We start from the raw sequence: 54,944 nt of genomic DNA on the forward strand, positions 1-54,944 counted from the left end.
TACTTTCTGTTACCGCTCGACTTGCATGTGTTAGGCCTGCCGCCAGCGTTCAATCTGAGCCATGATCAAACTCTTCAATTAAAAAGTTTTATGTCTTTCGACAGCTCAATGAATTCTGAATTTTTTAATATCTTTCGATATTGAATTGACTGTGCCGAATAATTACCGAAATAACTATTCTGTTGGTCACTCAGTTTTCAATTGAGACTCTAATTTGTTTGCCTCGCTACCTAAGTAGCTTGGCTGTTAGAACTCAATCTGTACGAGTGCCCACACAGATGATTGCTTTATATTGTTAAAGAACGTTTTGAGTCGCTTTAGCGCCTCAAGGGATGCGAATAATACACCCTTTATTTTTCGAGTCAACACTTTGTTTTAAACTTTCTTTTTAGAAGATTTAAAACCGAAGTTTTATTTAACTCTCTGAGCAGTTCGTGCCTCGCTATGCGTTGTCCGCTGCGCGTCGCCATATCCCGTCTCAGTGGGGTCGCATTATAGGGAGTGGCGGATTTTACGCAAGCGTTATTTGCATAAAATAGTAATTAAAATTAAGCCCCAAGCAAGCGCACACGATAAACACAAGTTACCCACAAAACCCTGTTGATAACTCTGTTTTTGAACTTTAAAACTAAACACTTTTATCCTGATGTGATAAGTTGCGGTCACTTTTTTTAACTCATGTATTTAGGCAGTATCCATGACAGACATAATAAATAGTATAAGTGCCCTTCTATGGGGGCAAGTTCTCGTCTACTTATTAATAGCAGCGGGCCTCTTCTTTACTTTTCGACTAGGCTTTATTCAATTTGTGCAATTCCCACATATGTTCAAAGTTATGTTTGGTTCTCGTAAATGTGCCGATAACGAAATTTCATCCTTTCAGGCTTTTTGTACTTCATTAGCAGCTCGTGTCGGTACTGGTAATATGGCAGGTGTTGCTGTTGCCTTATATCTAGGTGGCCCAGGTGCTATTTTCTGGATGTGGCTTATTGCATTAATAGGTATGGCTACAAGTTTTGCCGAGAGTACTTTAGCTCAGGCTTATAAAACAAAAGATGCAGATGGTAATTTTAGAGGTGGCCCTGCTTATTATATGCAAAACGGTTTAGGCAAACGTTGGATGGGAACTTTATTCTCGTTATGTTTAATTTTAGCCTTTGGTTTAGTATTTAACGCAGTACAGTCAAACTCTATTGCTGCAGCATTTGAAGTAGCGTTTGATGTACCTAAGTATATAGTAGGCATTTGCTTGGTTATTGGCTCTGGCATTATTATTTTTGGTGGCCTAAAAACAATTTCTCGCTTTGCTGAAATGGTTGTTCCATTTATGGCATTAGCTTACCTGCTGGTTGCACTTTATGTATGCGCCATTAACTTTACTGCACTACCAGATGTGCTAGTGCTTATTATAAAAAGTGCTTTTGGTATTGAACAAGCTGGTGCTGGTGCTATTGGTTATGGTGTTACACAAGCGATGATCCAAGGTATAAAGCGTGGTTTATTCTCAAACGAAGCTGGTATGGGTAGTGCAGCTAATGCCGCGGCTACTGCGACACCTTACCCTCCTCACCCAGCATCACAAGGTTATGTGCAAATGTTAGGCGTATTTATTGATACTATTGTTATTTGTACAGCGACTGCTTCTCTTATTTTACTATCGCAGCAATTAGTACCTGAATCTGGTGTTATGGGGATTGAACTTACACAAGCAGCATTACAAGAACATGTCGGCAACTGGGGTACTTACTTTATTGCTATTGCTATATTGTTTTTTGCTTTTACTTCTATTGTGGCTAATTACTCTTACGCTGAAACAAATTTAATGTTTTTAGAGCACAACTCTAATAAAGGTATGTTTATCTTTAGACTTGTTGTTTTAGGTATGGTGATGTTTGGTGCTGTTGGTGAGCTTGGTTTAATTTGGACGCTGGCAGATATATCAATGGGTTTAATGGCCATTGTAAACGTTATAGCGCTATTTATGCTTTCAGGTGTTGTTGTATGGCTTTCAAAAGACTATAACGAACAACGCAAAAAGGGCTTAATACCCACCTTTGACAAAAGTAAGCATCCTAAACTTGCTAAAGAGGTTGACCCAGCGGCCTGGGAATAGAAAATAATCAGCGAGCTACGGCTCGCTTTTTTAGTTCTAAAATAACAAATACTACGCTTAATCATCTCATTGCTTATAAATAAAAGTTATATTAATTTTAAAACTATTTTATATTTAATTATGTAGGATATATGAATTAAGTTATCTATAAAAAGGAGATCCGATGGATGACATGACAAAAAAATACAGTATAGACACTACTGATTACCAAGTTGGGCAAGATAATGTACAAAAGTGGGGATTTGATATCCATAACCCAGTATTTGGTATAAGCGCCTTCTTAGTTGTTTTATTTGTAATACTTACCCTAGTTTTTGACCCTACCGTTACCCGTGATGCACTAACCTCGACTAAAGACGCAATAATTAATCAATTTGATAGTTACTTTATGTTACTAGCCAATGCCTTTGTGATCTTTTGCGTTATTTTAGCATTTTCTCCTTTAGGTAAAATTCGGTTGGGTGGCGTAAAAGCTCGTCCAGAACATGGTTACATGTCATGGCTTTCAATGCTCTTTGCAGCAGGCATGGGGATTGGCTTACTGTTTTGGGGAGTTGCTGAGCCAACTGCATATTATACTGGTTGGTATCATATGCCTATGGGCGTTGAGCCAAATTCACCGCAAGCACACTCATTAGCTTTGGGTGCAACCATGTACCACTGGGGTTTACATGGATGGGCGATTTACGCAGTTGTTGGATTAAGCTTGGCTTTTTTTGCATTTAATAAAGGCCTTCCTTTATCTATACGTTCGGTTTTTTATCCATTATTTGGTGATCGCGCCTGGGGGTGGCTTGGTCATATCATAGATATACTCGCTGTACTGTCTACTTTATTTGGTTTAGCTACATCGCTAGGCCTTGGCGCTCAACAAGCTACCAGCGGGATAAATTACCTGCTAGGCACTGATTACGGGACCGCTTTTCAAATATCTGTTATTGGTTTAGTAACGTGCATTGCAATTTTCTCAGTTATTAGAGGTATTGAGGGGGGTGTTAAAGTACTGAGCAATGTTAATTTAATTTGTGCATTTATTTTATTATTAGCTGTTATTGCCCTTACTTTCTCTGATGCAATTACTGCTATTTGGTTTACCCTTGGGGCGTACGTAGAGCACTTTGTACCTTTGAGTAATCCATTCAATAGACCCGATGAAGATTGGATGCACTCTTGGACTGTGTTTTATTGGGCATGGTGGATATCATGGTCGCCGTTTGTTGGGATGTTTATTGCTCGAGTTTCAAAGGGACGCACTGTACGCGAGTTTTTACTCGTCGTCATTGGCCTACCAACGCTTCTTAGTTTGGTTTGGATGGGCGTGTTCGGAAATATGGCAATTACACAAGTTATAGATAAAGTTGGCCCACTTGGACAAAATGGTTTAACTGATATCTCAGTGACTTTATTTCAAGTATACGAGCAGTTACCTCTTTCTAGTTTTATTTCTATTATTTCTATAGCACTCGTTTTGGTGTTTTTTATAACGTCGTCTGATTCAGGATCGCTTGTAATAGATGGTATAACTGCGGGCGGTAAAATAGATGCACCAGTGCCACAACGTATATTTTGGGCTACAGTCGAAGGCGTGATTGCAGCAGTATTGCTCTGGGTTGGTGGCTCGCAAGCATTGCAAGCGCTTCAGTCGGGCGTAGTTACTACAGCTTTGCCGTTTTCAATAGTACTTATTTTAATGTGTGTTGCGCTTATTCAAGGCTTGTTGAGCGAGTATCCAATTTACAAAGCTCAGAGTAAACTGCAATAACAATTTATCCTTTATAAGCGATCCTCAAGGGTCGCTTATAAAATCTTCGCAATTGGTATAACTAAGTGCTTAACACATTCCTTATAATCCTACCTTAAATTTATTTTAGACACCGCACTTCTATTACATTCATTAATGCCACCCCTCGTTAAAACTTAGGTGCAGGAGTAATTGCCAAGAAAATTAAATAACCAGCGTTCTGATTTTTTGCTCTGTTATAAACAGGTGCTCTTATACCAATTCGCTTAATTAAGTGATCTATTTTGAGGATGGTGAAACTCTAAGATATTAAAAGGAAATAGATTTTAAAGGTAAGTAGGTATTAAAAATAAGATTAGAGAATTTAAGTAAGAATAATTTTTGAATTTTTTAAAATTAGAAGCAATTTAGAATTTAAGTGAATTTTATCTGAGGATTTTAGTAAAGATGGTGCCCGAGGCCGGACTTGAACCGGCACGACTTGTTAGTCGAGGGATTTTAAATCCCTTGTGTCTACCAATTCCACCACTCGGGCATCGAGTTTGCTAATTAAAGCGTGTGGAGTAAATTATATGGAGGCGGAACCCGGAGTCGAACCGGGGTAAACGGATTTGCAATCCGGTGCATGGCCACTCTGCCATTCCGCCTAAATGTTTCCAAATAATTTGGAGCGGTACACGAGGCTCGAACTCGTGACCTCGACCTTGGCAAGGTCGCGCTCTACCAACTGAGCTAGTACCGCAAAATACTATTTTATCAACTTCAAATTATCTTGGTTAAACAATTTAAAGTGGTGCCCGAGGCCGGACTTGAACCGGCACGACTTGTTAGTCGAGGGATTTTAAATCCCTTGTGTCTACCAATTCCACCACTCGGGCATCGAGTTTGCTATTTAAAGCAAGTGGATAAAACTAATATGGAGCGGTACACGAGGCTCGAACTCGTGACCTCGACCTTGGCAAGGTCGCGCTCTACCAACTGAGCTAGTACCGCATCATATTAATTCTAAATTAACCATTTTATAAATTACACTTGGTAATGCAATTAAACCACAAAGTGGTGCCCGAGGCCGGACTTGAACCGGCACGACTTGTTAGTCGAGGGATTTTAAATCCCTTGTGTCTACCAATTCCACCACTCGGGCATCGAGTTTGCTAATTAAAGCGTGTGGAGTGTTGAAATGGAGGCGGAACCCGGAGTCGAACCGAGGTAGACGGATTTGCAATCCGGTGCATGGCCACTCTGCCATTCCGCCCCAGTACGGGGTATTAACCTTAAGATAAACTTGGAGCGGTACACGAGGCTCGAACTCGTGACCTCGACCTTGGCAAGGTCGCGCTCTACCAACTGAGCTAGTACCGCATTTTATTTATCAGTTATTTGAATTAGCACATGATGATTTATGTGAACATTCAGGTAACTGATTAATTACCGTTTCGTTTATCTCGGGGGCTATGCCCTCTCAACACGGACGCATTCTACAGAGATTATTAAACGCGTCAATACAAAAAATGCTAGTTTTGAACTGTTTGCTTGTTTTTTATCTAAAACGGTGCGTTATTATACATTTAGAGTTAATTTTTAGTCAATTCACCCCATGCTGCACGTAAATATTGCATCATAGAACTCAAGGTTAAAAAGGTCGCAATGTACAGTAGTCCAAAACTTAAATAGTTCATCCATGTATCATATTGCCAAATCAAACCGATAATGGCTAACATTTGTGCAGCCGTCTTAATTTTACCCATGTTTGATACAGCGACATTACCACGCTTACCCTGCTCTGCCATCCATTCACGAAGTGCAGATATTATAATTTCACGGCTTATTATAATAAGAGCAGGTATAGTCATGTACATTGACTGATACTGATCAGATAACGCTACAAGTGCGGCACATACCATTACTTTATCAGCAACAGGATCTAAAAAAGCACCAAAAGGGGTTGATTGCTCAAGCTTTCTTGCTAAATAACCGTCTAGTATATCGGTGATTGATGCAAGCCAAAAAATAAAGGCGGCAGCAAAAAAAGCCCAGCTATAAGGCAAATAAAATATCACCAAAAAAACGGGGATAAGAAAAAGTCTAAATGTTGTGAGTGTGTTTGGAATATTCCACATAACTACTTGGATATGTCTTTTTTGCTATATTCGCATGTAGGGCTAGCCCTTGTCATGCAAATGGTTAAATATCTTCTCAGCCATGTCAGGGCTGATCCCAGGAACTTTCTTTAACTGTTCTATATTAGCAGCTTTTACTCCCTGCATGCCCCCTAAATATTTTAATAATGTTTGCCGACGCTTAGAGCCGACTCCATTTATTTCTTCTAGTAGTGATTGAGTACGTTGTTTTTGGCGTTTATTACGATGCCCTGCAATTGCAAAACGATGAGATTCATCACGTATATGCTGTATTAAATGTAGCGCAGGTGCATCTGAATCCATAGGAATGGTTTTTCGACCACCGTCAATCAATAGTGTTTCAAGGCCAGGCTTACGGCTAGTACCTTTAGCAACACCTACTAACAAAGGCATTTTTGTATGTGGCCAGTTAGAAAAGTACTGCTCCGCGCGCCCCAGTTGCCCCTTACCACCATCAATAAAGATAACGTCTGGAATTTTGTCTTCATCTACTAATTTGTTGTAACGCTTATTAAGTGCAAACTCCATTGCAGCATAATCATCACCACCGGTTATACCCGTTACATTATAGCGCCTATACTCTTTCGTATTTGGGCCTTGTGAGTCAAATACAACACAACTTGCAACAGTGTTCTCCCCCATGGTGTGGCTTATATCAAAACACTCCATTCGGGTAATATCATCAAGTCGCAATGTTGCTTTTAATTGTGCATAACGTTTATTAATAGAGTCTTGGGTACTTTGCTTAACTGCAATACTGTTTAATGCATTTTTATTAGCCAGTTGTAAGTATTGAGCACGCTCACCACGGGTAACTACTTTAAGTGTTACCTTGCGCTCACTTATTTGTGTGAGTGCTTCACCGAGTGCCCCGCTCTCTTCTATTTCAAACGGTAATATGATTTCTTTTGCAATACGCCCTGTTGCTCCTGGCGCTAAATAGTACTGTCCTAAAAATGAAGTTAATATTTCTTGTTCACTCGAATCTTTAGGTACTTTTGGAAAATACGTTTTACTACCCAATACTTTGTGATCGCGGATCATTAATAAATGAATACCATTTAAACCATTTAAATGAGCAAAACCAACTACGTCCATTTCAGCAAAATTACCTGATATAGACTGTTGCTCCTGCATTTTACGAAGTAGCATTATTTGGTCGCGAACTTTTGCCGCCAGTTCAAAATTTAATTGTAGGCTGGCTGCTTCCATTTTTTTTATTAAATCAGCAATAACTTCGTGAGATTTACCCGTTAAAAACTTACGGACATAGTCAACTTGCTCGCTGTAATCATCATCCGTAACTTTATTCACACACGGAGCTGAACAACGCTTAAGCTGATATTGCAGACACGGGCGACTTCTTGCGCGGTAATAAGCATCTTCACATTGACGAACAGGAAATATTTTTTGCATTAAGCGCAAGCTTTCAGATACCGCTCCCGCGCTCGGAAAAGGCCCAAAGTACTCACCTTTAATTTTACGACTGCCACGATGAAACGCTAAACGAGGGTGTTTATGGCTAGTTAATAAAATATAGGGATACGACTTATCGTCGCGTAATAATATGTTGTAGCGAGGCTGGTATTTTTTTATTAGGTTATTTTCAAGCAACAGCGCTTCTGTTTCAGTATTAGTGAGTGTGACTTCGATGTCACAAATATTACTCACTAAAACGCGTGTTTTGCTGTCGGTAATGTTACTTCTAAAGTAACTGCTCACACGCTTTTTTAAATGCTTAGCTTTACCAACATAAATAACTTGGTTGTCACTATCAAGCATGCGGTATACACCCGGCTCACTTGATAGCGTTTTGAGAAAATGTACGTGATCAAATTCAGACATAAATTATAGTTAGTACGAAACGTCTATATCAATCATTTTATGACGGATTGCTAAATGGGTAAGCTCAACATCACCACCTACATTTAGCTTTTCAAACATACGGTAGCGATAGCTATTTACTGTTTTTGAACTTAGGTTTAAACGCTCAGCTATATTTTGTGCTTTTTCACCTTTAGTGATCATAAGCATAATTTGCAGTTCGCGTTCAGATAAGCTCTGAAAAGGATTTTCGTCTGTGCGACCTGTCACTTGCGCAAGTGCTATTTGCTGTGCAATTTCAGGAGCAATATAACGCTGACCGGCATGAACACAACGAATGGCACGCACCATTTCGTCAGAGCCAGCACCTTTAGTTAAAAAGCCATGTGCACCAATTTGCATTACTTTACTCGGAAACGGGTCTTCACAGTTAACGGTAAGCACAATAATTTTTACATCAGGGCAGTAACGACAAATCTTTTTAGTCGCTTCTAATCCGCCCATGCCTGGCATATTCATATCCATTAATACTATGTTTGGCGCATGCTGACGACAAAACTGTACAGCCTCTTCGCCAGTTTTAGCTTCACCAATTACTTTAAACCCTCGTACATCATCAAGAATACGCTTTATTCCTGTTCGTACAAGTTCATGGTCATCAACTAAAAGTACATTAATCAATGGAACATCCTCACTTACCTAACAACATGCAATTTAATTAAATTAATTTGCCACAGTAACATACATAAAGCGAAACAATAACTAATATTATTGCCTCGCCCTAATAGTTTAAGATGACGATTTTTCGCTAAATCTGTCAACCCATAACGCAATGATACCATCACCCGTTACATTACACGCAGTACCAAAGCTATCTTGTGCCAAATAAAGTGCAATCATTAATGCAACCGCTCCTTCATTAAACCCAAGCATGCTTGTTAATAGACCAAGCGCCGACATAACTGCGCCACCTGGAGCACCTGGTGCTGCAATCATCACTACACCTAACATCATAATAAACGGTAGCATACCCATTAATGAAGGGACTTCCATGCTTGGCGATAAAAACATAACAGCCATTGCACAGGTTACTATAGTGATAGTTGAGCCAGATAAGTGAATAGTCGCGCAAAGTGGTACGGTAAAGTTAGCTACATCTTCTTTAACGTTATTTGCTTTACTTGATTGAAGCGATACTGGAATCGTTGCTGCACTTGACATAGTACCTAACGCTGTAAAGTAAGCTGGTAGCATATTTTTAACTAATTCGATTGGATTACGTTTTAATAGTACACCTGTCGCTATATATAAAACGCTTAACCATAACCAGTGCATAACAAGCGCTGCAATTAGTACTACGCCAAATGTTCGCAGTGTATCTACCACAGTACCCGCTACCGTCATTTCGGCAAATACACCTGCAATGTAAAATGGTAAAGCAGGGATAATTACTTTTGATAATAATCCGTCAATAACATCTCGGCCCTGATCAGACACCTTTTTAAGCGTATCAAGCTCTAATTGGCTCATGCCTATACCAAATACAAAAGCAGTTACTAATGCGGTCATTACCCCCATCAAAGGTGGAATTTCTAAATCAATAAAGCTGCCAATTTCTGTAGCAACTTCTGCCTCGAATGTAATACCACCGCTTAAAAAAGGGATAACAGCACTTACTAATAAAAATGCAAGCGTACCTGCAATAATTGTAGAGCTATAAGCAAACCCGACTGTTTTACCAAGTAAGTGACCAGACCCTTTTGGTAGGCCTGCAATACCTGATGCAATAAAAAATAATATAATAAGTGGAATGGTAAAGGAGATAATTTGACCAATCAGCTCTTTTACTGTGAATAAAAGTTCAACACCAGTTATAGGTACATATAGTCCAACTAGGATACCGGCCACAATACCGGCAATTAATTTTAAGATTAATTTCATTGTGATTGCTTAATTGAATTTAGATACGTGTTTTTATCATGTTTTAGACGCATTGTGTGATAAAACTATTCAAGTTACATTCATATGCACAAATATTAAACAAACACAGCTTAATTCAATACTCTTTTGAACATTTTTTGACTAAACGAAGTTTTACTCTTTAAATTTTAAATTAAGCCCGCACCTATAATAACTAAAGCACCGCTAATAATTGATTTTTATTTCGACTGGTTATAAGCCCAATAGATATATGTTATAGCCAAACTTTACTTTAGTTTTTTTAAACTCACAGTAAAGTGTGTTTATATAGTTAATAGCAAAGGCTATTAACACGTTGATCAGATTGCATCCAAAGGAACATTATGTCTACTATTTTTGAAGATAACTCACTAAGCATCGGTAATACACCGCTGGTAAAACTTAACCGTGTTACAGGTGGGAATGTATACGCTAAAGTTGAATCTCGTAATCCAAGCTTTAGTATCAAATGCCGCATTGGTGCATCGATGATTTGGGAAGCTGAAAAGTCAGGTCAGCTTGTTGAAGGTAAAGAACTTATTGAACCAACATCTGGGAACACCGGTATTGCACTTGCATTTGTTGCAGCAGCACGTGGTTACAAGTTAACGCTTACTATGCCAAACACCATGAGCCTAGAACGTCGCAAGCTATTAAAAGCATTAGGTGCAAATCTAGTACTTACCGACGGTGCAAAAGGTATGAATGGCGCAATTGAAAAAGCAAAAGAAATTCAAGCAACAGCACCTGATAAGTATATTTTATTACAACAATTCGAAAACCCTGCAAACCCAAAAATTCACTTTGAAACAACAGGCCCTGAAATTTATGATGCGCTTGATGGCAAAGTAGACTTTTTTGTAGCCGGTGTAGGTACTGGTGGTACTATTACAGGTGTTAGCCGTTACCTTAAAACAGAAAAAGGTCTAAACGTTAAGTCTATTGCTGTTGAGCCAACTAACTCTCCAGTTATTAGCCAAACGCTTGCCGGTGAAGAAATTAAACCAGGTCCTCATAAAATCCAAGGTATTGGTGCTGGCTTCATTCCTGGCAACTTAGATATGGACTTAATTGATGGCGCAGAGCTTGTATCTAACGAAGACGCAATTGCAATGGCGCATCAGTTAATGAAAAAAGAAGGTATTTTAGTAGGTATTTCGTCAGGTGCAGCGGTTGTTGCAGCTAAGCGAATTGCTGAAAAGCCTGAAAACGCAGATAAAAATATTGTTGTTATCCTACCTAGTGCAACTGAGCGCTACTTATCAAGCCCAATGTTTGATGAAGAGTTTAGTGAACAAGAACTAGTACAATAAGTAATTTTAAGATTTTTAGAAGGATGCTTTAGGCATCCTTTTTTATTATTTATTATCCAATTTTCTATTTATTGCCTGCCATACCTTTACATCTGCATAGATAAACCACACACTTTAAAAAAACTAATTAATAATAATTAATATGAAAAAAATCACGAGTTTATTAAGTTTGGTCATCTGTTTATTTTTATCAGCCTGTGGTGACGATACCAAAACACTTGGCGACACTCCTGGCGATACAGCAACCGCTTATTTTGATGCGCTTTATAACCAGCAAGACCTTCAAAAAGCCAGCACCATGGCAACCCCCAACCTTACACGTATAATGAAATCCTACGGCACCGCTAAACAGTTTTCTCGTAACTTAGTAAATATGCAATACGATGAAGTCACCATTGAAGTTGATATGACCAATATGAGCGTCCGTGAACAATACGGCGATAACGCTAAAATAAACCTTATTTTTACCGGCTATTTAAATGGTGATAAAATTGACGAAATGCGCAGTGTAAAAATGCTTCGTAAAAAGGGAAAATGGTACATAGATAAAATTGTTACCGACCCTTACGCTCGTTAAAAATAAATGAATTAAACATAAAAAAGGCCTTACATTCGTAAGGCCTTTTTCGCTTTAGCAGGGCGTGTTGATCTTTGTGGATTGAAATTTGTTCAATCTAGGGGCGATTTAATCGCGGCGCGAGGTTTGTAACCTAGTGGGCTAAGTAAAAACCGAGCAACAAAGAGTTAATCGTCCCTAGAAAGAACCCAAAGGGCAGCGCATGTTTGGCATTTATGCTGCGTTATCGCCTATTTATGGGGAATAACCACACTACATAGGCTCTGCCTTGCCTAAAAACCAAACAGTCTGCTGCAAATTCAACCACGAAAGGTCAACACGCCCTAGTATTTAAAGTAGTGCGCTACAGCTCACCAGGTTGAAAGTTATCAACTGCAATGGCTTTCTTACGTAGCTTATTAGCATGATGCATTGCATCAGCATCCGTTTGCTCTAACAACTTATTTTCAAGCGCATAATTTATAGCACCTTCAATATCAAGCGTTGCAGGCACACTGCCCTTACGCTGCCATTGTTTTAAGTCTTTAAACTGCGCTTGCATATCATGCATAGCTAAAAATGCGCTTTCCATGACCCCTGTACCTGCATTTTCATCTACATAACATAAATGCGTTAAGCGGTTTCTAAATACACCAGGTTGAGTCATACGCTCGCAAATACTTTGTGCTATTTCATCACTTGGTCTGTGGTAATGGTTTCCAAGTGGGAACACAATACGTTTAAGGATAAAATTAACAACCGGGTTTGAAAAGTTTTTAAAGAAGCCATTAAACGCTTGGCCAATTTCAAATAATGAGTTCTCAATTGCATATTTTACAAATGGTAAATCAGCTTGTTGGCGCCCTTCATCTTCATAACGTTTTAAAACAGTTGATGCTAAGTACAAATGACTTAATACATCACCCAAACGCGCTGATATCATTTCTTTACGTTTAAGCTCACCGCCAAGCATTAACATTGCAACGTCTGTACAAATAGCTAAGCCTCGGCTCATTCTACTCAGTTGTTTATAATAAATAGCCGTTTCACCACCTACAGGCGCTTTCGCAAAGTAGCTACGTGTTAAGCCATGCACAAATGCCATGCCTGTATTACTCGCTGCAAATAGTATATGGTTCATTAATAAACCATCAAATTTTTCAAGTGCTGCGTCGTCATCTTCCATTGCAGCGGCTTCCATTTCTTTTAAAACAAATGGGTGGCAGCGCGTTGCACCTTGACCAAATATCATTAAATTACGTGTTAAAATATTCGCGCCTTCTACTGTAATTGATACTGGAATCCCCATATAGCCATGCGCCAAATAGTTATTAGGCCCTACTTGAATTCCTTTACCTGAATGAATATCCATTGCATCATTCATTACCGTACGACCCATTTCAGTCATATGGTATTTAGCAATCGCTGTTACAACCGATGGGCTTAATTTTAAATCAATCGCACCTGCGGTCATTAATCTGCACGACTCAAGTGTGTAGGTTAAACCACCAATACGCGCAAGTGCCTCTTGCACGCCTTCAAATTGCCCTATAGATACACCAAACTGCTGGCGTACCATGGCATATGCCGATGTCATTTTTGAAGCTAAATGCCCAGTTGCTGCACTTAATGCTGGTAGTGATATTCCACGCCCTGCACTTAAACACTCAACAAGCATTCTCCAGCCACGCCCTGCACACTCTTGACCACCAATGATCCAGTCCAGTGGTATAAATACATCTTTACCGTAAGTGGTACCATTCATAAAGGCCATATTAAGGGGATAATGACGCTCACCCGTTTCAACACCCGGATGATCGGTTGGTATAAGCGCACACGTTATACCTAGCTCTTTTTTATCACCTAATAAAGCGTCTGGATCATACATTTTAAATGCTAAGCCGAGTACAGTAGCCACTGGTGCAAGCGTAATGTAACGTTTTGACCAATTTAAACGCAGGCCCATTACTTGCTCGCCATTGTGCTCACCCATACACACAACGCCTGAATCAGGAATGCTGCCAGCATCAGAGCCCGCCTCTGGCCCCGTTAATGCAAAACAAGGAACATCTGTACCATCAGCTAAACTTGGCAGCCAACGATCTTGCTGCTCTTTAGTGCCATAGTGAAGAAGTAACTCGCCCGGACCTAAGCTATTAGGCACCATAACAGTGACTGCGGCTGTTAAGCTTTTAGTCGAAATTTTTGACACTATCGTCGAATTAGCAATTGCTGAGAACTCACGACCGCCAAATTTTTCAGGAATGATCAGTGCAAAAAAACCTTCTGTTTTTAGGTAATCCCACACTTCTTTTGGTAAGTCTTTGTCTTTTTGTACAATTTGATAATCATCAAGCATCGCCAATAAGGTTTCTACTTGGTTAGCCATAAATGCGTTTTCTTTATCGCTAAGCTCTGGTTTTGGAAAGTGGTGCAGTTTTTGCCAGTCTGGGTTACCACTAAATAACTCACCATCCCACCAAACATCACCTGCTTCCATTGCCTCTCGCTCTGTTTGCGATAATGGCGGAAGCACCTTTTTGAACATTTTAAACGTAGGACGACTAATCAAGTTTAGGCGAATATCTTTAACCGCAAAAATAACCACCACCACGACCAGCAATATTATAAATATTAACATGCGCACATTCCTTACACATTGAATGAAAATAGTAACTTAATTATGACCCATCTTAATTTAAATACAATCATTGCACGACGAGTCGTGAGCCTTAACGCATTCATTTTATTGTTTTAAACATCACTGCTATTATCAACGTTTTAATAACAATAAATTAAAGGAATAGCATGACCCCTTTTAGATTTAAACTAAGTATGAGCGCCTTAATGGTAGCAAGTACTCTTGCTTTAACGGCCTGCGATGCGCAAGTATCTATCGACACTACCGATTCACCACACACTAAAAAAGCTGTAACAGCTAAAGATGCAAATACATTTATAACAAACACAGAAAAAGAACTGAGTGCACTTTATTTAGAATCGAGCCGTGCAGAGTGGATTTACGCAAACTTTATTACTCACGATACATCTGCTCTATCGGCTGAAGTTAACCGTAAAATGACCGAAACAGTCGTGCGTTTAGCAAATGAAGCTGCAAAATACGACGAACTAGAGCTTGATTACGATGCTCGCCGTAAGCTTGATAAACTAAAACTAGCACTTACACTTCCAGCCCCACAAGACGCTGATAAAACAGCGAAGCTTTCACAAATTGTTGCAGAGCTTGGCGGGCTATATGGTAAAGGTAAATACTGTAAAGAAGATGGCAGCTGTTTAAGCCTTGGCGACATGACTTCAAAAATGGCCACCAGCCGAGATTACAACGAACTACTTGATTTATGGCAAGGCTGGCGTGAAATATCAAAACCCATGCGCCCACTTTACGAGCAACAAGTGGCACTTACCAACGAAGGTGCAAAGGAGCTTGGTTATGCCGATACGGGCGCTATGTGGCGCAGTAAATACGATATGCCTGCTGATGACTTTACCACTGAGCTTGACCGTATTTGGGGCCAAGTTAAACCACTTTATAACTCGCTACATTGCCATGTTCGCGCAAAGTTAGGTGAAAAGTACGGCACCGACAAAGTACCTCAAGATCAGCCAATACCAGCGCACTTACTTGGTAATATGTGGGCGCAAGCATGGGGTAATATTTACGATGTAGTTGCACCAGAAAACGCTGATCCGGGTTACGACGTAACCGAGTTATTAGCTCAAAATAATTACGACGAACTTAAAATGGTCAAAGGGGCTGAAAACTTTTTTACCTCAATGGGTTTTGATGCACTACCAAAGACATTTTACGAGCGTTCACTGTTTGTAAAACCAAAAGACAGAGATGTGCAGTGTCATGCATCAGCATGGAATATCGATAGCAAAGACGATTTACGCATTAAAATGTGTATTCAGCGCACAGGCGAAGAGTTTTCAGTTATTCACCATGAATTAGGTCATAATTTTTATCAACGCGCTTATAATAAACAACCTTTATTTTATCAAGAAAGTGCAAACGATGGTTTTCATGAAGCCATTGGAGACACCATTGCTTTATCGGTTACACCGGGTTACTTAAAAGAAATCGGCTTACTTGAACAAGTACCTGACGAATCTAAAGATATTGGCCTATTAATGAAAATGGCGCTTGATAAAGTGGCTTTTGTGCCATTTAGCTTAATGGTTGATCAATGGCGTTGGCAGGTATTTTCAGGGCAAGTAAAGCCGCAAGATTACAATAAAGCATGGTGGGAACTACGTGAAAAATACCAAGGTGTGCAAGCGCCTATTGCTCGTAGCGAAGACGACTTTGACCCTGGTGCTAAGTACCACGTCCCGGGTAATACACCTTATACACGTTACTTTTTAGCGCATATTTTACAATTTGAGTTTCATCGCAGCTTATGTGAAATTGCCGGTAACGATAAAGCCATTCATCGCTGCTCTATTTATAATTCAAAAGAAGCAGGGGATAGGCTAAACGCTATGCTTGAAATGGGTTCATCTCGCCCTTGGCAAGAAGCGCTTGAAACTGTAACAGGTAAGCCGCAAATGGATGCAACAGCAATGCTCGATTACTTTGCACCATTACAAACATATTTAGATAAACAAAACGAAGGCCGCAACTGCGGCTGGTAAATAGCGCTGAATAAAAAGCCCGCTCAAATGAGCGGGCTTTTTATTCATATTCTAATTTTAGTTAAATTAGAACTGTAAGCTTAAATTTGCAAAGTAAGCATCATAATCAGAATCATCCCAGTTATTGCCGTAACCTGCTTCTAAACCAACATTGTTGTTGAAAAAGTGTTGAGCACCAAGAGTGTAATCATCATTTTTATTAACTGTAACAAAAACCGATGTTGCTTTGCTGAAATAGTAGTTAGATGCTAATTCCCAGTTACTTGAACCGCCATCAACATCTTCAAATTTACCTTCAACAGTCAAGTAGTTACCTTGCTGTAAATCAACAAAGTACTTAGCTGCTACTGCACGGTAATCAAACTCATCATCTGCTGTTACTGTAAAGCCAATATAATCAGTGCTGTTTAACTGGTGGTTATATGCCAAATCAAACACAAACTGATTGTCAGCATCTTCTACATCAATAAACGTTGCTTTTAATACAAGGTTTGGGTTAAAGAAGTAACCAGCTGAAAGTTCAATTACATCCGTGCTTGAGCCAAAATCACTATCGAAATTATTGTACTGTGCACCTAATACAAAATCTTCTACAAAATACTCACCGCCAACGCTAGTAACATCTCCAAAATCATTATCACTGTATGCACCATAAACATTTGTTTGCTTATTGATGTATTCAAATTGATCGTAAGGACCTAAAGTCGCTTTTGGAGAAAAATAATAAGTTGAGTCAACAGTTATTGTGTCATCACCATCTACATCCACGTATCCTACATGGCTGATTGATTGGTAAGTATCTGCAGCTATTGCAGTGGTTGCAGCGCTTGATAATAAAATGCTCGAAATGATAACGGCTAATTTTTTCATTTTAAATTCCCTATAAATATTACTTTTTATGCCTCAGCTGTCTAGCTAAAGTCGGGGCGCATCCTAACGTCAAAAAAATGAACAAAAACTGAATAAGAGGGTAAATTAAAACCACTTGAAATGTAAATAATTACAAGTAAATGTAAACAACGGGTATCAATAAAATCTACGTAACAATAGTCCGTCATCATTTAAACTCAAAAAGTAACAAATAAGGTACAAGTTGCCGCTAAATTAAACACAACTTAATTATTCGATAAACCTCATCAATATAACCTCCCCTCACTAAATTTTTCTAATTTCTCAAAATAATGACTATAATTAATTCATTATTTCTGAATTTATAATAAAAAATAGGTTTGTATAAGTGCATATTTTTATCTGTTTTTTCCAATAACCATTATTTACCAGCAAAAAACTCCAATACTCATTATTTTATAACTATTATCATCGACTCTACTTAATGGCTTTAATAACAATCTAGCCATTTATGGCAACTCTATTTATAACTTAAAGGGGTTATTTAGATGAGCATAATAAAAGCCGTAATTATGGTTAGTAAAAGTTTATAGTTAAAAGATCAAACGTTTATAAACAACAAAGCCCGCTAAATTTAGCGGGCTTTTTAATATTACTTTTGTATTAACTAAGTAGGGGACTTAATTAAAACTGGAAACGCATGTTAGCAAAGTACGCATCGTTATCAGAATCATCAGCGTTGTTTTCGTAACCCACCTTTACACCAATATTTTTATTGATAAAGTGTTGAGCACCAAAGCTGTAAGTGTCTTGCTTGTTGTAGTTAGCAAATACAGATGTTGCTTTTGAGAAGTAGTAGTTAGTTTCTGCTACCCATTGGTTTTCTGCGTCATCAATGCTTTCGTATTTACCTTCAAAAGTTAGGTAGTTACCTTGCTGTAAATCAATAAAGTATTTAGCAGCAACTGCACGGTAATCAAAATCGTCGTCTGATGTAAGTGTAACACCTACGTAATCTGTGCTGTTTAGCATGTAGTTGTAAGCTAAATCAAATAATGCGTAGTCGTCGCCGTCTTTGTTTTCAACTAGTGTTACTTTTGCAAGTAAATCAGGGTTGAAAAAGTAACCACCCGTCAGTTTATAAAGCTCACTGTTAGAACCTGAATCTGGGTCTAGGTTTTCGTAAGATGCGCCAACAACAAATTCATTAATGAAGTATTCACCACCAACTGATGTTAAATCGCCAAAGTCGTCATCAGCATAGCCACCATATACGTTAGTTTGTTTATTGATGTATTCAAACTGATCGTACGGACCTAAAGTTTTTTTAGGAGATAAGTAGTAAATAGAATCTACAGCAACGGTGTCGTTGTTATCGCTATTTTTGTAGCTTAGGTTACTAATTGAATTATAGCTGTCTGCAGCAGCCGCAGTGCTAGATAATAAAATGCTCGAAATAATAACTGCTAATTTTTTCATTGTAAGACTTCCCTATGTACATTGCTTTTTATGCTCTAGCTGTATTGCTAAAGTCGAGGCACATGCTAACGTTAGGAAACTGAATGAAAACTTAACTAACCAGTTGTATTTATTAAGTTAATTGTAAGGAAGTGTTGTAAACTGTAAAATTAAAGTAGTTGCAACATCTAGTCAACAACTACTTAAAACATGTACCGTATTAAAGCGCGTGTTGGCTAATAATTCGGTAAACATCGTTAATATTATCGCCAGACTTAAACTCTTTACTAATTGGTGTTGGATCTGAGCCAACCCATATTTTTAGCTCGGCATCTAAGTCAAAATGGCCTGCACTTTCTTTACTAAACTTGGTAATTTTAGAGTAAGGAATACTCACCATTTCCATTTTAGAACCGGTCATACCTTGCTTATCAATTAAGATTAAGCGCTTATTAGTAAAAATAAACATATCACGTACTACTTTATATGCTTTTTCTACTTGCTCGCCGTCAATTAATGTATTGGCGAGGATTTTTTCTAAATCAGAATCGTCAACTTCGCTTGCATTACCCATAAGTCCGCTAAGTAAACCCATTATACTTTCTCCTGTTTAAATATTTGATTCTCTAATGTATGACCATTAACTAACTGCCTGTACTGCCAGTGTTGTTGATGACAAAAATTCAGTAGTGCAATATCAAGTGGATCGCTCGTTGGCTGATACTCAACTACATATTCTTTATGTTGGCTCATATACACACGACTCACACCTGCAATTGCTTGAAGCTGTTGCTCAACATTTTGATAAGCCTCGCTTAGCATTAATGTATAAAAGTGTTTATCGGTATTATTAGTTTTTGTTTGATGCTCGCTTAGTACGCCTTTATCTAAATGAAGTACCTGTGAGCATAGTCGCTCAAGCTCAGTTAAATCGTGAGAGCTTAAAATAAATGTAGCCTGTTCACTTAATTCTGATACCAGCTCACGTACTTCTCTGGCATGAATCGGATCAAGCCCTGCGGTTGCTTCATCAAGCATTACAATTTGTGGTGCGCCAATAAGTGCCTGCGCTATCGTAACGCGCTTGCGCATACCGTGCGATAAATCCCCCGCACGCTGCTTTGCAATTTCTTTTAAGCCAACTAAATCAAGTACACGTAGCGCCTCAGTTTGACTATGCTTAGCACCCATACCTTGTAGCTTTGCATAAAAGGCGAGTTGCTTATCTATATTAAAACGAGGGTCAAGTTGCGCGTCTTGCGGTAATGCACTTACTTTATTAAATAAAGCAGCACTACCAGGTTTATGCCCTAATATTTCAAGGCTGCCTTTACTTGGCGCAATATAGCCGCACAACAAACTAAATAAGGTAGTTTTACCCGCACCATTTGGCCCTACAAGTGCCACTGGCGCGCCTTTGTTAATTTCAAAGTCCACATTATTAAGCGCAAGTTTTGCACCATACGATTTACTCAAACCGCTAGCTGTAATTAATGGTCTCATAGTGAGCTCCTTGCAAAAATACGTTGAGCAACGCTTAGTAATACCGCAGTTTGCACAAGGGGAATAGCCACAGCGCTCAATAATGGTAAATTTTGCCCCGCTAATAGCTCTATTTGCACACCCGGAAATAAATAATCAAGCAAGCCTAATGCGGGTATTTGCCATTGCAATATACCAACTACAATACCGCCTGCTGCAAAATATAAAATTGCCAATACAATAGATAAACGCGATGAGCGAGCAAAGGTATTAATTAACGTCATTAGTGCTACAAATGGGCACAAAGTAATCACTAATATTAAAAATATAGAAAGCGCACGGGCAAAACCACCAGCCAGTAAACTTGGATCTCTAAAACACAATACCGCTAGTGTAGCCACAAGTGTTATACCCACCAAACATGCTAATACTCCTAGCTGTCCTAAAAAACGGCCAAACAGTATTTCAAAGCGAGTGGAGCGCAGTGATAAAAACCTTAGTGTGCCGCGCTCTCTATCGCCTACCGTTTGGTCGCTACAAATAAATAAACCAAAAACGGGAAAGCTATAAAGGGCTATTAACCAGTACATAGCAAATTCGGCCTCAGGCCAATCCAATAATTTACTTAAACCAATAGAACCTGATATATCACGGGCTATTTGCTCAAAATCAGGCGCACTTACAATGCCTACTGCCTGCCCTATTGGGTAGCGCAGTATTATTAGCCACACCAATGCAAAGGCAGCTAATGCAATAAGTCCACGTTTAGTTAAAAACATACGTACAAGCTCAAATCCCGCTATTTGCGTTAATCGCCCTACGTTTATCGGTAATGGTGTTGCCATTGACTATCCTTAATGACTTTTTATTTTCTGTGTATTTATCCACACTAAGTGTAAACACCTTGAATTACCAGCAAAAAAAAGCTCACCTGTGGTGAGCTTTGTAACAATACATTTAAATGTAACAGTATAAATTGCGATATAAATTATAAATACTGCTTATAAACCTCAAGTGCTTGGCTTAAATCGCTAATTAAATCTTCAACATCTTCAAGGCCTATGTGCAAACGAATAACCGGCCCTAAATCCCAACCTGTATTTGAGCGCAACCCTTTCATGGTTAAATTAGCCGTTACCAAACTTTCAAAACCGCCCCACGAAAAACCCATTTTGATATGCTCAAGGCTATCTAAAAATGCATCAATCGCTTTTTGATTGCCGGTTTTCATCACAAATGAAAACAACCCATTACTGCCATCAAAGTCACGTTTAAAAAACTCATGCCCTGGGCAGCTTTCAAATGCGGGGTGTCGAATATGATCAACAAGCTCATGTTGCTCAAGCCATTTAGCTACTTCTAATGCTGCTTTTTCATGTTGATTTAAACGCACACCCATTGTACGCAAGCCTCTAAGTGCTAAATACGCATCATCGGCACTGGTACATTGCCCTAGTAAGTATGAGTTTTCGCGCAAGGTTGGCCAGTACTTTTTATTAGCAACAGCCACCCCCATCATCACGTCTGAATGGCCAACAATATACTTTGTTGCAGCTTGAATACTAATATCAACACCGTGCTCTAACGGGCGATAATGTAAGCCGTTACCGTAGGTATTATCAAGCATGGTCATTACGTTGTGCTCATTAGCTACTTTTACCATAGCGGGCACATCTTGCACTTCCATCGTAATAGAACCTGGAGATTCTAAAAACAACACTTTAGTATTTGGCTGAATATAATCTTTAATACCTGCGCCAATGGTTGGCGGGTAATAGGTTGTTGTAATGCCCAGCCCCACTAAAATTTTATCGCAAAAATCACGAGTTGGTTCGTACACGTTATCAACCATTAAAATATGATCACCGGTTTTTAAAAACGATAAAAATACTTGGCTGATCGCCGCAGCGCCACAAGGGTACAATGCACACCCTTCGCCGCCTTCAAGTTCTGTAATCGCTTCTTGCAGCGCAAAGTGTGTTGTTGTTCCTCGGCGCCCATAAAATAACGTTTTATCGCCACGGGTTTTAGCTGCTTCTTTTAAATCGGCTACAGTATCAAATACAATGGTAGATGCACGCTGTACAACAGGGTTTACTACGCCATGTGTATAGGCTTTTTTTCGCCCTGATGATACCAGCTGAGTGTTTTTATTACTTTTACTCGACATTGTTAATCCTTAAGGGTTTGTGCGCCAATGCTCAATTAAATAACGAGAGATAGAATCGGTTCTAGGCAGCTTTAAATGCTCGCCTTCTTCGTGCCAATTACCAAATTGCTCTAAGTCTTCACGACTAAACCATTTTGCATCGTCTAGCTCTTCTTTATCTACGTTAATTTCCTCAGATGTCGCCTCTGCAAAAAAACCAAGCATAATTGACGATGGGAACGGCCATGGCTGAGATGCAACATAACGTACGTTATCAACTTCTATGCCTGCCTCTTCTTTAACTTCACGCGCAACAGCTTGTTCCAGTGTCTCCCCTGGGTCTACAAATCCAGCAAGCGACGAATACATACCTGTGGGCCACGCAGCTTGGCGACCTAATAAACAGCGTTCTACTCCGTCAGCAAAGACTTTAGTAACGACCATAATTACCGCAGGATCGGTGCGCGGGAATGTAGGATGCTTACAGTTTTCGTTTTCACATACACGAGAATGCCCGGCTTCCACTGAACGGTTTTTACTACCGCAGCGCCCACAAAAACGATGCGTGGCATGCCAATAACATAACCCTCTCGCAAGGGCGGCTATTGAGGCATATTTAATGGTTACTTGAGGCCCATATTGGCGAATATCAAAAAACTGAGCGCCCTCTATTAAAGGCGAAAGTACGCTTTCATCCAGATCAGAGACATCCAATGCAAACACACCATGTTTAGCATTGTTTAAACCAACAAAAATAGCACTCGTTAAATCTAAATGTGCCACTTGTTGATACGTTAAATAGCTTACTTTAGGGGTATCTTTAATAAATAGAGTTTGATTATTTTTAACTAAAACCCATTTACTTTGCGCCGACATTTGCGCTTTAAGCCACGATGGGTCTTTACGAAAATTTGAGCCTCTATCTAGTGGCATGTTGCTGTAATGAAGCATGTTAGTCCTTGGTAACTCGTTATGCTTTAAAATTACCATAATCATTTAGCAAACCCAATTGATTACAGTAATAAAAAAAGCCTATATAAGGCTTAATTCATCTATTACGACTTTGTATTAAAATCTCTCATGTTGCAGGCACTTAGCTTGCACTTTTTTAACTATTTTTTACTGTTAAAGTAGCAAAGTATTATCAATTAAATGAAATTGCTCTGCGCTTTGTTTTAATACCTCAGCAGTTAACCTGTCAGCACCGTATACATCGCACGGTACATTATATTGACTTTTTAAATGCCCAAGTAACAAAGCAAAGTCACCATCGCCAGAGAGCAAAATAACTTTATCAAGATTTTTACCCTGCTCTAACATGTCTATTGTTATGCCTACATCCCAATCGCCTTTAGCACTTCCATCACGGCGTTGAATAAATGGCTTTAGCTTTACGTCAAAACCAATCGCACGCAAAATATTTTGAAACTGATTTTGCTTTTCATCTCCTCGATAAATAGCATACGCAAAAGCACACTCAATATTGTATTGCGCCTCCATCATTCGCCAAAACGCATTGTAGTCAAAATTTTTCCCGTAACTCTCACGGCACGTGTAATAAATATTTTGCACATCAACAAAAATACCGACCCGTGGTTTCGTGCTTTGCTGCTCGTTTTGTAAAGTCATTTAGTGTCCTAGTAAGGATTAATAGCAATAAAAGTAACGTTATAAAATAAGTGTACCTTGCAATTTATATTTAAGTAACCTAAATTAGTTACATACCCTTATGTAACCAATATTGGTTACATATTAAAAAGTAACCATTTTGAGATTTTTATGATTGGTGTGATTAGCGGCGATATTATTAAATCGCAAACAATCCCTAAGCAGCAATACGATGCCATGCTTTATCAACTAGAGCAAAGTTTGCGAAACATTTCGGGGGAGCAAACACTTTGGAATATATACCGAGGCGATGCCTTTCAGTTACAAGTTAACAATCCTGAGCTCCTTTTTAAAAATGCCATACTTGTATATTTACACCTTAAATCGTCAGGTTATGAACTACGACAAAGCTTGGCACTTGGGCAAATAGATAACCCACGCAGCGATATAAAGACAGCAACCGGTTCTGCTTTTACTCTTTCGGGGCAAGGCCTTGATAAAATAGGCAATCAACGCTTTGTTTTTAATATTAACGAGCAGCAGCTCGATGAAAGCTTAAATCTTAATTTAGCCTTTGCCGACGTATTGCTCACTAAAATCACACAAAAACAAGCAAATGCCCTGTATGTCTATTTAACATCACCAGACAACAGCCACGCGGCACTGGCTAAAGAGCTTAAAACAAGTCGCGAAAACGTAACCAAACTACTAAATTTAGCGCACTACCAACTTATAGAGCGCTTTATTAAGCACACACAACACGTTATAAAAAATATAATTAAAGGAGGTGAATAATGGCGTTTTCACTTTTACTGGTCGCGCTTATTATTGGCCACTTACTCGCTGATTTTTACTGGCAACCTATGAGTTGGGTAAACGACAGAAATACCCGTCACTTTAAAGCCAGTAAGCTTTATTTTCATGTACTAGTGCATGGTGTAACAAGTGCACTCATTATTACCGTGTGGGAATACACCTTTGGGTGGCAGCAACTAAGCAGTGTTTTAATTGCCACGGCGAGCATTATGCTGAGCCATTATTTTATTGATATAGCTAAATCGTATTCTAATAAAGGCGTGGTACCTTTTGTACTAGATCAAATAGCGCACATACTCGTTATTATTGCGCTCAGTATTTGGCTAACTGATAACAATAGCTTTATGGCTGCAATTAAAAATATGCTCACTGATCCCAAAATACTGTGGGTGGTATGCGGTTATTTAATTATTTTGAGTCCCAGCGCCGTATTTATAAGAATGATGTTAGAGCGTTTAACAAGTAACTTTTCAAGTACTGGTAGCTTACCGCTTGCAGGGCAAAGCATAGGTATGCTTGAGCGCGTACTTATGCTGAGCTTTATATTGCTTGACCAATTTGCAGGGCTTGGCTTTTTACTTGCGGCAAAGTCGGTATTTAGGTTTGGCGATTTAAGTGCAAGCAAAGATAAAAAACTTACCGAGTACGTTATGCTCGGCACATTACTTAGCGTAAGTGTTACTTTATTTGTAGGTTTAGGTATTAACTATTTAATCAGGCAGGCAATACAGTAAGTACAAATTACAAACAATAAAAAACGCGCTGCTTCTATTTAATTAAAGAAGGGAGCGCGTTTTTTGTATCTGCCTTTAACTAAATTCTAAATTAATTAAACACTAGTGCAATCACTAATAATGATTAATCATTATTTGTGCGACGACGGCGTTGGCCATTACCGCCAACAGATTCACGCTTTGCCCATGGGTTTTGCGCGCTGTCATCTGTTTTAGCAGCTGGCTTTTTAGAACCACCACGGCGTGGGCCGGTACCATTACCACCATTGTTCGGCTTTTTGCTGTTAGGCTTGCTGCTATCAGATTTAGGCTTATTAAAAGGCTGCTTTTTCTTAGGCTTTTTTGCCGGCAGTGGGCGAGCATCTAATGCGCGTTCAGCTACTGGGTTAATAGGCTCAAAACCGTCTTCCTCAGCACGTGGAATAAGCTCACCAATAAAGCGTTCAATACCGTATAAATCAACAGCATCATCAACCGTTACAAACGAAATCGCATGACCCGACGCACCAGCACGGCCTGTACGGCCAATACGATGAACATAATCTTCATATACGTTTGGTAAGTCGTAGTTAACAACATGCGGTAATTCAACAATGTCTAAACCACGTGCAACAATGTCTGTTGCTACTAATACGCGTACTTCACCATTTTTAAAACCATCAAGTGCTTTAACACGTGCGCCTTGTGATTTATTACCATGGATAGCCGCGCCTACAATGTCATCGCGTTCAAGTTGTTTAACTAAGCGGTTAGCACCGTGCTTTGTACGGCTAAACACTAATACTTGTTGCCAATCGTTAGTGCGAATTAAGTGGCTTAGCAATGCTGTTTTACGTGTTTTATCTACCGCGTAAACGCACTGAGTAACACTTTTTGCAGTGGTATTTTTTGCTGCAACTGAAATTTCAACTGGGTCATTAATTAACCCTTTAGCTAATGCTCGAATTTCATCTGAAAATGTAGCCGAAAACATCAAGTTTTGACGTTTAGCAGGCATTTTAGCAATTAAGCGTTTAATGTCGTGAATAAAGCCCATGTCTAACATGCGGTCAGCTTCATCGAGTACAAGCACTTCAACGCTATCAAATTTAACTGCATTTTGATTATGTAAGTCGATTAAACGACCCGGCGTTGCTACTAAAATATCAACACCTTTACGAAGACGCTGCATTTGTGGGTTAATTTTAACGCCACCGTAAACTACAAATGAGCTCACATCAGAATGCTTAGCGTACTCTTCAACGTTTTCACTTACTTGCAAAGCAAGTTCACGTGTAGGCGTTAAAATAAGCGCACGTACGTGATTGCTTTTAGCTTTAGGACCCGACGACAAGCGCTCAATAAGTGGTAATGTAAAACCCGCTGTTTTACCTGTACCTGTTTGCGCTGCTGCCATAACGTCACGGCGTTCAATAATTGCAGGAATTGCTTGAGCCTGAATCGGCGTTGGCGTTTCATAGCCCTTTTCTAAAACCGCATTAACCAAAGACTGTGATAAACCTAAACCTTCAAAACTCATATAAACTCTCTTTTAAATAAGGCTACATTAGCCAGTTGCGCGCATTATACCTGTAGTAGCTAAGAATGCATGCCATTATTTACGTTGCAGGCAATTGAGCATAGTTTATTAAAATTAAACCTGTGATCAAGTTGCTTAAAAATGCAAAAAACGGCCATAGGCCGTTTTTTGTTTATACTTAATTACTCTAAGTATTAGAGTTACTTAACACCTAACTCACGCAAACGTTCTTGCAAGTAGCTATCTGCCGTGTAGCGCTCTGAAAGCACAACATCTGGATGCGGGTGTAAAAATAACGGTAATGAAATACGCGATTTAGTAGATGCTTTACCCGTTGGGTTAATTACACGGTGAATTGTCGATGGGAAATACCCGCCCGACGCTTCTTGTAGCATGTCGCCGATATTAATAATTAAGCTGCCAAAATCACATGGCACGTCTAACCAACCGCCATCTGTTTTTTGAACTTGTAAACCAGGCTCATTAGAAGCTGGTAATACAGTTAATAAATTGATATCGCCATGGGCTGCTGCGCGAATAGCACCAGGCTCTTCATCACCCGTCATTGGTGGATAATGTAGGATACGTAACAATGTTTGCTCAGAATCGGCAATCATGTCTTTTAAATCAATTGAAAACTTAGCACGTACATCAGCTGGTGCTTCAGCCTGAACCCAGCTTAACAATGTGCCAGCAAATTCACTTGCTAAACGGTAGTATTCACGTACATCAGCTTCAAGCTGGGCAGGAACGCGACCTTTAGGGTACACATGAAAGTACTCTTTAATGTCTTTTATTGTAAAGCCTTTCGCTACTTCTGATACTGAAGGCGGAAAGTAACCGTCTTGAGTTTCTTTAGAGAATAAAAAGTCGTGCTTTTGCTCTGAGTTAAAAAAGTCTTGCCAATTTTTGTAAATAGACTCAACTAAAGACTGTGGGATTGGGTGGTTTTTTAAAACGCCAAATCCAGTATTTCTTAACGATTCAACAAATTGTGCAGCCGCATCGGGAGCTTTATAATCAACAGTAGGTAATTGCATTGTACGTTCCAGTGAATAGGTTGTGTGAAGTGAGTTGCTTTTAATAGTGCTAAATTACTTATATAAAGTAGCAAAGCCTTCATTATAGCGCTATGCGAGGATAGACAAATGACCTCAAAAAAATAAGGACATATGTCCGCAAGGCATAGTCACTGTCACTTTGCTTGATCAAGATCAACTGATAAAAAAACGTTGAATTTGCAAGGTTTAGTAACTATCTCTGGTTTATTATTAGAATATATTTTATTTGTGTAAATAAGGCTCCCCATGCGACAAAAAGTATCTTTTAAAAGCGGCGATTTAGAACTTGCCGGCCAACTTGAACTTCCCTCTGGTGACGTTAAGTTTTACGCGCTATTTGCACACTGCTTTACATGCGGTAAAGACATTGCAGCAGCTACACGGATTAGCCGTGCACTCACACAACAAGGTATCGCCGTACTGCGTTTCGACTTTACCGGTTTAGGTAATAGTGATGGTGATTTTGCTAACAGTAACTTTTCATCAAACATTCAAGATTTAGTATCTGCGGCAAATCATTTACGTGAACATTTTGCTCCGCCGCAACTACTCATTGGCCACAGTTTAGGCGGGGCAGCCGTTCTTGCTGCTGCTGAGCATATTCCTGAAGTATCGGCTATTACAACCATTGGCGCACCGTCAGATGCGCAGCACGTAGCGCATAACTTTGAAGCACACCTTGATGAAATTAACGCATCAGGGGAAGCTAAAGTTAACTTAGCTGGTCGTGAATTTACCATTAAAAAGCAATTTATTGACGATATAGCCAAGTACGATAAAAGCCACATAAGTAAACTTAAGCGCGCATTATTAGTAATGCACTCCCCTATTGATGCGACTGTAAATATTAGTGAAGCTGAAAAAATTTATGCATCAGCTAAGCATCCTAAAAGCTTTATTAGCCTAGATAACGCCGATCACCTTTTAACAAATAAAAACGATGCCGACTACGCAGCACAAATAATTGCAACGTGGGCAAACCGTTATGTTAAGTACGACAAAACTAAATACACGGCAAGTTTAACGGGTGGTAATGTACTTGTTGAAGAAAAAGACCATGTATTTACTCAGCACGTAAGTACAAAAGATCATACTTGGCTTGCAGATGAGCCAATAAAAGTAGGCGGTAAAAACTTAGGCCCCGATCCGTATCATCACTTATTAGCGGGGCTTGGTGCCTGTACGGCCATGACACTACGTATGTACGCTACACGTAAAAACTTACCACTGGAGCATGTTAAAGTAGAACTTGATCACACTCGCGATTACAACAAAGATTGCGACGATTGTGAGCAAACCGGTAACCTTGAAGCCATTACCCGTAAAATCACCTTACGTGGCGACTTAACAGAGCCAGAGCGTCAGCGTTTACTCGAAATAGCCGACAAATGCCCAGTGCATAAAACACTACACAATAACCCAGTTATTGTAAGTGAACTGGTAGAATAACTGCCGTGAAATTAATATAGCGCAGGTAACACTGCGCTGTGATTTAACTTTTATATACCTAACTTTTACTATCTAAAAATCCCTCTACTTCTTTACTCATTCTATCCACCAGCCATTTTGGCCCGCCATCGTACATATCGTTATGACGCGATTTTTCTATCATTATTTGCGTAACAGGAAACTTATTCAGCTCTGAATCGTTTAACAGCACATTCGCATCAGCTGGGTAATCACTACCGCGTAGAGTAAGTACGCGAATGTTTTTATTGCGCGGGATCAACATGCGGCGATGATCGAGCGTAATAATAGTGCTAACTTCGTTTGGATAAATAGAGCCATATAATGCGGAAATATCCCCGCCGTTTGAGTGCCCAAATAAGGTGAGTTTTGTAAAGTCGTACGCTGGGTATTTACTCGATAGCTCATTAACTAAAAACTTAAGCGTTACTACGCCACGATGCCAGTTTTCCATGCGAGTTGTTAAGTAAGGCTGCTCACGGTTTAAGTAAGGGTCACTTTTTAGCTCATGTGCAACGGCTATTGTTAAATATCCACGCTGATTAAACGCATTACTGGCAAACGTATACCCGTTATGGCTAATCCCGTAACCTGCGTTAATAAACGCTACAGGGCATTTTACTTGCGCTGTACACTTAGCATTGTTACTTGGCAATATAATATTGATAGGAATAGTGCGATTGCGGCTTTCATCAGTCATAACGCCATCGTTTGCATAGCTTGTCGCGCTTATTGCTGATGTGCTTATATCTGATGCACTTAGAGCTAGTGCGCTTAACATAAAAAGCTTTTTAAGTGTTTTTTGCATATTTAAACTTATATAAATTATTGTTTTTAATTAAAAATAACTTTTACTTTATAGGTTTGCATTCTCTATTGACAAACTATGCGATAATAGCCGCCATTGTTTAAATATATTTAGTAAAAGATCCAATAAATGAAATCATACAATAGCATTCAAGAACGTATAGAAATTTTAGAAGACAAACTAACGGCAATACATGACGAAATCGAAACACTAAAAACCCCTGCTAAAAACAACAATGAACGTATTATTTTTAAGTTTATTGAAACAGGCAGCACAGGTAAAACGAAGGATTTTGTTCGTGAGTTAGGTATTAAATCACCACGTGACGGTTTGTTTTCATCAGGTGACGTTACAAAACTAATTAAAGATGGCGCTGAAGATATTTCACCTGCGTTATTAGAAATCGCAAGACAGCTTGCCAGTGCACGTAATAAAAATGGCCCAAGCCGTTAATTACGCAGTCACGCAGTATCTAGAAGCCCAGCCAAGCTGCCGCTTCTAGATATGTAATCATATTAAACTAAATTAATCACATAGTTCTATATTAAGGCTGGTAAGCAAGTTTAGTGCTTCGAAGCGATCAAACTTAGCATTCGCTAAAATATTATTATTCAAATCTATATTAAACGCTGTCGCACCTACAAAATCACATTTTGTTAAGTTAGTTTGAAAAAACTCACTATCGCGAAAATCTGTTCCTGTAAATTCACTACCGCTTAAATCAGCATGTCTAAAATCAACATTTTTGGCAAAGCAGTGTGTTAGTTTGAGGGCTTTGAGGGTTAATTCAAAAAAAGAACTATTACTGAGCTCGCAATAATTAAAACTCACCGGTGCGTTAATACTAAGCGCTGGCCAATCTACGTCAGTCCATTGCAGACTATTTAATTTACAGTGGCTAAAACTTACATCTTCAAGCGAGCTGTAGTTCCATTTAAGTGACGATAAATTACAGTTTTTAAAGTTGCACTGTATAAATCGGCAATTTTTAAACTGCCCGCCTGAAAAGTCGCAATCGGTAAATGTGCACTCTTCAAACTCAGAATTTTCAGTTAGTTGCTCTTCGCGCTGCAAAGCATTAAATTGCTCGTCGAAGTAGTGATTATTATTTGAAATTGACACTATTAACCTAGTTTTTAATGGGCATAGACGCTATTTTTAGGTAAATCTTTTTTAAGCGCAAGCACTGCAATAAAAATCAAAGCAAATAGTGGAAATAGCGCTAAACAGCCACCCACAAAAGCTAAAACCCCCGGCATAGTACTTTTACGCTTACCTATTTTGTAGCTAATTACAGCAAAAATAGGAATACTCAGCACAATAAAAAAAACTAAGAACTCACCAAATAAGGTTGCATTGATCGACATAATAATTCCTTTTTCGTCTATTCGATTAAAATACATGTTGCTGTAAATTTAACCACAAAAAAACCCTTAAGCATATAACTTAAGGGTTTTTAAATTTAGCTCAATAAGCTAAACAAAAATTACTCTTCGCTAGGTATCGATTTTTCAACAACACTAATTGCAAGCTCAGCTAACGAATCCATATTAGGCTTACTAGGCGCGTTAGTTAATAAACACGACGCTTGTGTTGTTTTAGGGAAAGCAATAACGTCACGAATGTTATCGGTACCACATAAAAGCATTGCTAAACGGTCAAGACCAAATGCTAAACCAGCATGTGGTGGTGTACCGTATTTAAGTGCATCAAGTAAAAAGCCAAACTTGTCTTGTTGCTCTTGCTCGTTAATACCTAAAATTCTAAATGCAGTTTCTTGCATATCTGCATTATGAATACGTACCGAACCGCCACCCACTTCGTAGCCGTTTAATACCATGTCGTAGGCATCTGAAATAGCCGCAGCTGGATTTGCTTCAAGCTCACTTGCAGTAATATCTTTTGGTGCAGTGAATGGATGATGCACAGCATGTAATGTGCCTTCGTCATCTTCTTCAAACATTGGGAAGTCTACAACCCAAAGTGGTGCCCAACTATTAAGGTTAGTGATTTCTAAGTCAACACCAATCTTAACGCGCAGTGCGCCCATTGCTTCATTTACCGTATTGCGCTTATCGGCACCGAATAAAATAATATCGCCAGACTGTGCATTAGTACGCTCAAGTAATTTTGTGATTACGTCTTCGCTTAAAAACTTAGCCACTGGTGATTGAACACCCTCAGCGCCTGCAGTGTGGTCATTTACTTTCATCCACGCCATGCCTTTAGCGCCGTAAATACCAATAAACTTAGTGTAATCGTCAAGCTGTTTACGAGAAAGCTTAGCGCCACCCGGTACAGTTAATACAGCAACACGACCTTTTTCGTCGTTAGCTGGACCTGAGAAAACATTAAACTCTACATCTTTAACTAAATCTGCAACATCAACTAACTTCATTGGGTTACGTAAATCAGGCTTATCAGAACCGTAAAGGCTCATTGCCTCGCTGTAAGGCATGATTGGAAAATCGCCTAAATCAACGTTTAACAATGTTTGCCACATCTCGCGGATCATTTTTTCAGTCATACCACGTACTTGATCAGAGCTCATGAACGAGGTTTCTATATCTATTTGGGTAAATTCTGGTTGACGATCGGCACGTAAATCTTCATCACGGAAACATTTAACAATTTGGTAGTAACGGTCGAAACCCGACATCATCAACAATTGCTTAAATAACTGTGGAGACTGTGGTAAAGCGTAAAAACTACCTTTATGAACGCGGCTTGGCACTAAGTAATCGCGTGCGCCTTCTGGCGTTGCTTTAGTAAGTACAGGTGTTTCGATGTCTAAAAAGCCGTTTTCATCTAAAAAGCGACGAACAAAGCTGCTTGCTTTAGCACGTAATTTAATACGGTCACTCATTTCTAGACGACGTAGGTCTAAGTAACGGTATTTTAAACGACGCTCTTCTGAGTTTACTTGGTTAAAATCAAGTGGAAGCGGTTCAGAGCGGTTAATAATTGTAAGCTCAGTACCTAAAACTTCAATTTCACCTGTTGCCATATCTTTATTTACTTGGCTATCAGGGCGTGCACGTACAGTACCTTTTAGCTGAACACAAAATTCTTGGCGAAGTGTGTTAGCTGAACTCATTAACTCTTCAATGTCAGAGTCGAATACAACTTGTACTAAACCTTCTCTATCGCGTAAATCGACAAAGATAAGTCCACCAAGGTCACGTCGTTTGTTGATCCAGCCACATAGTTCAACTTCTTGATCTACGTGAGTTTTATTTAGCTGTCCGCAATATATAGAGCGCATAGTTTTCCTGTCAGATAAAAGGCTTAAACGGTTATATTTATTTGTTTTAAGGCGTGTGATTTAAAAAACAGGTCACCACAATACAAATAAAGCCGCTAGCAATCTAAAAATAATCAAATTAAGCCCTGCATTATACTCAACTAACATTAAGATGCTAGGGCGTGTGCCGCTTTTGCCCCTGAATTTACAGCAGCTCGTTTTGTTATTTGCTACACTATCGCCACTTTATAATAAGGCGCTAGTTTGTATGTTATATATTGGATGCCCTCAGTGGTCGAGCAACGCATGGAAAGGCAATTTATTTTCAAGCCAATGTAAAAACGCCGATATGCTTAGCCAATACGCCCAACATTTTAACTCAGTTGAAGGCAATACCAGCTTTTACGCTGACCCATCGCCAAGCACCGTATTGCGCTGGGCAAACAGCGTACCCGACGATTTTAAATTTACGTTTAAGTTTAATCGTCGCTTTAGCCACGAGCTGCATCTTACTAATGTTCAAACCGAGCTTACTGATTGGCTTAACTTGTTCTCCCCTATTTTAGAAAAAACCGGGCAAATCATGCTGCAATTACCTAAAGCATTTGGCCCTGGTGACTTACCCAAACTCGCCCAATTTATTAGCCTATTACCAAAAGAGGTTAATTACGGCGTAGAGGTACGTCATACTGCATTTTTTCAAAAGGGTGAAGCCGAAATAGCGCTTAATCAGTTATTAATGGCAAACAACCTAAATCGCATATCGATGGATACCCGCGCCCTATTTGCGGTAAAACCAACAACCGAAGCGCTAATAGATGCACAGCAAAAAAAGCCCCACTTACCGGTACATGCAATAGCTACTGGCTCAGAGCCTATGGCGCGCTTTGTAATAGCCGATTTACAAAATGACTTTAAACCCTTTTATAAACCGTGGCTAAGTAAAGTAAAACAATGGCTTGATGAAGGAAAAACGCCCTATGTGTTTTTTCATACGGCAGATAACCGAGAAGCGCCATTATTAGCAAGGCAGTTTTGCAAAGACCTTGGTTATGATCACAAAGCATTAAACCCATTTACTGGCGAAAAAGAAGCCCACCAGCAAGCACTTTTTTAAAAGTAAAACGACAGAGAAATAATAATGAGTGAATACGCACGTTACTTTACCGGCTACCCAGCTAACATTGTTGAGCAAGTATTAAGCCTTATAAATAACAACAAGGTATGTGACTACTTACTTAAAAAGTACCCGCAAGCACATACCATTACTAGCGATAAACTACTTTATAGCTATGCAACCGAGCTTAAAAAACAGTATTTAAAAAATGCGCCACCATTTGGCCGTGCGGCATTTAAAAAGCAAGGCGACATGGTTACTAATGCACTTGGTACACATACGTATCGAATGCAAGGTAAAACCCGCAAACACGATTTAGCGATAAACAGCGACTTACTGCGTGCTCCCGAGCCATTATTAAAAGCGTTAGTGGTACATGAGCTTGCCCACTTTAAAGAAAAAGATCACAACAAAGGCTTTTATCAACTTTGCTGCCATATGGAGCCGAGTTATCACCAGCTAGAGTTAGATTTAAGAATTTTTTGTGTGGTCGTCGCAATGGGAGAAAATCCTTATTTAAAATAAGGATTTTAGCGTTATTTAACTGAGTGTAAATAACGCCATACTTAAGTTAATGTTTTCTTCCATACCCAGTCTTTTATCCCCGTAAGCAGCTCACAACTTAACGCCAGCCCTTAATAAAAAAAGTTTAAAACTACATAATTGCCCTACATTTGAGAACTACACTCTTAATAGCTAATTCTTACCATGTACTCTTTATCTTTGGAGTTTTAAATGATGAAAAATACCCATGCCTTTTTACTCAGTGCACTGTGCTGCTTAACCTTAAGTGCCTGCAACGAGCAAAACAGCCAATCACTTGAACAATCAAACCTCAATGATTTTACTCTAACCAGCTCAAAAGTAAGTGATGGCGGTAATTTGCCTATTACTTATACGTGCGATGGGCAAAGCATTAGCCCCCCACTTAACTGGAGTGGTGCACCTAAGGCAACCAAATATTATGCATTAATTATGGATCATAAAGCGCCAGAGGGAATGCATTGGTATTGGACCATGTACAACATTTCCGCCGATAAAACACAAATTAAAGCGGGCGAAACCCTCGGTGAAGTAGGCTCTAATAGCGTAAACGATTTAAACCAATACGCGCCGCCTTGCTCTAAAGGCCCAGGTGAAAAAAGCTATACTTATACTGTATACGCGTTATCTGCACCGGTTACCTTTAATAGCGATACAAAAGTAGATCGCTCAGCATTACTCGCTGCTGTAAAAGATATTACGCTCGATACTGCAAGTATGACGGTTAAATACTCGCGAAGCGCCAGTAGTGCCGAACACAAACCTAATACAAGACCAAAACCAAATGAGCAACCAAAGCCTGATAAATCATATTTAACCGCTAACGTAAAATCACCTCGTTGCGATGCTATTACACAATCAGTAAGTAATGCAGGGTTTGATCAAAGCGTATCTGTTACGTGCGATGAACAATATGCTTATATTGCCTCATCTACTTATCCTGATCATGAAGTAATGACTGGTATTACAGGTACTAACGAGCAAATACCTGTTCCAGCTAAAGACTACGTAGCACCTATAAAGCTAAATCCTAAAAAAGCAAAAACAATAACAACAATTGATGCAGCCGTAGGTGTTGCCGTTAACGGCGTACCAATATACGACTATTCTTCGCAAGGTGAGTTGGACGTAAATAGCTACGATGAAAAACACGACACTTTAGCACTCGGACAGTTAGATATTTGTGGCGGACACGCAGGACGAGGTGATGACTACCATTATCATGTATCGCCAACGTGTATGATTGACACAATGAAAAACCAAACAAGCGATGCCATTATTGGTTGGGCTTACGATGGTTACCCGCTGTATGGCAGTAAAAACCCAGACGGCAGTGCAATTGCCAAAGGTGACCTTGATGTATGTAACGGACAAACCGACGACACATTTGGCTATCGCTACCAAACATCAGCTACGCCGCCGTATATTATTCAGTGCTTAGTTGGTGAAGTAGATACCGCAAAATTACCAAGAGTGTCACCACTTAGTGGCGATACTCAAGGTATAAGAGCCGACTTGCGCCCGCCACAAGGAGGCGTTGAAAACCTAACGCACACAATCTCTGAAAACGGCAGCCGTACAATGAGCTACTCATACAAAGGCGAGAACTACTTTACTACCTACAGCCCTGCATCACAGGGAAAAGACTGCTATAGCTTTAAACAAAAAACCATCAGTAATGGTGGCAAAGTTCAAACAGGTACATTTTGTAGAGGTCCGCAACCAAATCACCTTACTCCAACAGTCAGTAAGCAAAATACAAATCCTGCCATTACGGGCAAGCATAACTTAAAGCTAGAAGCTTGGGCTGATAACTGGTTTACAGCCTACATAGGCGAGCAGTTACTTGTTGAAGATTCTGTGCCTATAACCACAGAGCGTTCATTTAATGCCGAAAGTATTACGTTTTCTGCAAACTACCCTATTGAGCTTAATTTAATAATTAAAGACTTTAAGCAAAACGACACTGGGCTTGAATACATCGGCGCTAAAAAACAGCAAATGGGTGATGGCGGTTTTATTATGCAACTTACCGACACCGATACAAATAAAGTAGTTGCCGTAAGCGATAAAAGCTTTAAATGCGAAATACTGCACAAAGCGCCGCTCAACAAATTATGCGAAAGCGAATCAAACCCTGTCGCGGGCGAAGGCGTTTGTACGTTTATGTCAAAAGAAGCACCAACTAACTGGCTGCAAAGTAACTTTGATAACGCAAACTGGGCTAATGCAGTAGAGCACAACTTTGCCGATGTAGGACCAAAAGACGGTTACGACGATATTAACTGGGATGAAAACGCAAAATTCATATGGGGCGAAGACTTAGAAACCGACAACACCCTTATTTGTAAAGCAATTATTGAGCAACCTCAATAAAAGGTAGTAATTATGTATTTTTTAAAAAAATTAAAATGGCTAATGCTCGCGTGTATTTTAACAAGTATGAGCGCTCAAGTGAGCGCCCATGTATTAAAAAACACAACAGCCCAAGTAATTTTAAGAGACGGGCAAGTTGAGGTTAAAGTATTAACTAATGCTGAGCACTTAATTTCAGCGCTGCAAAGCGAGCAAGCATGGCTTATGGGCGATATTGATAAGCTTATGCCTACAAACTTAAGTGCAGAGCAACAAGAAGAGTTTGCAAAAAATGCACTTAAACAAAAAACGAGCTTACGTGTAAATCAGCAAGTTATCGTGTTTGAACGCGTCACTTTTACCACCAGCAACAACAACAACAACAACAACAACGACAACGAAGCGCACGACCTAGAAATTGTTTTTCAAGCGAAGCACACATTTACAACAGTAGATGAGCTTGCCATATCGTTCCCTAAAAGTTTAGGTGCAGTACACGCAAGCTTTGTTAAACCACAATATAAGTTACTGGGTGCTGGCGATACCGCAAAAATAAAGTTCTAGCCCAAGAATCAACATACCTAAAAAGCTTACTTAAAAAGGATTTTAGTAAGCAACTCCCTAAATACGCTAATTGTAGGCACATAATCAATATGCAATACTGCTTGGTACGTTAACGTCATGATTTTTACTATTTGCCAATCAGTGAAATTAATACATAAATTCTTTTTAGCTTTTTTTATCACTAATATCGCCCTTGTTGGACTTATGTTTGTGTTTATATACATGACCTTTTCGTCAGGTTTTAACGACTTTGTTGAACAAGAAGAAACAGAGCATGTCGCAATGGTTAAGCATCAACTTATTGAGCTTTATAGCGAATTAGGCAGTTGGCAACCCATTACGCAAAACACGCAATTATGGCGCTCTATTGTAGAGCCGCAAAAAAAGCCAGGCGAGCCTAAAACGAATAAACACACAAGCACCCCACCCAAACCAAATAGCAGTAAAGCAACGCCCTCTTTATTGTGGGTACACTTACCTGCGGGTTCCCTTAAAACAGGGCAGCGTATAAGTTTATATGATCAAAATAAAAAAGTTGTTGTTGGTAGAGCTAATTTAAACGACAACCCACATATAGAACCTATTTTATTAAACAATAACGTTATAGGCTGGATAGGTTTAGTCCCTTCAAAACTTGTACAAAGTAGCCCAGCTAAAGCGTTTTTAGCAGCGCAATTTCATAACTATTTTATGATCACGTTACTCGTTATTTCGCTCGCATTTATTATGGCTATTGTGTTATCTCGCCATTTAATAAAACCAATAAAGCAAATAGTGACTGGCACAGATGAGTTAACAAAAGGAAATTTTGCCAGCAGAATAATTCCCTCTAGTAAAGATGAGCTAGGTACCCTATCCAACAACTTTAATGCCTTAGCCCACACGCTTGAGCAAAACCAACAAATGCGATTTCAATGGGTGTCAGACACATCCCACGAATTAAGAACCCCACTTACCGTACTACGCTCGCATTTGTTAGCTGTACAAGATGGCGTATTTACAGCCGACACAAAGCGCATTAATTTACTCATAAACCAAGTAGATAACTTAAGTCACATTGTTGACGACCTAGCCCAACTAGCACAAACAGATAGTGTTAATTTAACCTATAACAATGCGCGCACTGATTTAATAAGCATTTTTGAGCAATCAATTGAAAACTACACCGCTCGCTTTAAAGAGCGTCAATTAAATGTAGACAGCAAAAGCTTAGCCAAAGCCGGTAAATGTATAATAAATGGTGATAAAGAACGCCTTATACAATTATTTTCAAACCTGTTAGAAAATACCTGCAGATACACGCATAAAGGTGGGCAAGTAATAATACTTGCCCACAAAAGACCCAATAACATTGAGCTTATTTTACAAGATTCAGCCCCAAGTGTTTTACCAAACGACTTACAAAAATTGTTTGAGCGTTTTTATCGCGTTGAAAAATCTCGAAGCCGAGAGCACGGCGGCTCGGGCTTAGGACTTGCACTTTGCAAACAAATAGTAGAGGCACATGGCGGTCAAATATCGTTGCACAACTCACCACTCGGTGGGCTAGAGGTAAAAATAACGCTGACACTTTTAGGTTAAAATAATGGCATCACAAAAAATACTTATCGTTGAAGACGAAGAAAACATTGCCGAGGTACTTATTGCCTACGCTAAGCAACAAAATTACGAAACTGAGCACTTTGATAGCGGCAAAGGTGTAGTTAGTTTTGTAAAACAAAACGCAGTAGATTTAATACTTCTTGATTTAATGCTGCCAGATGTTGATGGCATAGAGCTATGTAAGCAAATAAGAGCCTTTTCAAGTCTGCCTATTATTATGCTTACCGCAAAAAGTGAGGAAATAGACCGCTTGCAGGGTTTAGAGATCGGCGCCGATGACTACATATGCAAACCCTTCAGCCCCAAAGAAGTTGTAGCACGCATAAAAGCCGTACTAAGAAGGACCAGCCAGCCTAAAACCAACATCATCAATCATAATAATTTTCAATTACACAAAGACGATTACGAAGCACGCCTAAACGACAAAAGTATTGGCTTTACCGCCGTCGAGTTTAAAATATTTTTATTATTTATAAGCCACGTAGGGCGTGTTTTTACCCGCGAAGATATTATTAATAACGTATACAGCGACACAACCGACATATCCGATCGCAACATAGATACACATATTAAAAATATACGAAAAAAGATTAACGACATTCAAGCAGGGCTAAACCCAATAGCAGCGGTTTATAGTGTGGGCTATAAATTTAAAGAGTAGGTTTACTTATTCAAATAAAGCTAACATGACGCAAAAGCGCGATATAAATCGCGCTTTTATTTTAATCACTAACCTGAACACTCATAACTAAAGATTAATAGCTGAGCAGTCGTTGGGTTTCGTTTCTCTCAACCCAACCTACGTAAATAGACTTAAAGCCCTAGGCCTGCCATAAAATCATCATCGCCATCATCTTGTTCTACTGCTTTAGATGATTTTTCTTTGTCCGCTTTTTTTCGTGCTTCGTTTTCAATTATGTCGTCTGGGTCGAGTGCTTCTGCAATATCAAAGTCGTGTAATTTAATGAACTCTGTTTTATCCATCGCTAATTCCAAGTAAAAGATATTTTGCTTACTTGTGGTGAATGTTACGCGGCGGGCTTGCGGGCGATCCATCGTGGTATCTACCGATATTTGCACTTGCTTGTTTATTGCCATCATTTTTGGCTGGTTTTGCGTAATAGACGTATGTAATTGCTCACGCACTTTAGACGTAAAGTCGCCAACAATTTGATTCATCAACTCGCCTAGTACGTTTGATACGTCATCTGATAAATGGCTATGCGCTATTTCATCTTCTGGCATTCCCATATTGCGCATGTAATCGCCATAAATTTCCATCGCCGCTTGCGAAGTAAAGTTGGTAATTACGAGCCCTGTAAAACCGCCGTCAAATAAAACAAAGCAACCAATATCTGGTCGCATACATGTACGTGTTATTTTTTGCACCATGGCTGAGTAGCTAATACCATTACCGCTGGCTGATGTGAGTACACCTGTCACTGAATGACAAAGGGTTGCTAATATATCGTCTGTGCTGATGACCTTACTTTTGCTCATTTAATCTTCTCTTTTGTACTTATTATTCATAATTCTAGTCAAGCTACTGAATTTATCACTGACTATCCAGTATAAAATGTTAAAATAGCGCCATTATTTACAAAGAGACTGCCTTCGTGACCATAAAAGACAGTATTTATGCCTCTGAGCAACAAGTAAAAGATTTTAGCTTTGACCAAAATGTAGTCGAAGTTTTTCCAGATATGATCCAGCGCTCTGTGCCTGGCTACGCAACGATTGTCAGTACAATGGGTAAACTTGCGGGTGAATACGCACAAAGTAACTCAAATCTTTATGATTTAGGCTGCTCTTTGGGCGCAGTCACGCTTAGCATGCGCCGTAACATTCGCACCGATAACTGCCATATAATAGCGGTAGATAATTCTCAAGCTATGGTTGAACGTTGTAAGGTGCACTTACAAGGTTTTAAATCGGATGTGCCGGTTACTGTTACTTTGGGCGATATTAACGAGCTTGAGATTCAAAACGCATCGGTTGTGGCAATGAACTTTACACTGCAATTTATTCCACATGCGCAGCGCCAAGCCGTGCTTGAAAAAATATACGCTAATCTTAAACCTGGTGGCGTGCTACTACTTAGCGAAAAAATTAAAGCCGAAAACGAGCAATGCGATAACCTATTAATTGATTTGCACCACGACTTTAAACGTCACAATGGCTACTCAGAGCTTGAAATAAGCCAAAAACGTACCGCCATCGAAAACGTTATGCGCCCAGATACACTAAGCGCTCACTTTACTCGCTTACAAGATATTGGTTTTAGCCAAACTCAAGTGTGGTATCAATGTTTTAATTTTTGCTCAATGGTAGCAATTAAATAAAGAGAGTCATCCATGTCTCAATGGTTTAACCAATTTTACGCATCTATCGCACAAAGCCCACTTAGTCACTGGCTAGAAACCCTCCCTGCTCAATTAAAACATTGGCAAAACGAGGCTAGCCATGGTGATTTGCCTAAATGGCAAAAAGTACTTAAAAACTTGCCTGAGGTGGCAACTTCCCATGTTGATATTTCTACAAAGGTAGAAATTGGCGCCGCTGGCGAGATGAGTGATGGCGAGCAAAAGCAAGCCATGCATTTATTAAAACGCATGATGCCATGGCGCAAAGGCCCATTTAGTGTGCACGGTATTGAAATAGATACAGAGTGGCGCAGTGATTGGAAGTGGGACCGCCTGCTTCCTCATATTGAGCCATTAAAAGGCCGCACTGTTTTAGATATTGGTTGTGGCTCAGGGTATCATTTATGGCGTATGCGCGGTGAAGGCGCAGAGTTTGTCGTGGGTATTGATCCATCTGATTTATTTTTATGTCAGTTTCAGGCAATTAAACACTACAACCCAGATGAAAACTTACATTTACTGCCACTAGGCGTAGAAGCATTACCCGAGCTTAAAGCGTTTGATACGGTTTTTTCGATGGGTGTACTTTATCATCGTCGCTCACCTATCGACTTTTTAGCGCAGTTAAAAGCGCAGCTTCGCCCAGGCGGCGAACTCGTACTTGAAACCCTAGTAATTGAAGGCGACGAAAACACGGTATTAGTCCCAACCGACCGCTACGCTAAAATGCGCAACGTTTGGTTTATTCCAAGTACTGCAGCATTAAAGCTGTGGATGGAACGCGTTGGCTTTAAAGATGTGCAAATAAAAGATTGCGCTATTACCACGCTTGAAGAGCAACGTAAAACCGACTGGATGGAAAACGAATCGTTAATCGACTTTTTAGATCCAAACGATACAAGTAAAACAATTGAAGGCTACCCCGCTCCACTTCGAGCCATATTAACCGCAAAAGCATAGCTGTTAATTTAACGCCTTTAATACTAAAAAAACGCCTACGGGCGTTTTTTTGTTTATTTAAACAACAAACAGCGGACAAGTGTCCTTGTTAATTATTTCAAAATTACATTTACGCTAGCCGCGACCTTGCAATTGTTGTAAAATACGCGCGTTTCTAAGCAACCCAAAACAACTATTTTGAGGAAAACCTGTGAGCGAACAAAAACAGTCTCTAAGCTATAAAGACGCGGGCGTAGATATCGACGCTGGTAATGCACTTGTTGAGCGTATTAAAGGCGTAGTTAAAAAAACTCGTCGTCCTGAAGTAATGGGCGGAATTGGTGGTTTTGGCGCACTTTGCGAAATTCCTGAAGGCTACAAGCAACCAGTATTAGTTGCAGGCACAGATGGTGTTGGTACTAAACTACGTTTAGCAATCGACTTAAAAAAACACGATACGGTTGGTATTGATTTAGTTGCAATGTGTGTAAACGACTTAATTGTTCAAGGTGCTGAACCCCTGTTTTTTCTAGATTACTATGCAACTGGTAAACTAGATGTAGACACAGCAGCTGACGTAGTGACAGGTATTGGCAAAGGTTGTGAAATTTCAGGTTGTGCCCTAATTGGTGGCGAAACAGCTGAAATGCCAGGTATGTATGATGGTGAAGACTACGACATGGCAGGCTTTTGTACAGGCGTTGTAGAAAAATCAAAAATTATTGATGGCACAAAAGTAGCAGCAGGCGATCAGCTTATTGCACTTGCTTCAAGCGGTCCTCATTCAAATGGCTTCTCTTTAATTCGTAAAGTACTTGAAGTGTCAAAAGCTGATACCAGCGCTGACTTTGAAGGTAAAACATTAGGCGAAACTCTACTTGAGCCTACGCGTATTTACGTAAAACCTTTACTTGAGTTATTCAAAAACGTTGACGTACATGCGCTTTCGCATATTACTGGCGGCGGTTTTTGGGAAAACATACCACGTGTATTACCTGCTTCAGCAAAAGCTGTAGTTAAAGGTGATAGCTGGCAGTGGCCACCAATTTTTAATTGGTTACAAGAAAACGGCAACATTACTACACACGAAATGTACCGTACATTTAACTGTGGCGTAGGCATGGTTTTAGTAGTCCCTGCTGACAAACTTGAGCAAAGCTTAACAATGCTAAAAGACTTGGGCGAAAATGCATGGCACCTTGGTGAAATTCAAGATGCAGCAGCTGGCGAAGAGCAAGTTGAAATTGTAGGTGGTGCTAAGTAATGGCACCGACTCGTCTGGTAGTTTTAATCTCAGGTAGTGGCTCTAATTTACAAGCCATCATAGATGCCTGCGAACGTGGCGAGATAAACGGGCATATAGCGGCTGTTATTAGTAATAAAGCAGACGCTTATGGCCTAGAGCGTGCAAAACAAGCAGGTATTGCTACAAAAGTGCTCAGTCATAAAGATTTTGACTCGCGCGAAGCGTACGATGCGCAATTAATGAACGTTATCGACTCTTTTATGCCAAATCTAGTTGTATTAGCTGGGTTTATGCGTATTCTTACTCCTGGCTTAGTGCAAAAATATGTTGGAAAAATGTTGAACATTCATCCATCTTTGTTGCCTAAGTATCAGGGGCTGAATACCCACCAAAGAGCAATTGATGCAAAAGACGATGTTCATGGCGTAAGTGTTCACTTTGTTACTGAAGAATTAGACGGCGGTCCCGTTATTCTTCAGGCGCAAATACCTGTACTCAAGGATGATACAGCAGAAACATTAGCAAAACGCGTGCATGAGCAAGAGCATATAATTTATCCTTTGGTGGTCAAGTGGTTCAGTGAACACAGACTTATTATGGAAGCAGATTATGCAGTTCTTGACAAAAAACAACTTCCTGCACACGGCGCGCACTACCCACAATAAAAAAATAAGTGCCCTGTTGTTATGTGCGGGCGCTTTACTTCCAACTAGCCTAATTGCAGGCGAATTGACCCAGTATCAAGCTAATTACGATATTTTACGCAAAGGTAAAAATCATGGTGAGGCTGTTCGTGAGCTCAAAAAAACGGGCGACGATACTTATGAACTTACATACCACAGCAATATTGAGTGGATGATTTTCTCTGACTCTCGTGAAGAAACATCAAAGTTTACCTTTAAAGATGGCAAGGTTACCCCGCATCATTACAACATGATTCGTACAGGGACAGGCCCAGATAAAGATTACAAAATTGATTTTGATACAACAAACAAAGTAGTGACTAGCAGCGCTAGTGAATACCCACTTAAATGCGAATGGACTGATGAATTTCAGGATGCTATTTCGTACCAAGTGCAAGTGCGCGAAGGATTGAAAAAAGGCGAAACAAGCTTTTCATTCCCCCTTATAGATAAAAAAGGTAACCGCCGCGACTACAACTTTGAAGTTGTTGAAAAAGAGATGATCTCCTTACCTATCGGTAATGTAGAAGCCATTAAAGTGAAGCGTTTATACGATAACGATAAACGCCAAGCAATTGCATGGTTCGCGCCAGAAATGGATTACATGCTGGTACGTATGTGGAAAGGCGAAAAAGGTATGGAGCAGTTTGAAGTTCAAATGAATTCATTTACTGTTACTGCGCCTACAGCTGTTGCGCCTGCTACAGCACAACAACCTCAAGAAGCTAACTAAATTTAATTAAACCAAAGTTAAGTTAGTATTTAAAATAGGTGGGCTAAATTAGCTCACCCATTTTAAACAATGCAAATTCCCCAGGCTCCATTTTTTGCCAGCGCTCATCGTTAGTTAATGGCCTTGTTGTTATTACCGTCACTACATCGTTTGGTGTGGTCTCTTGTTGAAAATCAACCACCATGTCGGCATCAATCAACGTTGCTTTACCAAATGGCGCACGGCGCGTTATGTAATGTAAGTTATTAGTGCAATACGCTAAAACAAACACCCCATCGGTCAATAACATATTAAACACCCCTTTTTCACGCAACGTATGCGAAAGCTTAGCCGCGTATCTAAAAACCGACGCCATATTACTTGGACGCTTTGGGTATTTTTCGCGAATTTTATCAAGCAACCAACAAAAAGCGAGTTCGCTATCGGTGTTACCCACTGGGCGATAGTACTGCGGTTTTAAATCATGATAATTAGATAGCTGCCCGTTATGAGCGTAAGTAATTTCACGCCCCCATAACTCTCGCGTAAAAGGATGAGTATTTTCAAGGCATACTCGCCCGCGATTACCTTGGCGAATATGGCTAATAACCGAGACACTTTTAATGGGGTATGCTTTAACGAGCTTTGCAATTTCAGATTGATAACTCGGCTCAGGATCTTTAAAGGTTCTACAGCCTTTACCTTCGTAAAATGTAATACCCCAACCATCTTTATGAGGACCTGTATTACCACCACGCTCTAAAAGGCCTGAAAAACTAAAACAAATATCGGTAGGCACATTGGCTGACATGCCAAGTAATTCACACATTAATAAAATAACCCTTAAAAACCATACATTAAAATAAATAGCGAATATTTGTGTATTAAGCGTACACTAAATTGCAGCCCGCTATAACGGCTATACTTACTTAAAAAGTGTCATTTTGCTATTAGATTTATTTATTTTTACGTTAACACTACTTACGGCTAATGCTTTGACTATACGATAGTTATTGAGTGTTCCTCTGTCGGGTAATTAAATATCGTATTTAAGTTACTTTCTACTACAATTTAACATCGTTATGTACTTGAAAATTACTGTTACTAGCGCTACTCTAAGTGAGGTGGTCTGACCTCTATTAAGGAATAAAAATGACACTCATATTTACACTGGTTCTAATCGCGTTGCTTTGCACTGCGGTTTACCACAGAGCAAGTTGGAACACAGCACTTGGTGTTTCGGCTATTACTTTATTAATTGGTACCTTTGCGGGTGCTTTTGGTTTAATTAGCTGGTTGATCTTTTTGATCATCGCGGTTCCTCTTTCTGTTACTGGCCTTCGTCAGCAATATATCATCAAGCCTATTTTTGCTACGTTTAAAAAAGTAACGCCAAGCATGTCTGATACTGAAAAATCAGCTATTGATGCCGGTACGACGTGGTGGGAAGCTGACTTATTTTGCGGTAACCCAGATTGGAAAAAACTTCACCAATACCCAGTTCCTAAACTTACTATTGAAGAGCAAGCCTTTGTTGATGGCCCTGTTGAAGTAGTTTGTAGCATGTTGGACGATTGGGAAGCAACGCACGAACTAACCGACCTTCCTCAAGATGTGTGGCAGTATCTAAAAGATAATAAATTTTTTGCCATGATCATCAAAAAAGAATACGGCGGTTTAGAATTTTCTGCATTTGCACAGTCTTGTGTACTTCAAAAACTAACAAGTAAATCAACATTACTTTCGTCAATTGTTGGTGTACCGAACTCTTTAGGCCCAGGTGAATTATTACAACACTATGGTACAAAAGAGCAAAAAGATCATTACTTACCGCGCCTAGCGAGCGGTCAAGAAATTCCATGTTTTGCATTAACTTCGCCAGAAGCGGGTTCTGATGCAAGCTCAATTCCAGACTACGGTGTGGTATGTAAAGGGCAATGGAATGGTGAGGAAGTTGTGGGTGTTAGTTTAACGTGGAATAAGCGTTACATTACACTTGCCCCAGTGGCTACCGTACTTGGTCTTGCGTTTAAGTTACAAGATCCAGATGGGCTAATTGGCGACAATAAAGAGCCAGGCATTACCTGTGCACTTATTCCAACGGACACTCCTGGAGTTGAAATTGGTCGTCGACATTTCCCGCTTAACGTACCATTTCAAAATGGTCCTACTCGCGGTAAAGACATTTTTGTACCACTTGATTACATTATTGGTGGTCCAGATATGGCTGGTCAAGGCTGGCGCATGTTGGTTGAATGTTTATCGGTTGGTCGTGCAATTACGTTACCGTCAAACTCTGCCGGTGGCATTAAAATGATTGCTATTGCGACAGGTGCTTATAGCCGAATTCGTCGTCAGTTCCGTTTACCTATTGGTAAAATGGAAGGTGTTGAAGAGTCACTAGCAAAACTTGCTGGTTACGCTTACAGCTCTGATGCTGCGGTTAGTATGTCTACGGGTGCGGTTGATTTAGGCGAAAAGCCATCGGTTGTTTCTGCCATTATTAAATACCACCTGACAGAGCAAATGCGTGATGCAACTATTCATGCAATGGATGTACTTGGCGGTAAGGGCATCATGCTTGGGCCAAATAACTATTTAGGTCGTGGCTATCAAGGTGCACCTATTGCCATTACCGTTGAAGGTGCAAACATCTTGACCCGTAATATGATTATTTATGGTCAAGGTGCGATTCGCTGTCATCCATTTGTACTTACCGAGCTTGGTGCGTGCGAAATTGAAGACCGCGAAGAGGCGCTTAACGTATTTGATAAAGCGCTAATGGGTCACATTGGTTTTACTATGTCGAACCTTGTACGTACTAAGTGGCTTGCTCTTACCGGCGCTCGTTTTACAAGTGTGCCGTACAACGACGAAACTGCTGAATTTTACCGTATAGCGTCACGCTTTAGTGCATCACTTGCACTTATGTCTGACATTAGCATGGCAGTATTTGGTGGCTCACTAAAACGTAAAGAACGTATTTCAGCACGTTTAGGTGATTTACTTAGTTACCTATACTTAGTATCTGCAACGCTTAAGCGTTACAACGATGAAGGCCGTAAAAAAGAAGATTTTGCTCTAGTAAAATGGAGTTGCCAAGATCACCTTTACCATTGCCAACGTGCACTTGCTGATTTAATTAATAACATGCCTTCGGCTCCACTACGCGCCGTGTTAAAAGTATTGTTATTCCCGTTTGGTCGCCCTGTTCGTAAACCAACTGACCAACTTGAGCATAAACTAGCACAACTACTACAAGTACCTAGCGAAACGCGTAACCGTTTAGCAAGCTACGTATACCTAACAAATGAGCCACTTAACCTTGTAGGTCGTCAAGAGCAAACGCTTAAAGACGTCCTTGATGTTGAGCCATTATTTGAAAGAGTATGTAAAGAAAAAGGCCTTAAACTGCCATTCTTTCAGCTTGATAAAGTAGCGCAAATGGGGCTTGAAGCAGGTATTTTAAGCCAAGCAGAGGCTGATAAACTAGCTGCTGTTGAGCAATCTCGTTTAGATGTTATTAACGTTGATGACTTTGACCCGGCTGATTTACTTGCAGGCAAAGCCGCGCGTAATAGCGTTAAAAAAGAAGCTAATGCCGCTTAATTAACTAAGTAAGCATTTGAATACTAAAAGCCAGCGCCTAATGCGCTGGCTTTTTTGTGTAAAATAAATTTTTATATATCAAATCGCACATATCAAGCAATCAAATACTCGACGATAAGTGTAAATTAGCGCTTAGTTATCAATCGCTTCCATGCTAAAACTATGCCTGTATACACTAAAAAACATGCGAGCAATGATGCCAAACCAGCTAATGTTTGCCCTAAAAAACCAAAGTATTCACCGGTATGTAAAAATCGAGATGTTCCCCATGCTTGATCGCCTCGCGTCCAATCCGATTTTTTTAACGTTTTAATTGCATCACCAGTGCGAGTATCTAAAAATAATGAATACGCATATTCTTGGCGATTCCCGATACTGGTATCAATATAAAAACGTGCTTCGTGTTTTTTGTCACCTAATTCTAACCACATTGAATACCAATCAGCAGCACCATTATTAATTGCATGTACTTTAGCTTGTTGAAATAAAGTATCGTACAGTACTTCATCAGCCGATAAATCTAATACTGGTAGATGCTTTTCACGCTCCGGTACACTTTGTCCAAATGCGCCGTACAGTGCCTTATTTGCCCAATCAAAATGAAACAAAGTAGCCGTTAATGACAAAACGAGTAAAACCGGTAAACACCAAATTCCAAAAACTAAATGCCACTGCCTATTTCGATGATGTGATGATTTGTAACTCTTTGCTAGTAATAAATATCCTTTTAATGCAGAGCGGTTAAATCGCTTTGGTAACCACAGATAAGCACCCGATAGTAATAAAAAGATAAAAAATAGATTAGCGTAGCCATTTATATTTTTACCAATCACCTGCGAAGCGCCATGCAGTAATAAATAACGATGTATATCAGTTACAACGTGAAAAAAGTCAGCCGCTAACCCCTCTCCTTCACGAAGCACGTCTCCTGTATAAGGGTGTAATAAGTAGCTATGCTTTCCAGCCCAGGCAGGAATGGCAGCCCCTTCTCGATTAACCCAACGAATATAAATATGTGATTGACTCGGATGCGATTTTCGCAAAATATCCACAACATCATCAGTCGATAGTCGCTGTTGAACATAGGTGTTATTTACAGTAAATCGCATTTCATCTAGCTCAACAATCTGTCGTTCATAGGTTAATAGAAAACCCGTGAACGACATGCTAAAAATAAATAAACCGGCGATTAGACCTATAATTAAGTGGGCCCAAAAGACCCACTTTTTAAACAATTTTAAGAACATAAAATAAGTTACTTATTCTTAAAACTGATAAGAAATCGATAAGCGAATATCGCGCCCAGATTCGTATGGACCAACAACAGTGCCAAATACTTCACTGTAATCACCCACACTTGAATGATCGATATATAACTCATTAAATAAATTAGTAACAGCAACATTAAATAATAATGCATTCGTCACATTCCACTGCCCATATAAATCAACAGTGGTATAGCTTGGTTTATTTAGGGTATATAAAGAATCGGTCCAACCAAGGTCAACAGCTTGATGAAGAGTATTAATATCGAGTGAATCGACTTTAGTTACACTAAAACCAACCTTTGCATCAGTGTTAATGTCGTAATCAACGCCAGCAACCCATGTATTGCCTCTGCTATTCCCTAAACCGACAAACTCATAGCCATTAATATCAATTGCATCATAACTTACACTGTACAACCCATCACGTGGGTCAAGCTCTGTATCAGTAGCTGAAAATCCAATGAAGAAATCAAATGAATTTAAACGATATGCTAGGTCAAACTCAAATCCTTTAGTCTCTAACGTGCCTATATTGTTATAAACCGAGTTTCCTTCATACCCTTCAAATATCACATCATCTAAAGACGAATTATAAATACTTGCCTTAGCGGATAAATTTTCATTAGTGTACGTTATGGATGCTTCAATATTAGCTACGGTCTCAGGTACTAAACTTTCATCCGCTACTGGAATATCTGAACCGTCATATAAATATCCATCAATGGTAAAGCCATCACCTATTTGCTTACCACGCGCGGCTTCAGCATATCCAAGCCCTACTGTCCAAGCATCATTAATGTCGTATGCTAAACCGATATTAAAACTCAGTTCATTGTCATCTAAACTCGATGCGCTTTCTGTAATTGCAGTGCCGTAATATTCATCTAATAAGATGTCTTGTTTAAACTTATAACTATCAAAACGCACCCCATAACTCAGTAAAAGTTGTGGAGTAATATCACTATAACCTTGTGCATAAACACCCAGTACACTGCCTTGTTCTGAATTTTCTTTTGCACCTGCTGCAGACCCACTCGATACTTCATCATTTCTATAATCAACGCCATAAACAAATTTATGTTCATCAATAATACTTGTATTACGAATATCTAAGCCATATGTGTCAATGTCAGCAAGCCAAGCAAATCGGCCGCCATTAAAAGATGATTCGGTTTTGTATGCTGTCGCCTCTAAATACAATAAGTTATTGTGAGAAAATATATAATTAGCAACGTAAGTCTCTCGCTCTGCTTCACTTGGATACAAAGCATCACCTTCTTGTACCGCCCAGTTAGGGCGTGCTGAAAAATCCCCTTCTTCGTCGCGTTTTTCAATACTTATCGACAAATGATGATTATCTGCTAACTCACCACTGGCTTTAATAAACATCATATCTTGATCGGCGGCCGTACCATAAATAGTATCGCCATCACCATCTTCCATGTTCTCGCGATCCACAGTACTGAAATACCCTAGTACGCCCCATGTATCACTTAATTTACCGTATACACTGGTGCTTAAACGCGTACCGTCATTTGAAAAGTAACTTGCTTTAACACGTCCACCAAATTGTTCACCTTGATTAAGTAAGTCTTGCGCGTCTTTAGTTTTAAAGCGGATAGAGCCGCCAATCGCACCAGGACCACTTGTTGCTTCGCCGGCACCTGCTTGCACATCGATTTGTTGCAGTAGGTCTGGATCTATTGTTACACGACCAATATGATGAAATAACGTTGATGTTTGCTGTGCACCATCAACCGTTATATTTAATAAAGAATCTTCAACACCACGAATATAGATCTTTTGTGCAACGCCTACCGAGCCACCCACACTAACAGAAGGTGAATGTCGAAAAATGTCAGCCAGATCACTTGCTTGATATTGTTCTATTTCTTCAGCTGTAATACTCAAATTAGTTGCAGAACCAACTACAGATATTTTTTCAACAGACGCTGTATTTTTAGCAAGTTCTTGCGCGTATATAGGTGAACTAAATGATGCACAAATAGCACTCATTAGGGCTAATTTTTTCAAGGGGGACGCTCCTTCTCAATTGCAAATAAGAAGAATTATCATTTTCTTTTAATGAAAAGTATAGCAACTTTACATTTGTTACATTTAGGATATATACAAAGACGTGTTAGGTGCAATCTATTTTAGTTGCCTAAAAACATGTAAGTAACGGCGTGAGCAGGACGAGAAAGCGTTGCTCAGTTTTACAAGCAAACAATATGAAATGTAATTTATACACCTTTAGGAACCGTTACAGTCATTACTAAACCACCTGCAGTATCATTTTTAGCAAATACTGTTGCAGCAATCGCATGTAATTGTCTTTGTGCTAAAGCAAGCCCTAAACCAAAGCTATCACTGTTGCATGAGCGAGCTGAATCAATCCGAAAAAAAGGTCTAAAAATAGTATTTAAATGCTCTTTAGGTACTCCTGGACCTTGATCTGCAATAATAATTTTATATTCATGTTTATAATCAATGAGGCTAATCCGTACTTTTTTATTAATGGGTGTGTAACGTAGTGCATTTCTAAGTATATTCTCCAGTGCTTGACCTAATGCTCTGTGATTACTGTTTTCAATATAGGCTTGATTAGGTAAGTCAGCAAAAATCAGTTTATCTGGATACTCAAAACGCCCATCTTCAATGAGGATTTCGAGTAAATCGACTAAATCCAAAGATTCAATGCGCAACTGAGGTGACTCGTTATCTAACCAAGATAAAGTAAGCGTGTCATCTACTAACTTACGGATGTGCTGTGACTCTTTGTGAATACGCTCTAATTTGATTTGCGTGTCTTCTACACCCTTTTCTCTGTGAGTGAGTAAATTGTCAGTTGCTATATCTAAGCGTGTTAAAGGTGTTCTCAACTCGTGAGACAGATCAGTTAGTAATACACGTTGATGCATAATCTGATCACTGATCCGCTCTGCCATTAAATCAAATGTTTCAGCTAACTGGGATAGTTCATCATTGCGTGAGCCCAGCTGCTCTCGAACTCTGACACTAAAGTCTCCTTTGCTAAATGCCCTACTTGCTAAGTCGAGTTCTTTAATAGGATGCATAATATGGCGATATAACACAATAGATAAACACACCAATATCAGCATTGGCAATAAAACTTGTAACGACAAACGTGTTAAATTCCAAAGTGATCCTGGGCGCATTCTTTGCGGCAACTGCACAACAAGGCTAGTTGCACCATCTTTAAAGGGTAATTGCATAACGGGGGCATGCTCAAAATACAGATGGATTTTCCAATCAATACTTCGCCCCAAGTTATACCCTGTATACTCATGACGATGAGAGCGATTACCTGCTAACTCAACCACATTGGCTTTAGCAATTACAGCCCAAATATTTTCTTGTTGTTGTAAATCATCAACCCAACGCTCAAGTTCGCTCATATCACCTTGATCAAATACAACCTCAGCCTTTTTTTGCCAATTAATTAACTCTTCTCGGCTTGAGTCACTTAGCATGCTCATATCATTTTCAAAATGATTAACCGCGACATTAATTAAATAAAACATCGCAACAACACCAGTACCAATAATTAAGCACAGCTTCCAAAATAAACGTCGTGTCATTTAATACAGTACCCTTGCCCATGCACAGTGTGTAAACGGCTGCCATCCCAGCCGGCGTTATTTAATTTTTTTCGTATACGACTCATATGCATATCTAAACTACGATCGTACTGACTGAAACGCTTGTTAAGCGCCGCTTGATATAAAAAAGGTTTTAACAGTATTTGTTCTTGGTTTTTCATTAAAATTTGCAGCAAGGCAAACTCAATAGGCGTAAAAGCTAATAGCTCACAATGCAGAAAAACCTGCTGGCGTAGGCTATCTATTTCAAGTCCATCAATATTAGCAATGTAAGGGGTATTTATGTCTTGTTTAAAAACGCGCCTTAGTACTGAATCTACGCGTAGTAATAATTCTTGGCCATTAAACGGTTTTGCTAAATAATCATCTGCACCGGCTGATAAACCTAAAATACGCTCTTCTTCAGCATGTTTTGCCGATACAATTATTACAGGGGTGTTATTACAACTACGTAAAATATTAAGTACTGCTAAACCGTCTTTTCCCGGCAACATAACATCTAATAAAATAAGACTAAAACGTTGAGCAACCGCTAAATCAAGCGCTTGATCACCATCAAAACACTGTGTAACAGAGTACCCTTGGTTAGCTAGTAATTCAGTAATTTGATCATTAAGTAATGTATCGTCTTCAACAACTAAAATATCAAAATCAAATTTGTTGCGTTGATAGCCCTGTGGTGCAGACATAGAAAGCCATAATTTTTATAGTATTAAAACAAATTAAAGCAAATGATAATACAAATCAATATCAAAAACGGTGCGCAGGAAAAAAGTTAACTATTTGAGTGTTTTGAGTGTTTTGAGTGTTTTGAGTGTTTTG

46 protein-coding genes, 8 tRNA genes and 1 rRNA gene are annotated in these 54,944 nt (G+C 39.5%); 21 read left to right on the top strand and 34 right to left on the bottom strand.

Going from position 1 to position 54,944, the window contains the following annotated elements; translation table 11 throughout:
* Positions 1–81: ribosomal RNA gene (locus tag H5118_RS18430) — 16S ribosomal RNA — on the bottom strand; the annotation flags it as partial.
* Between the two features lie 616 nt (positions 82–697).
* Here H5118_RS18430 and H5118_RS18435 point away from each other — a divergent pair.
* Together H5118_RS18435 and H5118_RS18440 are read left to right on the top strand one after the other, a co-directional pair.
* Positions 698–2,113, top strand: a complete 1,416-nt coding sequence (locus H5118_RS18435) for a sodium:alanine symporter family protein (protein WP_182749655.1) — start codon at positions 698–700, stop codon at positions 2,111–2,113.
* A gap of 163 nt (positions 2,114–2,276) precedes the next feature.
* Positions 2,277–3,875 (top strand): BCCT family transporter, encoded by a 1,599-nt coding sequence (locus H5118_RS18440; protein WP_182696262.1) that lies wholly within the window; start codon positions 2,277–2,279, stop codon positions 3,873–3,875.
* 427 nt (positions 3,876–4,302) lie between these two features.
* Here H5118_RS18440 and H5118_RS18445 read toward each other — a convergent pair.
* From H5118_RS18445 to H5118_RS18500, 12 genes are all read right to left on the bottom strand, one after another.
* Positions 4,303–4,389 (bottom strand) — tRNA-Leu (locus H5118_RS18445).
* A gap of 38 nt (positions 4,390–4,427) precedes the next feature.
* Positions 4,428–4,501, bottom strand: a tRNA-Cys gene (locus tag H5118_RS18450).
* A gap of 19 nt (positions 4,502–4,520) precedes the next feature.
* Positions 4,521–4,596 (bottom strand) — tRNA-Gly (locus H5118_RS18455).
* Between the two features lie 49 nt (positions 4,597–4,645).
* Positions 4,646–4,732 (bottom strand) — tRNA-Leu (locus H5118_RS18460).
* A 39-nt stretch (positions 4,733–4,771) separates the two neighbouring features.
* A tRNA-Gly gene (locus H5118_RS18465) sits at positions 4,772–4,847 on the bottom strand.
* Positions 4,848–4,911: 64 nt separating this feature from the next.
* Positions 4,912–4,998: transfer RNA gene (locus H5118_RS18470), tRNA-Leu, on the bottom strand.
* A 37-nt stretch (positions 4,999–5,035) separates the two neighbouring features.
* Positions 5,036–5,109, bottom strand: a tRNA-Cys gene (locus tag H5118_RS18475).
* 31 nt (positions 5,110–5,140) lie between these two features.
* Positions 5,141–5,216, bottom strand: a tRNA-Gly gene (locus H5118_RS18480).
* Between the two features lie 212 nt (positions 5,217–5,428).
* The gene (gene pgsA, locus H5118_RS18485; RefSeq protein ID WP_032827134.1) at positions 5,429–5,974 is read right to left on the bottom strand and encodes a CDP-diacylglycerol--glycerol-3-phosphate 3-phosphatidyltransferase; all 546 of its coding nucleotides are present in this window, start codon (positions 5,972–5,974) and stop codon (positions 5,429–5,431) included.
* Between the two features lie 42 nt (positions 5,975–6,016).
* Entirely contained in the window at positions 6,017–7,840 is a 1,824-nt protein-coding gene (uvrC, locus tag H5118_RS18490) for an excinuclease ABC subunit UvrC (RefSeq protein ID WP_039488521.1), read from the bottom strand.
* A 9-nt stretch (positions 7,841–7,849) separates the two neighbouring features.
* Positions 7,850–8,500 (bottom strand): UvrY/SirA/GacA family response regulator transcription factor, encoded by a 651-nt coding sequence (uvrY, locus tag H5118_RS18495; RefSeq protein WP_002963136.1) that lies wholly within the window; start codon positions 8,498–8,500, stop codon positions 7,850–7,852.
* Between the two features lie 108 nt (positions 8,501–8,608).
* Complete coding sequence (locus H5118_RS18500) at positions 8,609–9,760, bottom strand: dicarboxylate/amino acid:cation symporter (RefSeq protein WP_182696260.1); 1,152 nt, start codon at positions 9,758–9,760, stop codon at positions 8,609–8,611.
* Between the two features lie 362 nt (positions 9,761–10,122).
* On the opposite strand from H5118_RS18500, the gene cysK reads away from it, so the two are divergent.
* Positions 10,123–11,091, top strand: coding sequence for a cysteine synthase A (cysK, locus tag H5118_RS18505; RefSeq protein WP_002963138.1), 969 nt, complete (start codon positions 10,123–10,125; stop codon positions 11,089–11,091).
* A gap of 142 nt (positions 11,092–11,233) precedes the next feature.
* Positions 11,234–11,668 (top strand): hypothetical protein, encoded by a 435-nt coding sequence (locus tag H5118_RS18510; protein ID WP_182749656.1) that lies wholly within the window; start codon positions 11,234–11,236, stop codon positions 11,666–11,668.
* A gap of 343 nt (positions 11,669–12,011) precedes the next feature.
* On the opposite strand, the gene H5118_RS18515 is transcribed toward H5118_RS18510, so the two are convergent.
* On the bottom strand, positions 12,012–14,288 hold the full coding sequence (locus H5118_RS18515; RefSeq protein ID WP_182749657.1) for an acyl-CoA dehydrogenase: 2,277 nt from the start codon (positions 14,286–14,288) through the stop codon (positions 12,012–12,014).
* Positions 14,289–14,455: 167 nt separating this feature from the next.
* Between H5118_RS18515 and H5118_RS18520 the strand changes: the two genes are divergently transcribed.
* Positions 14,456–16,303, top strand: a complete 1,848-nt coding sequence (locus H5118_RS18520) for a M2 family metallopeptidase (protein ID WP_182749658.1) — start codon at positions 14,456–14,458, stop codon at positions 16,301–16,303.
* A 66-nt stretch (positions 16,304–16,369) separates the two neighbouring features.
* Here H5118_RS18520 and H5118_RS18525 read toward each other — a convergent pair whose 3' ends face one another.
* From H5118_RS18525 to H5118_RS18560, 8 genes are all read right to left on the bottom strand, one after another.
* Positions 16,370–17,173 (bottom strand): putative porin, encoded by an 804-nt coding sequence (locus tag H5118_RS18525; RefSeq protein WP_024594962.1) that lies wholly within the window; start codon positions 17,171–17,173, stop codon positions 16,370–16,372.
* Between the two features lie 663 nt (positions 17,174–17,836).
* Positions 17,837–18,631 (bottom strand): putative porin, encoded by a 795-nt coding sequence (locus H5118_RS18530; RefSeq protein ID WP_002962833.1) that lies wholly within the window; start codon positions 18,629–18,631, stop codon positions 17,837–17,839.
* 199 nt (positions 18,632–18,830) lie between these two features.
* On the bottom strand, positions 18,831–19,205 hold the full coding sequence (locus H5118_RS18535) for a PH domain-containing protein (protein ID WP_182749659.1): 375 nt from the start codon (positions 19,203–19,205) through the stop codon (positions 18,831–18,833).
* On the bottom strand, positions 19,205–20,113 hold the full coding sequence (locus tag H5118_RS18540) for an ABC transporter ATP-binding protein (protein ID WP_182749660.1): 909 nt from the start codon (positions 20,111–20,113) through the stop codon (positions 19,205–19,207). The genes H5118_RS18535 and H5118_RS18540 overlap by 1 nt, the downstream gene beginning before the upstream one ends.
* Positions 20,110–20,937: an ABC transporter permease gene (locus H5118_RS18545; protein ID WP_024603655.1), complete on the bottom strand. Its 828-nt coding sequence runs from the start codon at positions 20,935–20,937 to the stop codon at positions 20,110–20,112. Before H5118_RS18545 ends, H5118_RS18540 begins: the two co-directional genes overlap by 4 nt.
* Positions 20,938–21,080: 143 nt before the next feature.
* The gene (locus H5118_RS18550) at positions 21,081–22,262 is read right to left on the bottom strand and encodes a cystathionine beta-lyase (RefSeq protein WP_182749661.1); all 1,182 of its coding nucleotides are present in this window, start codon (positions 22,260–22,262) and stop codon (positions 21,081–21,083) included.
* 9 nt (positions 22,263–22,271) lie between these two features.
* Positions 22,272–23,192 carry an NAD(+) diphosphatase gene (nudC, locus tag H5118_RS18555; RefSeq protein WP_182749682.1) on the bottom strand — a complete coding sequence of 307 codons (921 nt, stop codon included), beginning with the start codon at positions 23,190–23,192 and terminating at the stop codon, positions 22,272–22,274.
* 174 nt (positions 23,193–23,366) lie between these two features.
* Positions 23,367–23,870 (bottom strand): NYN domain-containing protein, encoded by a 504-nt coding sequence (locus H5118_RS18560; protein WP_024595755.1) that lies wholly within the window; start codon positions 23,868–23,870, stop codon positions 23,367–23,369.
* Positions 23,871–24,020: 150 nt separating this feature from the next.
* Between H5118_RS18560 and H5118_RS18565 the strand changes: the two genes are divergently transcribed.
* Both H5118_RS18565 and H5118_RS18570 read left to right on the top strand, forming a co-directional pair.
* Complete coding sequence (locus H5118_RS18565) at positions 24,021–24,644, top strand: hypothetical protein (protein ID WP_007586990.1); 624 nt, start codon at positions 24,021–24,023, stop codon at positions 24,642–24,644.
* Positions 24,644–25,399 (top strand): DUF3307 domain-containing protein, encoded by a 756-nt coding sequence (locus H5118_RS18570; protein ID WP_182749662.1) that lies wholly within the window; start codon positions 24,644–24,646, stop codon positions 25,397–25,399. The genes H5118_RS18565 and H5118_RS18570 overlap by 1 nt, the downstream gene beginning before the upstream one ends.
* 124 nt (positions 25,400–25,523) lie before the next feature.
* On the opposite strand, the gene H5118_RS18575 is transcribed toward H5118_RS18570, so the two are convergent.
* Both H5118_RS18575 and H5118_RS18580 read right to left on the bottom strand, forming a co-directional pair.
* A complete protein-coding gene (locus H5118_RS18575) occupies positions 25,524–26,918 on the bottom strand; it encodes a DEAD/DEAH box helicase (RefSeq protein WP_182749663.1) in 1,395 nt (464 codons plus the stop codon).
* A 200-nt stretch (positions 26,919–27,118) separates the two neighbouring features.
* Positions 27,119–27,958 (bottom strand): isopenicillin N synthase family oxygenase, encoded by an 840-nt coding sequence (locus tag H5118_RS18580; protein ID WP_008172584.1) that lies wholly within the window; start codon positions 27,956–27,958, stop codon positions 27,119–27,121.
* Between the two features lie 267 nt (positions 27,959–28,225).
* On the opposite strand from H5118_RS18580, the gene H5118_RS18585 reads away from it, so the two are divergent.
* Positions 28,226–29,428 carry a bifunctional alpha/beta hydrolase/OsmC family protein gene (locus H5118_RS18585; RefSeq protein WP_182749664.1) on the top strand — a complete coding sequence of 401 codons (1,203 nt, stop codon included), beginning with the start codon at positions 28,226–28,228 and terminating at the stop codon, positions 29,426–29,428.
* A 58-nt stretch (positions 29,429–29,486) separates the two neighbouring features.
* Here the strand turns inward: H5118_RS18585 and H5118_RS18590 are convergent, their stop codons facing one another.
* The gene (locus H5118_RS18590) at positions 29,487–30,254 is read right to left on the bottom strand and encodes an alpha/beta hydrolase (RefSeq protein ID WP_182749665.1); all 768 of its coding nucleotides are present in this window, start codon (positions 30,252–30,254) and stop codon (positions 29,487–29,489) included.
* 129 nt (positions 30,255–30,383) lie between these two features.
* Here H5118_RS18590 and H5118_RS18595 point away from each other — a divergent pair, with 129 nt between their 5' ends.
* Positions 30,384–30,707, top strand: a complete 324-nt coding sequence (locus H5118_RS18595) for a hypothetical protein (RefSeq protein WP_002959968.1) — start codon at positions 30,384–30,386, stop codon at positions 30,705–30,707.
* A 72-nt stretch (positions 30,708–30,779) separates the two neighbouring features.
* Here the strand turns inward: H5118_RS18595 and H5118_RS18600 are convergent, their stop codons facing one another.
* The 3 genes from H5118_RS18600 to aspS form a co-directional block, all read right to left on the bottom strand.
* The gene (locus tag H5118_RS18600; RefSeq protein ID WP_165724191.1) at positions 30,780–31,376 is read right to left on the bottom strand and encodes a pentapeptide repeat-containing protein; all 597 of its coding nucleotides are present in this window, start codon (positions 31,374–31,376) and stop codon (positions 30,780–30,782) included.
* A gap of 14 nt (positions 31,377–31,390) precedes the next feature.
* On the bottom strand, positions 31,391–31,621 hold the full coding sequence (locus H5118_RS18605; protein ID WP_002959972.1) for a hypothetical protein: 231 nt from the start codon (positions 31,619–31,621) through the stop codon (positions 31,391–31,393).
* 119 nt (positions 31,622–31,740) lie between these two features.
* Positions 31,741–33,519 carry an aspartate--tRNA ligase gene (gene aspS / locus H5118_RS18610; protein ID WP_165724192.1) on the bottom strand — a complete coding sequence of 593 codons (1,779 nt, stop codon included), beginning with the start codon at positions 33,517–33,519 and terminating at the stop codon, positions 31,741–31,743.
* A gap of 247 nt (positions 33,520–33,766) precedes the next feature.
* On the opposite strand from aspS, the gene H5118_RS18615 reads away from it, so the two are divergent.
* The 6 genes from H5118_RS18615 (at position 33,767) to H5118_RS18640 (ending at position 40,340) form a co-directional block, all read left to right on the top strand.
* Positions 33,767–34,615 carry a DUF72 domain-containing protein gene (locus H5118_RS18615; RefSeq protein WP_182749666.1) on the top strand — a complete coding sequence of 283 codons (849 nt, stop codon included), beginning with the start codon at positions 33,767–33,769 and terminating at the stop codon, positions 34,613–34,615.
* Positions 34,616–34,639: 24 nt separating this feature from the next.
* A complete protein-coding gene (locus tag H5118_RS18620) occupies positions 34,640–35,140 on the top strand; it encodes a M48 family metallopeptidase (RefSeq protein WP_024599830.1) in 501 nt (166 codons plus the stop codon).
* A gap of 210 nt (positions 35,141–35,350) precedes the next feature.
* Positions 35,351–37,534: a YHYH protein gene (locus H5118_RS18625; protein WP_182749667.1), complete on the top strand. Its 2,184-nt coding sequence runs from the start codon at positions 35,351–35,353 to the stop codon at positions 37,532–37,534.
* Positions 37,535–37,546: 12 nt separating this feature from the next.
* The gene (locus tag H5118_RS18630; protein WP_182749668.1) at positions 37,547–38,077 is read left to right on the top strand and encodes a hypothetical protein; all 531 of its coding nucleotides are present in this window, start codon (positions 37,547–37,549) and stop codon (positions 38,075–38,077) included.
* A 222-nt stretch (positions 38,078–38,299) separates the two neighbouring features.
* Positions 38,300–39,658 (top strand): ATP-binding protein, encoded by a 1,359-nt coding sequence (locus H5118_RS18635; RefSeq protein WP_259398004.1) that lies wholly within the window; start codon positions 38,300–38,302, stop codon positions 39,656–39,658.
* Between the two features lie 4 nt (positions 39,659–39,662).
* The gene (locus H5118_RS18640) at positions 39,663–40,340 is read left to right on the top strand and encodes a response regulator (protein WP_182749671.1); all 678 of its coding nucleotides are present in this window, start codon (positions 39,663–39,665) and stop codon (positions 40,338–40,340) included.
* 152 nt (positions 40,341–40,492) lie between these two features.
* Here the strand turns inward: H5118_RS18640 and H5118_RS18645 are convergent, their stop codons facing one another.
* Complete coding sequence (locus H5118_RS18645) at positions 40,493–41,179, bottom strand: DUF3334 family protein (protein ID WP_002959987.1); 687 nt, start codon at positions 41,177–41,179, stop codon at positions 40,493–40,495.
* A 116-nt stretch (positions 41,180–41,295) separates the two neighbouring features.
* Here H5118_RS18645 and cmoA point away from each other — a divergent pair, with 116 nt between their 5' ends.
* The 5 genes from cmoA to H5118_RS18670 all read left to right on the top strand — a co-directional run bounded on the left by cmoA (position 41,296) and on the right by H5118_RS18670 (position 45,643).
* A complete protein-coding gene (gene cmoA / locus H5118_RS18650) occupies positions 41,296–42,021 on the top strand; it encodes a carboxy-S-adenosyl-L-methionine synthase CmoA (RefSeq protein ID WP_007378000.1) in 726 nt (241 codons plus the stop codon).
* A 12-nt stretch (positions 42,022–42,033) separates the two neighbouring features.
* Complete coding sequence (gene cmoB / locus H5118_RS18655; RefSeq protein ID WP_182749673.1) at positions 42,034–43,002, top strand: tRNA 5-methoxyuridine(34)/uridine 5-oxyacetic acid(34) synthase CmoB; 969 nt, start codon at positions 42,034–42,036, stop codon at positions 43,000–43,002.
* Between the two features lie 190 nt (positions 43,003–43,192).
* On the top strand, positions 43,193–44,245 hold the full coding sequence (gene purM, locus H5118_RS18660) for a phosphoribosylformylglycinamidine cyclo-ligase (RefSeq protein WP_002959993.1): 1,053 nt from the start codon (positions 43,193–43,195) through the stop codon (positions 44,243–44,245).
* Positions 44,245–44,892, top strand: a complete 648-nt coding sequence (gene purN / locus H5118_RS18665; RefSeq protein ID WP_182749674.1) for a phosphoribosylglycinamide formyltransferase — start codon at positions 44,245–44,247, stop codon at positions 44,890–44,892. The genes purM and purN overlap by 1 nt, the downstream gene beginning before the upstream one ends.
* A gap of 16 nt (positions 44,893–44,908) precedes the next feature.
* A complete protein-coding gene (locus H5118_RS18670) occupies positions 44,909–45,643 on the top strand; it encodes a DUF3108 domain-containing protein (protein ID WP_002959996.1) in 735 nt (244 codons plus the stop codon).
* A gap of 43 nt (positions 45,644–45,686) precedes the next feature.
* On the opposite strand, the gene H5118_RS18675 is transcribed toward H5118_RS18670, so the two are convergent.
* Positions 45,687–46,451, bottom strand: coding sequence for a class II glutamine amidotransferase (locus tag H5118_RS18675; RefSeq protein WP_182749676.1), 765 nt, complete (start codon positions 46,449–46,451; stop codon positions 45,687–45,689).
* Positions 46,452–46,774: 323 nt separating this feature from the next.
* On the opposite strand from H5118_RS18675, the gene fadE reads away from it, so the two are divergent.
* Positions 46,775–49,231, top strand: coding sequence for an acyl-CoA dehydrogenase FadE (gene fadE, locus H5118_RS18680; protein ID WP_182749678.1), 2,457 nt, complete (start codon positions 46,775–46,777; stop codon positions 49,229–49,231).
* Between the two features lie 125 nt (positions 49,232–49,356).
* On the opposite strand, the gene H5118_RS18685 is transcribed toward fadE, so the two are convergent.
* From H5118_RS18685 to H5118_RS18700, 4 genes are all read right to left on the bottom strand, one after another.
* Positions 49,357–50,478: a PepSY domain-containing protein gene (locus H5118_RS18685; protein ID WP_182738381.1), complete on the bottom strand. Its 1,122-nt coding sequence runs from the start codon at positions 50,476–50,478 to the stop codon at positions 49,357–49,359.
* Between the two features lie 18 nt (positions 50,479–50,496).
* Positions 50,497–52,533, bottom strand: a complete 2,037-nt coding sequence (locus H5118_RS18690) for a TonB-dependent receptor (RefSeq protein ID WP_182716731.1) — start codon at positions 52,531–52,533, stop codon at positions 50,497–50,499.
* 209 nt (positions 52,534–52,742) lie between these two features.
* A complete protein-coding gene (locus H5118_RS18695; protein WP_182738383.1) occupies positions 52,743–54,101 on the bottom strand; it encodes a histidine kinase sensor domain-containing protein in 1,359 nt (452 codons plus the stop codon).
* Entirely contained in the window at positions 54,098–54,811 is a 714-nt protein-coding gene (locus H5118_RS18700) for a response regulator transcription factor (protein WP_182749680.1), read from the bottom strand. The genes H5118_RS18695 and H5118_RS18700 overlap by 4 nt, the downstream gene beginning before the upstream one ends.
* Between the last annotated feature and the right edge of the window lie 133 nt (positions 54,812–54,944).

The organism is Pseudoalteromonas sp. SR41-1 (genome assembly GCF_014164015.1).
Lineage (GTDB): Bacteria > Pseudomonadota > Gammaproteobacteria > Enterobacterales > Alteromonadaceae > Pseudoalteromonas > Pseudoalteromonas distincta.

What these genes read in the sequence shown, in the direction of transcription:
- H5118_RS18685 (WP_182738381.1), bottom strand. Translation starts at nt 50,478, where the DNA reads ATGTTCTTAAAATTGTTTAAAAAGTGGGTCTTTTGGGCCCACTTAATT.
- cysK (WP_002963138.1), top strand. Translation starts at nt 10,123, where the DNA reads ATGTCTACTATTTTTGAAGATAACTCACTAAGCATCGGTAATACACCG.
- H5118_RS18540 (WP_182749660.1), bottom strand. Translation starts at nt 20,113, where the DNA reads ATGAGACCATTAATTACAGCTAGCGGTTTGAGTAAATCGTATGGTGCA.
- H5118_RS18575 (WP_182749663.1), bottom strand. Translation starts at nt 26,918, where the DNA reads ATGAGTTTTGAAGGTTTAGGTTTATCACAGTCTTTGGTTAATGCGGTT.
- H5118_RS18595 (WP_002959968.1), top strand. Translation starts at nt 30,384, where the DNA reads ATGAAATCATACAATAGCATTCAAGAACGTATAGAAATTTTAGAAGAC.
- H5118_RS18635 (WP_259398004.1), top strand. Translation starts at nt 38,300, where the DNA reads ATGACCTTTTCGTCAGGTTTTAACGACTTTGTTGAACAAGAAGAAACA.
- H5118_RS18580 (WP_008172584.1), bottom strand. Translation starts at nt 27,958, where the DNA reads ATGCAATTACCTACTGTTGATTATAAAGCTCCCGATGCGGCTGCACAA.
- aspS (WP_165724192.1), bottom strand. Translation starts at nt 33,519, where the DNA reads ATGCGCTCTATATATTGCGGACAGCTAAATAAAACTCACGTAGATCAA.
- cmoB (WP_182749673.1), top strand. Translation starts at nt 42,034, where the DNA reads ATGTCTCAATGGTTTAACCAATTTTACGCATCTATCGCACAAAGCCCA.
- H5118_RS18695 (WP_182738383.1), bottom strand. Translation starts at nt 54,101, where the DNA reads ATGACACGACGTTTATTTTGGAAGCTGTGCTTAATTATTGGTACTGGT.
- H5118_RS18510 (WP_182749656.1), top strand. Translation starts at nt 11,234, where the DNA reads ATGAAAAAAATCACGAGTTTATTAAGTTTGGTCATCTGTTTATTTTTA.
- H5118_RS18585 (WP_182749664.1), top strand. Translation starts at nt 28,226, where the DNA reads ATGCGACAAAAAGTATCTTTTAAAAGCGGCGATTTAGAACTTGCCGGC.
- H5118_RS18560 (WP_024595755.1), bottom strand. Translation starts at nt 23,870, where the DNA reads ATGACTTTACAAAACGAGCAGCAAAGCACGAAACCACGGGTCGGTATT.
- H5118_RS18590 (WP_182749665.1), bottom strand. Translation starts at nt 30,254, where the DNA reads ATGCAAAAAACACTTAAAAAGCTTTTTATGTTAAGCGCACTAGCTCTA.
- uvrC (WP_039488521.1), bottom strand. Translation starts at nt 7,840, where the DNA reads ATGTCTGAATTTGATCACGTACATTTTCTCAAAACGCTATCAAGTGAG.
- H5118_RS18515 (WP_182749657.1), bottom strand. Translation starts at nt 14,288, where the DNA reads ATGTTAATATTTATAATATTGCTGGTCGTGGTGGTGGTTATTTTTGCG.
- H5118_RS18500 (WP_182696260.1), bottom strand. Translation starts at nt 9,760, where the DNA reads ATGAAATTAATCTTAAAATTAATTGCCGGTATTGTGGCCGGTATCCTA.
- H5118_RS18435 (WP_182749655.1), top strand. Translation starts at nt 698, where the DNA reads ATGACAGACATAATAAATAGTATAAGTGCCCTTCTATGGGGGCAAGTT.
- H5118_RS18440 (WP_182696262.1), top strand. Translation starts at nt 2,277, where the DNA reads ATGGATGACATGACAAAAAAATACAGTATAGACACTACTGATTACCAA.
- H5118_RS18675 (WP_182749676.1), bottom strand. Translation starts at nt 46,451, where the DNA reads ATGTGTGAATTACTTGGCATGTCAGCCAATGTGCCTACCGATATTTGT.
- nudC (WP_182749682.1), bottom strand. Translation starts at nt 23,192, where the DNA reads ATGCTTCATTACAGCAACATGCCACTAGATAGAGGCTCAAATTTTCGT.
- H5118_RS18570 (WP_182749662.1), top strand. Translation starts at nt 24,644, where the DNA reads ATGGCGTTTTCACTTTTACTGGTCGCGCTTATTATTGGCCACTTACTC.
- H5118_RS18615 (WP_182749666.1), top strand. Translation starts at nt 33,767, where the DNA reads ATGTTATATATTGGATGCCCTCAGTGGTCGAGCAACGCATGGAAAGGC.
- H5118_RS18535 (WP_182749659.1), bottom strand. Translation starts at nt 19,205, where the DNA reads ATGGGTTTACTTAGCGGACTTATGGGTAATGCAAGCGAAGTTGACGAT.
- H5118_RS18700 (WP_182749680.1), bottom strand. Translation starts at nt 54,811, where the DNA reads ATGTCTGCACCACAGGGCTATCAACGCAACAAATTTGATTTTGATATT.
- H5118_RS18520 (WP_182749658.1), top strand. Translation starts at nt 14,456, where the DNA reads ATGACCCCTTTTAGATTTAAACTAAGTATGAGCGCCTTAATGGTAGCA.
- H5118_RS18640 (WP_182749671.1), top strand. Translation starts at nt 39,663, where the DNA reads ATGGCATCACAAAAAATACTTATCGTTGAAGACGAAGAAAACATTGCC.
- H5118_RS18550 (WP_182749661.1), bottom strand. Translation starts at nt 22,262, where the DNA reads ATGTCGAGTAAAAGTAATAAAAACACTCAGCTGGTATCATCAGGGCGA.
- pgsA (WP_032827134.1), bottom strand. Translation starts at nt 5,974, where the DNA reads ATGTGGAATATTCCAAACACACTCACAACATTTAGACTTTTTCTTATC.
- H5118_RS18565 (WP_007586990.1), top strand. Translation starts at nt 24,021, where the DNA reads ATGATTGGTGTGATTAGCGGCGATATTATTAAATCGCAAACAATCCCT.
- H5118_RS18625 (WP_182749667.1), top strand. Translation starts at nt 35,351, where the DNA reads ATGATGAAAAATACCCATGCCTTTTTACTCAGTGCACTGTGCTGCTTA.
- H5118_RS18525 (WP_024594962.1), bottom strand. Translation starts at nt 17,173, where the DNA reads ATGAAAAAATTAGCCGTTATCATTTCGAGCATTTTATTATCAAGCGCT.
- H5118_RS18630 (WP_182749668.1), top strand. Translation starts at nt 37,547, where the DNA reads ATGTATTTTTTAAAAAAATTAAAATGGCTAATGCTCGCGTGTATTTTA.
- H5118_RS18620 (WP_024599830.1), top strand. Translation starts at nt 34,640, where the DNA reads ATGAGTGAATACGCACGTTACTTTACCGGCTACCCAGCTAACATTGTT.
- H5118_RS18645 (WP_002959987.1), bottom strand. Translation starts at nt 41,179, where the DNA reads ATGAGCAAAAGTAAGGTCATCAGCACAGACGATATATTAGCAACCCTT.
- H5118_RS18545 (WP_024603655.1), bottom strand. Translation starts at nt 20,937, where the DNA reads ATGGCAACACCATTACCGATAAACGTAGGGCGATTAACGCAAATAGCG.
- purN (WP_182749674.1), top strand. Translation starts at nt 44,245, where the DNA reads ATGGCACCGACTCGTCTGGTAGTTTTAATCTCAGGTAGTGGCTCTAAT.
- fadE (WP_182749678.1), top strand. Translation starts at nt 46,775, where the DNA reads ATGACACTCATATTTACACTGGTTCTAATCGCGTTGCTTTGCACTGCG.
- H5118_RS18605 (WP_002959972.1), bottom strand. Translation starts at nt 31,621, where the DNA reads ATGTCGATCAATGCAACCTTATTTGGTGAGTTCTTAGTTTTTTTTATT.
- H5118_RS18530 (WP_002962833.1), bottom strand. Translation starts at nt 18,631, where the DNA reads ATGAAAAAATTAGCAGTTATTATTTCGAGCATTTTATTATCTAGCACT.